Origin of the sequence: Photobacterium sp. 2_MG-2023 (assembly GCF_030547675.1) — a bacterium.
Lineage (GTDB): Bacteria > Pseudomonadota > Gammaproteobacteria > Enterobacterales > Vibrionaceae > Photobacterium > Photobacterium arenosum.
The window spans coordinates 173,015-223,319 of the sequence record NZ_JAUOQQ010000003.1 but is presented as its reverse complement, the minus strand read 5'-3'; the positions used below and the strand labels follow the sequence as shown (position 1 = coordinate 223,319).

46 protein-coding genes (1 of these 46 only partly in view) are annotated in these 50,305 nt (G+C 47.2%); 19 read left to right on the top strand and 27 right to left on the bottom strand.

Going from position 1 to position 50,305, the window contains the following annotated elements; all coding sequences use genetic code 11:
* Both Q4491_RS04585 and Q4491_RS04580 read right to left on the bottom strand, forming a co-directional pair.
* A partial coding sequence (locus Q4491_RS04585) for a transposase (RefSeq protein WP_303455082.1) occupies positions 1-251 on the bottom strand: 251 nt, incomplete at its 3' end.
* Positions 252-357: 106 nt separating this feature from the next.
* Positions 358-570: a cold-shock protein gene (locus tag Q4491_RS04580; protein WP_303455079.1), complete on the bottom strand. Its 213-nt coding sequence runs from the start codon at positions 568-570 to the stop codon at positions 358-360.
* 464 nt (positions 571-1,034) lie between these two features.
* Between Q4491_RS04580 and Q4491_RS04575 the strand changes: the two genes are divergently transcribed.
* A complete protein-coding gene (locus tag Q4491_RS04575) occupies positions 1,035-1,349 on the top strand; it encodes a DUF496 family protein (RefSeq protein WP_192017070.1) in 315 nt (104 codons plus the stop codon).
* A 93-nt stretch (positions 1,350-1,442) separates the two neighbouring features.
* Here Q4491_RS04575 and Q4491_RS04570 read toward each other — a convergent pair whose 3' ends face one another.
* From Q4491_RS04570 to Q4491_RS04550, 5 genes are all read right to left on the bottom strand, one after another.
* The gene (locus Q4491_RS04570) at positions 1,443-2,036 is read right to left on the bottom strand and encodes an FMN-dependent NADH-azoreductase (protein WP_192017071.1); all 594 of its coding nucleotides are present in this window, start codon (positions 2,034-2,036) and stop codon (positions 1,443-1,445) included.
* 363 nt (positions 2,037-2,399) lie between these two features.
* On the bottom strand, positions 2,400-3,836 hold the full coding sequence (gene rsmF, locus Q4491_RS04565; RefSeq protein ID WP_303455074.1) for a 16S rRNA (cytosine(1407)-C(5))-methyltransferase RsmF: 1,437 nt from the start codon (positions 3,834-3,836) through the stop codon (positions 2,400-2,402).
* Between the two features lie 157 nt (positions 3,837-3,993).
* Complete coding sequence (locus Q4491_RS04560; protein WP_303455073.1) at positions 3,994-6,657, bottom strand: MlaD family protein; 2,664 nt, start codon at positions 6,655-6,657, stop codon at positions 3,994-3,996.
* Positions 6,644-7,834, bottom strand: a complete 1,191-nt coding sequence (locus tag Q4491_RS04555) for a paraquat-inducible protein A (RefSeq protein WP_192017074.1) — start codon at positions 7,832-7,834, stop codon at positions 6,644-6,646. Before Q4491_RS04555 ends, Q4491_RS04560 begins: the two co-directional genes overlap by 14 nt.
* Positions 7,835-7,884: 50 nt before the next feature.
* The gene (locus Q4491_RS04550) at positions 7,885-9,717 is read right to left on the bottom strand and encodes an ABC transporter ATP-binding protein (RefSeq protein ID WP_192017075.1); all 1,833 of its coding nucleotides are present in this window, start codon (positions 9,715-9,717) and stop codon (positions 7,885-7,887) included.
* A gap of 84 nt (positions 9,718-9,801) precedes the next feature.
* On the opposite strand from Q4491_RS04550, the gene Q4491_RS04545 reads away from it, so the two are divergent.
* The 4 genes from Q4491_RS04545 to Q4491_RS04530 all read left to right on the top strand — a co-directional run bounded on the left by Q4491_RS04545 (position 9,802) and on the right by Q4491_RS04530 (position 13,924).
* A complete protein-coding gene (locus tag Q4491_RS04545) occupies positions 9,802-10,260 on the top strand; it encodes a GAF domain-containing protein (protein WP_192017076.1) in 459 nt (152 codons plus the stop codon).
* Positions 10,261-10,370: 110 nt separating this feature from the next.
* Positions 10,371-11,009: an RNA chaperone ProQ gene (gene proQ, locus Q4491_RS04540; RefSeq protein ID WP_192017077.1), complete on the top strand. Its 639-nt coding sequence runs from the start codon at positions 10,371-10,373 to the stop codon at positions 11,007-11,009.
* A 17-nt stretch (positions 11,010-11,026) separates the two neighbouring features.
* On the top strand, positions 11,027-13,030 hold the full coding sequence (gene prc, locus Q4491_RS04535) for a carboxy terminal-processing peptidase (protein WP_192017078.1): 2,004 nt from the start codon (positions 11,027-11,029) through the stop codon (positions 13,028-13,030).
* 228 nt (positions 13,031-13,258) lie between these two features.
* A complete protein-coding gene (locus tag Q4491_RS04530) occupies positions 13,259-13,924 on the top strand; it encodes a lipocalin family protein (RefSeq protein ID WP_192017079.1) in 666 nt (221 codons plus the stop codon).
* Between the two features lie 101 nt (positions 13,925-14,025).
* On the opposite strand, the gene pncB is transcribed toward Q4491_RS04530, so the two are convergent.
* Complete coding sequence (pncB, locus tag Q4491_RS04525) at positions 14,026-15,222, bottom strand: nicotinate phosphoribosyltransferase (protein WP_303455066.1); 1,197 nt, start codon at positions 15,220-15,222, stop codon at positions 14,026-14,028.
* 422 nt (positions 15,223-15,644) lie between these two features.
* Between pncB and pepN the strand changes: the two genes are divergently transcribed.
* From pepN to rmf, 10 genes are all read left to right on the top strand, one after another.
* Positions 15,645-18,269: an aminopeptidase N gene (pepN, locus tag Q4491_RS04520; protein WP_303455064.1), complete on the top strand. Its 2,625-nt coding sequence runs from the start codon at positions 15,645-15,647 to the stop codon at positions 18,267-18,269.
* A gap of 71 nt (positions 18,270-18,340) precedes the next feature.
* Positions 18,341-18,562, top strand: coding sequence for a DUF2835 domain-containing protein (locus Q4491_RS04515; RefSeq protein WP_192017082.1), 222 nt, complete (start codon positions 18,341-18,343; stop codon positions 18,560-18,562).
* A 420-nt stretch (positions 18,563-18,982) separates the two neighbouring features.
* Positions 18,983-23,812, top strand: a complete 4,830-nt coding sequence (locus tag Q4491_RS04510) for an NAD-glutamate dehydrogenase (RefSeq protein WP_303455062.1) — start codon at positions 18,983-18,985, stop codon at positions 23,810-23,812.
* 45 nt (positions 23,813-23,857) lie between these two features.
* Positions 23,858-24,877, top strand: a complete 1,020-nt coding sequence (gene pyrD / locus Q4491_RS04505) for a quinone-dependent dihydroorotate dehydrogenase (protein ID WP_218385864.1) — start codon at positions 23,858-23,860, stop codon at positions 24,875-24,877.
* A gap of 248 nt (positions 24,878-25,125) precedes the next feature.
* Entirely contained in the window at positions 25,126-25,665 is a 540-nt protein-coding gene (locus Q4491_RS04500) for a cell division protein ZapC (protein ID WP_192017085.1), read from the top strand.
* A 1,138-nt stretch (positions 25,666-26,803) separates the two neighbouring features.
* Positions 26,804-28,948 (top strand): bifunctional 23S rRNA (guanine(2069)-N(7))-methyltransferase RlmK/23S rRNA (guanine(2445)-N(2))-methyltransferase RlmL, encoded by a 2,145-nt coding sequence (gene rlmKL / locus Q4491_RS04495; RefSeq protein WP_303455055.1) that lies wholly within the window; start codon positions 26,804-26,806, stop codon positions 28,946-28,948.
* 32 nt (positions 28,949-28,980) lie between these two features.
* Entirely contained in the window at positions 28,981-29,229 is a 249-nt protein-coding gene (locus Q4491_RS04490; protein WP_027252204.1) for a glutaredoxin family protein, read from the top strand.
* Entirely contained in the window at positions 29,216-31,144 is a 1,929-nt protein-coding gene (locus Q4491_RS04485) for an ABC transporter ATP-binding protein (RefSeq protein ID WP_303455052.1), read from the top strand. The genes Q4491_RS04490 and Q4491_RS04485 overlap by 14 nt, the downstream gene beginning before the upstream one ends.
* Positions 31,144-33,159, top strand: a complete 2,016-nt coding sequence (locus Q4491_RS04480; protein ID WP_303455049.1) for a DUF3466 family protein — start codon at positions 31,144-31,146, stop codon at positions 33,157-33,159. The genes Q4491_RS04485 and Q4491_RS04480 overlap by 1 nt, the downstream gene beginning before the upstream one ends.
* A gap of 165 nt (positions 33,160-33,324) precedes the next feature.
* Complete coding sequence (rmf, locus tag Q4491_RS04475; RefSeq protein ID WP_027252207.1) at positions 33,325-33,498, top strand: ribosome modulation factor; 174 nt, start codon at positions 33,325-33,327, stop codon at positions 33,496-33,498.
* Positions 33,499-33,625: 127 nt separating this feature from the next.
* Here rmf and fabA read toward each other — a convergent pair whose 3' ends face one another.
* A complete protein-coding gene (gene fabA, locus Q4491_RS04470) occupies positions 33,626-34,141 on the bottom strand; it encodes a bifunctional 3-hydroxydecanoyl-ACP dehydratase/trans-2-decenoyl-ACP isomerase (RefSeq protein ID WP_027252208.1) in 516 nt (171 codons plus the stop codon).
* A gap of 68 nt (positions 34,142-34,209) precedes the next feature.
* The gene (locus tag Q4491_RS04465) at positions 34,210-35,922 is read right to left on the bottom strand and encodes a Lon protease family protein (RefSeq protein ID WP_192017089.1); all 1,713 of its coding nucleotides are present in this window, start codon (positions 35,920-35,922) and stop codon (positions 34,210-34,212) included.
* Positions 35,923-36,158: 236 nt separating this feature from the next.
* On the opposite strand from Q4491_RS04465, the gene matP reads away from it, so the two are divergent.
* Together matP and Q4491_RS04455 are read left to right on the top strand one after the other, a co-directional pair.
* A complete protein-coding gene (gene matP / locus Q4491_RS04460; protein WP_192017090.1) occupies positions 36,159-36,611 on the top strand; it encodes a macrodomain Ter protein MatP in 453 nt (150 codons plus the stop codon).
* 46 nt (positions 36,612-36,657) lie between these two features.
* Positions 36,658-36,966 (top strand): DUF3634 family protein, encoded by a 309-nt coding sequence (locus Q4491_RS04455; RefSeq protein WP_192017091.1) that lies wholly within the window; start codon positions 36,658-36,660, stop codon positions 36,964-36,966.
* Between the two features lie 87 nt (positions 36,967-37,053).
* Here Q4491_RS04455 and Q4491_RS04450 read toward each other — a convergent pair whose 3' ends face one another.
* Positions 37,054-37,455, bottom strand: coding sequence for a response regulator (locus Q4491_RS04450; RefSeq protein WP_192017092.1), 402 nt, complete (start codon positions 37,453-37,455; stop codon positions 37,054-37,056).
* Between the two features lie 495 nt (positions 37,456-37,950).
* Positions 37,951-38,181 carry a hypothetical protein gene (locus tag Q4491_RS04445; RefSeq protein WP_192017093.1) on the bottom strand — a complete coding sequence of 77 codons (231 nt, stop codon included), beginning with the start codon at positions 38,179-38,181 and terminating at the stop codon, positions 37,951-37,953.
* A gap of 215 nt (positions 38,182-38,396) precedes the next feature.
* Between Q4491_RS04445 and Q4491_RS04440 the strand changes: the two genes are divergently transcribed.
* Complete coding sequence (locus Q4491_RS04440) at positions 38,397-38,771, top strand: DUF3653 domain-containing protein (RefSeq protein WP_303455043.1); 375 nt, start codon at positions 38,397-38,399, stop codon at positions 38,769-38,771.
* A 37-nt stretch (positions 38,772-38,808) separates the two neighbouring features.
* Here the strand turns inward: Q4491_RS04440 and Q4491_RS04435 are convergent, their stop codons facing one another.
* The 12 genes from Q4491_RS04435 to Q4491_RS04380 all read right to left on the bottom strand — a co-directional run bounded on the left by Q4491_RS04435 (position 38,809) and on the right by Q4491_RS04380 (position 46,483).
* A complete protein-coding gene (locus Q4491_RS04435; protein WP_303455042.1) occupies positions 38,809-39,120 on the bottom strand; it encodes a hypothetical protein in 312 nt (103 codons plus the stop codon).
* Entirely contained in the window at positions 39,117-39,491 is a 375-nt protein-coding gene (locus tag Q4491_RS04430) for a hypothetical protein (RefSeq protein WP_303455040.1), read from the bottom strand. Before Q4491_RS04430 ends, Q4491_RS04435 begins: the two co-directional genes overlap by 4 nt.
* 164 nt (positions 39,492-39,655) lie before the next feature.
* On the bottom strand, positions 39,656-39,847 hold the full coding sequence (locus tag Q4491_RS04425) for a hypothetical protein (protein WP_303455038.1): 192 nt from the start codon (positions 39,845-39,847) through the stop codon (positions 39,656-39,658).
* A 395-nt stretch (positions 39,848-40,242) separates the two neighbouring features.
* Positions 40,243-41,367: a zonular occludens toxin domain-containing protein gene (locus tag Q4491_RS04420; RefSeq protein WP_303455036.1), complete on the bottom strand. Its 1,125-nt coding sequence runs from the start codon at positions 41,365-41,367 to the stop codon at positions 40,243-40,245.
* Position 41,368: 1 nt separating this feature from the next.
* Complete coding sequence (locus Q4491_RS04415; RefSeq protein WP_303455034.1) at positions 41,369-41,698, bottom strand: DUF2523 family protein; 330 nt, start codon at positions 41,696-41,698, stop codon at positions 41,369-41,371.
* A gap of 1 nt (position 41,699) precedes the next feature.
* Positions 41,700-43,211 (bottom strand): hypothetical protein, encoded by a 1,512-nt coding sequence (locus Q4491_RS04410; RefSeq protein WP_303455032.1) that lies wholly within the window; start codon positions 43,209-43,211, stop codon positions 41,700-41,702.
* A gap of 484 nt (positions 43,212-43,695) precedes the next feature.
* Positions 43,696-43,830, bottom strand: coding sequence for a hypothetical protein (locus Q4491_RS04405; RefSeq protein ID WP_272872736.1), 135 nt, complete (start codon positions 43,828-43,830; stop codon positions 43,696-43,698).
* Between the two features lie 14 nt (positions 43,831-43,844).
* Positions 43,845-44,090, bottom strand: a complete 246-nt coding sequence (locus Q4491_RS04400; protein ID WP_192017102.1) for a single-stranded DNA-binding protein — start codon at positions 44,088-44,090, stop codon at positions 43,845-43,847.
* An 18-nt stretch (positions 44,091-44,108) separates the two neighbouring features.
* The gene (locus Q4491_RS04395; RefSeq protein ID WP_192017103.1) at positions 44,109-44,666 is read right to left on the bottom strand and encodes a 3'-5' exonuclease; all 558 of its coding nucleotides are present in this window, start codon (positions 44,664-44,666) and stop codon (positions 44,109-44,111) included.
* 10 nt (positions 44,667-44,676) lie between these two features.
* Positions 44,677-44,982, bottom strand: coding sequence for a hypothetical protein (locus tag Q4491_RS04390; RefSeq protein ID WP_161443301.1), 306 nt, complete (start codon positions 44,980-44,982; stop codon positions 44,677-44,679).
* Between the two features lie 18 nt (positions 44,983-45,000).
* Positions 45,001-46,290 (bottom strand): replication initiation factor domain-containing protein, encoded by a 1,290-nt coding sequence (locus tag Q4491_RS04385; RefSeq protein WP_303455024.1) that lies wholly within the window; start codon positions 46,288-46,290, stop codon positions 45,001-45,003.
* Positions 46,274-46,483, bottom strand: a complete 210-nt coding sequence (locus Q4491_RS04380) for a hypothetical protein (protein ID WP_161443297.1) — start codon at positions 46,481-46,483, stop codon at positions 46,274-46,276. Before Q4491_RS04380 ends, Q4491_RS04385 begins: the two co-directional genes overlap by 17 nt.
* A gap of 118 nt (positions 46,484-46,601) precedes the next feature.
* Here Q4491_RS04380 and Q4491_RS04375 point away from each other — a divergent pair, with 118 nt between their 5' ends.
* Positions 46,602-46,958 carry a DUF3693 domain-containing protein gene (locus Q4491_RS04375; protein ID WP_303455019.1) on the top strand — a complete coding sequence of 119 codons (357 nt, stop codon included), beginning with the start codon at positions 46,602-46,604 and terminating at the stop codon, positions 46,956-46,958.
* A 225-nt stretch (positions 46,959-47,183) separates the two neighbouring features.
* Here the strand turns inward: Q4491_RS04375 and Q4491_RS04370 are convergent, their stop codons facing one another.
* The 3 genes in view from Q4491_RS04370 to Q4491_RS04360 are tightly spaced (at most 5 nt apart) and all read right to left on the bottom strand, a layout consistent with a single transcriptional unit that may run on beyond the window.
* A complete protein-coding gene (locus Q4491_RS04370) occupies positions 47,184-49,268 on the bottom strand; it encodes an ATP-binding protein (protein WP_192017106.1) in 2,085 nt (694 codons plus the stop codon).
* A gap of 5 nt (positions 49,269-49,273) precedes the next feature.
* On the bottom strand, positions 49,274-49,951 hold the full coding sequence (locus Q4491_RS04365) for an FIST signal transduction protein (RefSeq protein WP_368393385.1): 678 nt from the start codon (positions 49,949-49,951) through the stop codon (positions 49,274-49,276).
* Positions 49,908-50,305 carry the 3' portion of an FIST N-terminal domain-containing protein gene (locus Q4491_RS04360; RefSeq protein ID WP_368393384.1) on the bottom strand. The gene runs 142 nt beyond the window's last position, so the window shows 398 of its 540 coding nt (coding positions 143-540); the start codon falls outside the window, past its right edge; the stop codon is at positions 49,908-49,910. Before Q4491_RS04360 ends, Q4491_RS04365 begins: the two co-directional genes overlap by 44 nt.

The window sequence follows — 50,305 nt, the reverse complement described above, 5'->3', positions numbered from 1 at the left end:
CTGTCTCTCGGAACATCGATTGGCAACTCACCGTCATCAGTGATAATGGTTTTAGACGAATAACCGTTGCGACTGTTAGTGCTTGGCTTAGGGGCATGTTTTTCGTAGCCAAGGTGCTCGTCTAACTCGACATTAAGCGCAGTTTCAACGGTCACCTTGGTTAACATTTTACGAAAGTCCTCAAGATCAGATTGGGACTTGATGGATTTCGCGGCTTCACGAGCAAACGCTTCAAGTGCTTTCTTGTCCATATTGTCTATCCTTAAGCCTTTAAGGCTGAAGCTTAGACAATTACACAGAATTCAGGACAGTCTCACAAAAAAAGGGCTTCGCAGCCCCTTTTACGCTAATGTGATGTTAGCTTAGTCTTTCTACGTTAGCTGCTTGCAAGCCTTTTTGACCTTGCTCAACCTCGTACTGTACTTTTTGACCTTCTTGCAGTGTTTTGAATCCATCACCGGCAATTGCGCGGAAGTGAACAAATACGTCGGCACCACCGTTATCCTGAGTGATAAAACCGAAACCCTTTTCCTCGTTAAACCACTTAACGGTACCTGTTGCTTTGGACATGTTGTCTCCTGAATCTCTTACTCTTTACGTAGCTAACCAATAAGGCTTAACGAAACACCAAAGAATTGCTAACTCTACATCCACAGTCATCCGAAAGAGTCCTGACGAAAAGTGTCGCACGCAATCGTATTAAGCTAAATCAATACTGGTATTAAGAAAGAGTAGGCTCTTGTATTCCAAAAGCAAATAATTCCGCAGTATATTGTGAGTCACATAACAAGAAACAGTGTGCATATTTGTTTTTTATTGCTTGTCGCATTAATGAAAAGCAACTGTCATCAGAATAATGAAAATCAACAGTATAATTAATCGGTTAAAAATTGAACTTGATTTTTGAGGCGCTGAGCAAGATCAATGAAATGCAGGGTGTAGTGAATTAAGAGTGATCTTACTTGTGAAGAAAGACAAGTTTCTGTTATAACCCAAGTAATGCAGGTTTTCTAGTTTCAAAGTAAGGACAAAACATGAGCAATATCCTGGAATTGGTGCGTCTTGCAAGGCGTAAAAATAAACTTAAGCGTGAAATTCTTGATAATGACCGCAAGATCAGAGACAACCGCAAGCGCGTTGAGTTGCTGGAAAACCTGATTGATTACATTCAGCCGAATATGACACATGAAGAGATTGTCAGCATTATTGAAAACATGAAAGCGGATTATGAAGACCGCGTTGATGATCACATCATCATCACTGCTGAGCTATCAAAAGAGCGTCGTGAAGCCAGTAAGCAATTGAAAGAACATAAGCGTACTGAGCTGGCGAACCGCCCGGCTAAATAAGCGGATAAGTAACAATAACCGTTTGTATCTGATAATAAAAAAGCCGCGTAAGCGGCTTTTTTCGTATGACATGTCGGCAGAGATGAGGCGCTGTTAGATTGCCAGCTCTTCAATCTGTGCTTTCGCTTCCCCACGGCCTTTATCGGCCAATTCATCACCCATGTTTAATGCTTCTGCATAAACAAACTCAACCTCTGTCATGCCGACAAAGCCAAGGATAGTGGTCAGGTAAGGAACCATAGTGTCAGTGGCGTTACCTTTATGCATGCCGCCACGAGAAGAAACAACAATCACTTTTTTACCTGTCAGCAGACCAACAGGCCCATTTTCAGTGTAAGAGAAAGTCACACCTGCACGGGCAATCAGGTCAAACCAGTTTTTCAGTTGAGTCGGAATGCTGAAGTTATACATAGGTGCGCCAATGATAATAGTGTCACTGGTTTTGATTTCGTTGATCAGCTGATCAGACAGTGCAATCGTTTCTTTCTGACGTTGGGTCAGATTGTCACCACCACGTAACCCACCTGCCAGCTCGCCGTCTAGAACAGGGAGCGGATGAGCAACCAGGTCACGTTCAATGATGGTGGAGATGCTATCTGCTTTAACGTTGACAAGATGATCAATCAGAGCGTTTGATTGAGAGTAACCGCCAAGGATGCTGGATTTCAGAACAAGAACTTTAGACATAATGCTGTCCCTTCTATAGTGATTCTTTAATGAACTTGGGCTAACTATAAATGCCGGGCTGCAGCACTAAAAGCTGAAAAACTTGTGTAAGTTGTTCGAGTATTTTGAATGAAGCTAGATTCGGCCCGGAAAAATTCGGGTGGTCTGAGGGCAGAAGGGATTAAAAAAGGATAAAAAATAGCCCGAAACGACTCCTGTTTCGGGCTTAGGGGAATGGCTCGTGAGAGCCTTGCGCTAACTGGTTTATAAATGGAGATCAATTACAATATCAAGCTTAGTTCAAGCAGCATTTTTTGCCAGTTTTAGCCCTGAGACAGTCAAGGCTACTGCCATCATCGATACCAATAACCGTCTGCTCCAAATTCAAAGTATTTTTCCAGATAAACCTGTATCTCTCACCAATTCCCTTGGCAGGCCATTTTTGATGCGATTCCCAACCCATTTTCCTAATCCCAGAGGATAATCCTGATAGGTAACAATAACTTCACCTTTGCCAGTGAGGTCTTGCGGGCGTATGTCTCTGCCCATGATCCACTCATTGGCTTCATCGGTGGTTAGAGAAACACAGCTTGGCTCTTTGCCTGTGGCCAGTGTCATGACTGCTTCATGCTGCCAGCGGTACCCTTTTTTATGCTTTTCTGCCAGTTTAATGCCAATACGCTGGAAACGGATGTTTTCTAATAGCGGACGAAGGCGGGCAGGGAACAACCAGACTTCCTGATCCCGAAGCCAAACCTCCCGCTCTGGCGGTAGTGTCAGGCTGAGATCTGTGTACAGCTGCTGGTGGATTTGCTCACTGTCTTTACGCGAGGCCAGAGAGAAGGGAAAAATGGCTTTTCGTTTTTTAGCCGGCTCGCTTTCAACAGCCGCAAGTTTACGAATGCGGGCGACAAAAAATCCCTCACTATCATAAACCTGCGGGAAGACGTGTAAAAAGCCTTCCTCGGTACAGGTTTGCTCTGCACCGTTAAATAAACCTGCAAGGGATTCAAATTGCACTGCATCGCCAAAGGTTTCTTTGAGAAATAAGCACACCTCTTGATTTTCAGTATGATTAAGCGTGCAGGTGGAATACACCATCACGCCGCCGGGTTTCAGCGTCTGAAAAGCACTGACAATAAGGCCGCGCTGAATGTCTGCAATATCCTGGACGTGCTTCAGGCTCCAGTTTGCCATGGCGTCTTCGTCTTTACGTATTGCACCTTCGCCTGAACAAGGGGCATCCAGAAGAATGCTGTCAAATGCTTCAGGGGTCCAGCTACCGAATATCTGCCCATCGAAATGTGTAATTGCGGCATTAGACACACCGCAACGCTGCAGGTTGGCGTATAATACCTTGATGCGGCTGGCTGACAGTTCGTTAGCAACCAGTGCGCCTTTATGTTGCATTGAGGCCGCGATTTGCGTTGTTTTTGAACCGGGGGCGGCGGCCATATCCAGCACACAGCCGATTTGCTCGTTGTTTGTGAGTAAAGCGGTGACTGGCAGCATGGAGCTGGCTTCCTGTATATAAAACAGTCCTGCCAGGTGTTCTGCGGTATTGCCTAAAGACTCAGTGACTGACTCATCGTACTCTATCCAGAATCCTTCTTCACACCAGGGAACCGGCGTGAGGGTCCAGTCTTTATCACTGACTTTTGCCAAAAAATCGGCGACGGAAATTTTCAGTGTATTGACCCGGATACTACGACGCAGCGGGGTACGGCAACTGGCGAGGAAACTGTCCATATCCAGACTGTCTGGCAGAATTTGGCGGATGAGGTTAATGAAATCGTCTGGAATGTAGATGGACTGATGCACTTGCTTTATCTCGGTTGGGATGCAGGCGGCAAGTCTATAACAAACTGGCGTTAGGATAAAACAACAAGGCAAGCCCAATGGCTTGCCTTGTTGTTTTGCAGGCTGGAACAACCAGACTTTTTCGGCGACCCACGTGCCCGGTGGCCGATGCCGGGTGTTATTCGGCCGGAATAGCAGTCCGCCACTGTTTCCATTCCGGATTGGCCTTTTCGTGAAGCAGAAAGTGCGTTCCGCTTTGAGCTGGCGCGGAAAGGGGCTGGCCTTCGGGTGTGGCGAGTGCAATGCCGCCACGAATCAGGCTGTCTACAGTGCCAGCCTGAATGCTGGCGCCTGTCAGACCGACACTGACATCCAGACCTGATGTGTTCCAGAATACGGTATCTGAACGAACCAGATGCCGGAAGCCAGGCTCAATGTGCGCCTCAATCATTACTCTGTCAGCCAATTCGCCTAACGTGACTTTACTGACCTGGCCCACTTGTATGTCTCTGAACAGCAGGGGTGTACCTGAACGTATTGAAGCGCGGTTGACACTTTCCAGAATAACGGTCAGGCCATCGAACCTTGCTTTTGCCTGTTCCGAAAGCGCGAATGTTTGCCGATAGTTTCCTTCACCCGGCTCTACTTCTATGTAGCTGCTTAAAAGACTGTCGAGATTTTTGACTCCAGTGAGTTCGACTTTGGGTGTGACCAGCCAAAAGTGCGTTTTATCTTTTGTCAGAGCATCAGCAAACCGGGGAAAAAGACGCGCATCAATCTGAACCAGACCGGTTTTAAAATCCGGCACCAGCGACAACACTTTACCCACCGTCACTCCTTGGTATTTGATGTCAGTACCCACAGAAATGCCTTTGGCATGCTCTGCCGTCAGGCTGATTTGCGAACCAAATTCCTTCGCGCTTTTCAGGCTGCCGAACAGTTTGAATTGTTTACCGACACGGTTGGGAATGCCGTTCATGTTATCGAAAGCAATACCGCCTTTGAGTAATGAAGTGACAGGGCTGGCTTTTATATTGACCCCAGACAAACCAGCTTCGATTTCAACACCGGATTGATCCCAGAAAACGCTGTCTGCTGTCACTAAATAGCGGTACTTGTTCTGAATCGATAATTTTATTGTGACGCCGTCACGCGTTAGGGCATAACCACTGACTTTGCCGACGGGAAGGTTACGGTATAGCACAGGGCTACCTTCGCTCACCGAGGGAAGAGCGTCGGCAAAAAGTTGTACCGTGGTACTGCCGGATTGCTGGCTGCTGGCAAGTTTCGCGAGTGCCTGACTTTCAAACAGCGGATATTGGCTACGCATTTTCCCTGAGCCTTCAGAGGTAAAAGCGATACTGTTACTGATTAACTGCTCTGCTGGTGGTACTGATACATTGATACCGTCTGCACTGATGTCGGCCTGAATTCCGCCATCAATAAAGAAGCGGCTTTGGCTTCGTACCAGAGAGGTGAATTCGGGTTTGATTATGATATCAAAGCGGACTTTTTCTTTTTCCAGGCTGATTTTTTTGACACTTCCCACGGCCATGCCTCGGTGTGTCACCTGAGTATTTCGGCTGATACCAACATTCTTATCGGCGTACAGGTGAATGACGGCAGCCCCGGGACGTTTCTCTTCAAGCTGCTCCTGGGTGAATGCCTGGAAGTGCCGGGCCGGCTCACCTTCGCCTGGAATTAACGTCAGATAATTGCCCTTTATCAGGTTACCGAGATTACTCACACCCTGTAAGGAGAGGTTGGCTTCTTCCAACAACAGACTGGTGCCGGATGTCAGCAAATCACTCATGCTAGGTTCAATCGCTGCATGGGCAATAATACGTTTGCGCTGATGGTCTAAACGCAAATCAGAGATCTGGCCAATCTGCAGGCCGCGATACACGATCGGAGCGCCGCCAGCACTGATGTCATTGTTATCTGGTAATTCAACGGTAATGGCGATGCCGCGTCCAGCGGTATTCAGATCGGGGTACAGGCGAAACAAATGGTTCGGCTGGATAGGAAGACCTTCGTCCGGGGAGTCGAAAGCAATCGCCCCGGCAATTAATGCAGAGAGACTTTCAAACTGAACATCGACACCATTAAATCCGATATTGGCACTGACACCGCTAACATTCCAGAAGCGGCTTTTATTGGTCACCAGGTTGGCGTACTGAGGCTGGATCAGGACGTCAATCAACACCCGTTTTTTACTGTTGCTGAGGGTGTAGTTATAGACTTCGCCAACAGGGATTTTTTTATAGTAGACCTGCGCGCCGATAGAAACAGAACCCAGGTCGGGCGCCTGAAGCTGAATGGTGAGCCCTTCACCAGCGGGAGTTTCGGAGGGTTGACTGTCTAAAGCATCAAACTCCTGGGCCGGTTCTCCCTCTCCTGGGAGCAGCGCAATGTAGTTACCCGATACCAGTGCATCAAGGCCACTGATGCCGGTAATCGAGGCTTTGGGTTTAACAAGCCAGAACCGCGTGCCTTTACGTAAAACCTGTACCGCTTCAGGATAGATATCAGCGGTTACATAGATACTTTGCAGATCATCAGATAATTTAACGTCCCGGACGACGCCAACTTCCAGGCCCTGATAACGAATCATGGTTCTGCCGGCAACCAGACCGGCCGCATCCTCAAAATGGATAATGATGCGCTGGCCAGCTTCGCTGACAGCCTGAACGACCAGCCATGCCGCCAGCCCCAAAGCCAGTACAGGTAAAATCCACAGCGGCGATATCTGTCTGTCCCTTTTGACATTCACCGGTTGAGGCTGTTGCGGGCCGACGGGGTTGCCAAAAGGCGGCTGTGGAGGGTGTTTACTGTTTGTCATAGTTATCCCAAATCAGGCGAGAGTCCAGGCTTTCTGCTGCCAGCATGGTGAGCACGACAACGATCGCAAAGGCAATGGCTCCCGGGCCAGGGGTAAAATCCAGAATCTGGCCGCGATCAATGAGCGTGACCATTAAAGCAATGACGAACAAGTCCATCATTGACCATTTACCGATCCATTGAATGATACGGTAAAGCCTCATTCTGTGTAAGTGATTGATCTTTCTTTTACCGTGGATGCACAGAAGAATAAATGCAAGCCCAAGTATTTTGGCAACGGGCACAACGATACTGGCAAAGAAAATCAGAATGGCTATGCCTTCCATGCCGGTATTGATGAGTGACGCGACGCCAGAGAGAATAGTGTCTTCAATCCGCTTACCATTGTTTAAAAATATTGATATCGGGTAGGTGTTTGCCGGGATGATGAAAATAGTCGCCGTGATCAGGTAAGCCCATGTTTTCTGTATTGAAAACGGTTTACGGTAGTGAGTTGGGCTATGGCAGCGCTGACATTTATCGGCTTCTTCCTGGCTCAGATGGCAATTGTCACAGTGTAACTTCAAGGCTGGGCTTTTATGATCGGATTCAGGTTGCCAGGCTTCCCAATACCGTTTGACATGGAAGCGCGTGAGCATGATGACCATCAGTATTTCCATCATAACCAGGCAAAACAGGCCGGGGCCGACATAGATATCGGCATAGTCTTTAACTTTGAAGCACGCAATGCCCAAACTGACCAGAAAAACATCAAACATCGCCCAATGCTTCAGGTGTTCTATGCACCACATCGAGTACTTAAAGAGGCTGAGCTGGCGCTTCGCCAAGCCTAGTTGAGCGCCGACTACCGATAGGAAAACCAGTAAAGGTGCGACTGTGCTGCAGAACAGTATTAACAGCGCGACAGCGGGGTAATCGGACGACAACGTCAGCGCGCCTGAGGGTATGGTAGCCGGTATCATGACACCGAACAGGCGAATGGTAATTAAAGGATAGAGATGCGCCGGTATGATTAGTATCAAACCGGCGACAGCGAGAGCCAGATCGCCACGTATAGATGGCATGCCGCCACGGTACATGCGTGATTCGCAACGGGGACAAAAAGCGCTTTGTCCCCTGGCGGTTACTTTAGGTGTCAATAGTAAATCACAACTAGGGCAGAGTCTTACCGTTGACATTGATGTCCATCCTATTGGAACCGTTAACTTGTTGAACTGGCATCACTATATTATTTTGAACTGAACCTGGCTACTGTCAGGTTCTGATTGTTAATGTGATGTTCAGCCTCGCTGGATTGAGCAGTACCGTACAGGGTCTGATACAGACCAGTCGTGTTCACCAGCTCCGCGTGTGTCCCAGTCTGGCTTACCTGACCGTCTTCCAGCACATAAATGATATCAGCCTGTTTCACCGCAGAGAGTCTGTGAGCCACGATAAGGGTCGTCCGGTCTGCCAGAAAGTGGTTCAAGGCAGTATGCAAAGCGGCTTCAGTGGCCGTATCCAGTGCAGATGTCGCTTCATCCAGAATGACGAAATCCGGGTTAGTCAGAATCATTCGGGCGATAGCGAGCCGTTGGCGTTGTCCTCCTGAAAGGCGAATACCCTGACGGCCAATCTGAGTGTCCAGCCCGTCACTCAGCCGCTGTGTGACATCTGAAAGCTGTGCAATTTCAATTGCTTGCCAAAGTTGTTCGTCGCTATACTCAGCGCCCAATGACAGATTATGACGAAGAGTATCATTGAACAGTACCGGTTGTTGCAGCACAACGGCCATTTTTTCCCGCAGTGCCTCATAGCTGACGTCTTCAACAGGATGGCCATTGATCAGTATATCGCCACTGTCTTTTTGATAGATGCCGAGGAGTAACTGGATCAATGTGGACTTTCCGCCGCCTGACGCACCCACTAATGCCACGCGTTTTCCTGCGGGTAATGAAATATTCAATCCGTTCAGGACTTTCTTGTCTTCATCATAGGAAAAGTCGAGATGATTGATATCAATGGCAATCTGCTTATGGCCGGAAAAGGGATCCACTTTGGCCTGAGGACGAACCTCTTCTTCCAGTGCAATCAGCTGGTTCAGACGCTGCATAGCGGCCGAAGCACCGTACCAGGCAAATTGAATACCCAGCAGTTCCTGAACCGGGCCCAGCATAAACCACAGATAGCCAAATACCGCGAACATCTGGCCAATGGTCAAATCGCTGAACAGCACCATGAGCATGGCCCCAGCGCGGAAGAGTTCGAATCCAATCAAAAACAGCAGGAAAGAGATCCGTCCGGCGGCTTCTGACTGCCAGGCGTATTTATCGGCATTATCACGGATGCCATCAGCATGCTCTTTCAGGTTTTTCAGGAAATCGCGTTCACGGTTTGCCGCTCTTAGCTGATAAATACCATCCAGCGTTTCAACCAGTCGCTGCTGAAATTTCTCGAAGGCTTGGTTTTCTTTCCGCTTTAAGTGCTTAACTCGGTTTCCCATTTTTCGTGATGCATAAATCACAACCGGGTTGACCAGAAGAATAAACAGCCCCAGCTCCCAGTTCAGCCACAGCAGCACGATGGCTGTCCCGAGCACAGTCAGCGTACCAATCAGAAAGCGGCTTAACGTGTCGCCCACAAATTTATCTATGGTTTCAACATCCGTAACCAGATGAGAAGTGATTCCGCCGCTGCCGCGCTCTTCATACTGACGCATGCTTATCCGGCCAAGTTTATCAATCAGGTGCTTGCGCATCTGATAAGTAACGTCTTTGGCGACTAAGGTAAACTGGCGGCTTTGCAGGATATTCAAAGCTTGGCTGGCAGCACGCATGACGACGACCATCAGGAGCACCAGAATGATATAGGCAGTCGGTTGTTGCCAGGCTAACGGCAGGAAGTGGTTTAATAAAGCAATTCCCTTACCAGGCTGATCAAGCAGAATTTCGTCTACCATCAGCGGCATCAGCAGTGGGATAGGAACGCTGATAAGCGTAGCAATCAGGGCGATGATATTGGCAGCAATCAGCCTCTTTTTGTGATGTTTTGCTTGCTTTATCAACCATGACCAGTTAATCATTTGATTCGTTGAGCCTTTCACAGTGATAACGATTCCTATTACGATACAAAGGTGCCATTTTAACGGCTATATATGGAGTAAGCCATGGAAAATAAATCTGCATTCTACCGTCGTTTAACCCAACAGGCTGTGGCAATCGTTGACGGTGAACCCGATGTAATTGCTAATATTTCTAATATTAGTGCGTTACTGAACATGGAGTTAGAGGATATTAACTGGGTCGGTTTTTATTTGCTGAAAGATGACCAGTTGGTATTGGGTCCATTTCAGGGTAAACCAGCCTGTGTTCGTATACCTGTTGGCCGCGGTGTTTGTGGTACGGCCATCTCAGAAAACAAAGTTCAGCGAGTAGGCGACGTCCATCAATTTGAGGGGCACATTGCCTGTGATGCTGCCAGTAATTCTGAGATCGTGATTCCATTTTCAGTTAAAGGTGAATTGTACGGCGTATTGGATATTGATAGCCCAAGCCTGTCAAGATTTGACCAGGAAGATGAAGATGGGCTGGCTGCATTCATTGAGGAACTACAAATTAAGCTCTAATTGCATGCTTTCGGTGGTTTTTCAACATCAGGTAATTATAATAGCCCGCACTTATTGGTTTTATTTAAAAGCACTAACAGCGAGGTACTCTCGCTTTGTCAGGAAAGTCCATGGAAAACTCTGAAAAGTTAACGAACAGTAAAGAAGTGATTGCCTATATTGCAGAGCAATTCCCGAATTGTTTTACTGTTGAAGGTGAAGCTAAACCATTAAAAATTGGTATCTTCCAAGACCTCGCTGAACGACTGAGTGATGATCCTAAAGTCAGTAAAACTCAGCTGCGAGCAGCACTTCGTCAGTACACTTCTTCTTGGCGTTATCTTCATGGTGTTAAAGCAGGCGCTAGCCGTATTGACCTTGATGGCAATGAGTGTGGTGTGTTAGAACAGGAACATGTTGATCACGCGCAAAAGGCGTTGGAAGAAAGTAAAGCGAAAGTTCGCGCCCGTCGTAAAGAGCAGGCAGCGGCTAAAGCGGCAGCTGAAGGTGATGCTAAGCCAAAGAAAGTTAGGGAAAAATCACCTAGACCTAGAAACGTTAAGCAAAAAACGTCTAAGCTAGATAAGAAGCCGGTAGAAACAACACGCGCTTTGTCTTCCGATGAAGTGACAGTGGGTAAGGATGTCAGTGTCAATATGGGCAATGGCAACATGCCGGCAACCATTGTAGAAATTAATAAGGACGATGTGCGTGTCCGTCTGACTAATGGCCTGACCATGGTTGTGAAAGCGGAGCACCTGCGTTCATAAAGGAGAATGCTCGACGTATGAAATGTCGATTCCGTTTCTCACTGATTGCTGCCGGTATCATGCTGGCAGCATCAGCTCAGGCCTTGGAAGCCACACATACACAAAGTGAATTGCCTGTTTTGTCTCCAGAAAAACAGCATGCGACCGCCAGTAAGCGTGTAGCCTCACGGTTTACCCGATCTCACTATCGCCAGTTCTCACTTGATGACCAATTTTCTGCCAACATTTTCGATCGCTATCTGGAAATGCTGGACTTCAACAAAAGCTTCCTCACTCAATCTGATATCAGACAGTTCGAACAGTGGAAATATCAGCTTGATGACCAGTTAAAAAGAGGCGAAACAACAGCAGCTTACGATATCTTCAATACGGTATTGAAGCGTCGGTTTGATCGTTACCAATATGCGCTGACTCTGTTGGACAGACCTATGTCTTTCAATGTCAACGAAGATATTGTGGTTGATCGTTCAGAAATGCCATGGCCGAAAGACAGGGCAGAGCTGAATGAAATTTGGCGTGAACGTGTCAAATCGGATGAGCTGAATCTTAAGCTGGCAGGCAAAGAGTGGAAAGACATTCAGGAAACCTTGGGTAAACGTTACAACAACGCGTTGAAGCGCCTGACTCAAAGTCACAGCGAAGATGTGTTTCAGCTTTATATGAATGCATTCGCGCGTGAAGTTGACCCTCATACCAGTTATCTCTCTCCTCGCAGCGCTGAGCAGTTCCAGTCGGAGATGAACCTGTCTCTGGAAGGGATTGGTGCTGTGCTTCAAGTGGATGATGAATTCACTGTTATTCGTTCTTTAGTTGCTGGTGGCCCGGCATCCAATTCTAAAAAACTGTCTGCAGGAGACCGTATTATTGGTGTCGCTCAGGACGGTAAAGAAATGGTCGATGTGGTGGGCTGGCGACTGGATGATGTGGTACAGCTGATCAAAGGGCCGAAGGGCAGCAAGGTTCGCCTGGAGATTCTTCCGGAGGGAGTCAATGCCAAAAGCTACAGTGTCACAATCGTCCGGGATAAGATCCGTCTTGAAGACAGGGCTGCCAAGTCATCAGTAGAAACTTACAAAGGCCGCAAAATTGGTGTTCTTGAGATCCCGAGTTTCTATGTTGGTCTTTCTGAAGATACCAAGAAAGAGCTGGCGAAATTAAACCAGCAACAGGTTGATGGTATTGTTATTGATTTACGTAATAACGGCGGCGGTGCGTTAACGGAAGCCACAGCATTAACCGGCCTGTTTATTAACAGTGGCCCGGTGGTTCAGGTTCGCGATAGTTACGGACGTGTGAAAGTGAATGGTGATTCCGATGATCGCGTTTACTTTGATAGCCCCTTAACTGTGCTGATCAACCGTTACAGTGCGTCTGCGTCTGAGATTTTTGCCGCGGCAATGCAAGATTACGGTCGTGCCGTTATTATCGGTGAACAGTCATTCGGTAAGGGTACAGTTCAGCAGCACCGTTCTCTGAATCATATCTATGATCTGTTCGATAAACCGCTAGGTCACGTTCAGTACACGATTCAGAAGTTCTACCGCATTAACGGCGGCAGTACGCAGAATCTGGGTGTTGTACCGGATATCAGTTTCCCTACTGCCATTGACCCTGCGGATACGGGTGAAAGTGTAGAAGATAATGCTCTGCCGTGGGACAGTATCAAGCCTGCGGGTTACCAGAAGCTGTATGACTTTTCTCCGCTGTTGCCTTCGTTACGTGTTCAACACGAACAACGTATCAAGAGCGATATGGAGTTTGGTTTTATTTTCGATGACATAGCCAAGTACAACGCTGAGAAAGATAAAAATGCCTTGTCTCTGAACGAAAGCAAGCGTCGCTCTGAGCAGGATCTGGATGAGAAAGAGCGTTTGGAGCGCTTGAACGCACGTCAGAAATCGTTAGGTGAGAAACCTTTCATTGCATTGAAAGACGTCCCTAAAGATTATGAAGCGCCTGATGCTTATCTGGATGAGGCTGTTGCAATCACGGCTGATTTAGTTCGGGAAGAGCAAAGCTGAAGTGATTAAGGTTTAATGATGATATAAAAAACGGCGCATTCTGCGCCGTTTTTCTTTTTACAACAGTGCGTTAGTGGTGTTAATAACAAGGCTGAAGTTCATGGCTGGCCATGTCTCATAGTTGAAACAAGCTGTTGAATACTTATGACAAGTATCATATTCGCGCGCGGGACATTCCAATGAGGGCTAATTTGATAGAAGGGGCTGATACTTCTTAGGGGTACTATCATGCTGCGAGCCGTTCTTTTGTCATTTGTTCTCAGTGTTTTTACATGGAGCAACACTGCAGCAGCCGATGAGCTGACTGAATTCGATTATCCACTGCTGCTTGGAGACTGGTACTGGTTCAGCACTACCGAGGAAGGGGTGGAGAGTGAGGGAATCAACTACCGTGCTATGAATATTAAGTTCAGTTCGTCTTATCATTTTAAAGTGCGCCTGCTTCGTACTGACGGACTGATCGACGAGTGGGGCGGCAACTATGATATTGATGAAACGACGCTTACCATGAACTCCATCAATCAGCCCTCCCAGCAGCATGAATATGTGTTGAGTTATAACCAGTTTCTTTTAGATGGCGCGCGTTTTACTAAGCTGGCGCCTGAAAATTTACCGGGTCAATGGCGTTCTTCCGCGATAGGCGGTAAGGACGTTGATAACAAAGTGTCAGAGCTGAAGCTGTCGCTACGTCCGGATTTCTTATTCTCCGCTCAGGTAATAGGAAAAGACGGAACACGTAAAGAGCATAAGGGCATCTACTACCTGGAAGATGACAGGATTGTGCTGATTTACGAAGATGGCCAGCATGACAGCCACTTTAAACTGGGCGGAGACAATACGTTAACTCTGACAAATAAACAGTTTGGCATGGAAGCTGTGATGCAGCGTCAATAACACCTTATCTATCTGTAAAATGTTACCTTGTAACGCAGTGTTGTAATAAAAAGAGAGGCTTTCGCCTCTCTTTTTGTCTGCAGTATTACTGTGCATTCAACTCAGTCATTGACCAGCTTGAAGGCTTCACGGAGTTGACCCAGGTACTCTTCATCCTGACAGATACTTTTTCCAGGTTCATCTGAAATTTTGGCAACTGGCCGGCCTTCACATTCGGTGAGTTTCAGCACAATGTTTAAGGTGTCTACGCCCGGCAAGTCGCATGTCATATTCGTCCCTATACCAAAACTGATTTGGACGCGTTGACAGAAGTGCTGATATATCTCCAGTGCGCGCTCTAACGTCAGGCTGTCGGAAAATACCAGAGTTTTGCTTTTTGGATCGATGCCCAGCGACTGATAGTGCGCAATGGCTTTTTCGCCCCATGTGATCGGATCACCGCTGTCATGACGCAGACCACTGAAGCGTTTGGAAAGACGCAGATCGAAATCCCGCAAAAATGCATCCATGTTAATACAGTCGGTTAAGGCGATACCTAAGGAGTCCGGGTATTCCTGAAGCCAGCGGTTCAATGCTAACTGCTGAGAACCAGCCAGTTCTCCGGCCAGTTGTTGGTGAGCCTGGAACCACTCGTGTGCCTGGGTACCAACAGGGGTTAGCTGGCGAGTTCGGGCCAGATGGTAGTTTGAAGTACCGCTGAACTGAGGGAAGTGTGCTGTCAGATGATCGACAACGGCGTAATGTACATCTTTAGAAAAGCGACGCCGGGTGCCGAAATCGACCAAAGAAAATTCGCTGATGTCCGTATTGGCAGCCAGCGCGTGAAAACGGGACAGCTTATGATTGAGTTGATCAATCGCAGCTTCAGGTGAGGTATCAGCATAGCGATGACGACATCGAGTCTCGCAGACAATGGCAAGCAAAGGCACTTCCCACAAGATGATATCCAGCCATTTTCCTTCGATACGTATAGTGAGCTGTTCATCGCTTTCACCTATGATGACCTGCGTGGGATCGAGGCGAAACTGGTTTAAATAGCCCAGGTAGTCTTGCTGAAAGAATGGCAGTGTGGCTAAGTAGTCAATTTCTTCTGCGCTAAACTGCAGCTCACCCAGGTGAGCGACTTGTCTTTTGATTTCAGCCAGGTAAGGCCTGAGATCTTCGCCACTGCGACAGCGAAACTCGGCGGCAGCGCTCACATCTGGGTAGAGGTGAAAAATCGCTTGCTGCATGTGGAGTTTGTACGCATCGGTATCAAGCAGTGAATCAATGATCCAAGGTTGCATAGTGTGGTTCATATTGCAGAGTCATTCCTGTTAAAGAGGCTAAAATCAATGTACTGGGGTAAAGGAGGTTGTACGACAGTGTCATTGTTACGCGACGCGACGCTGGTAACAATAGATAAAGATAAGATTTTCACCTCAAGTGCTATCTGCTAACATTTTGCCTTAACACAGTGTAAAGATTATTGGCGACCAATTATACGTATTCACATAAAGTATAGTTGATGCGATTTCAAGAATTCTTGTCTTACCTATAATTGCGTGTATATGGCATAGGCTTCACGCTGACTTTACCTGCTCCATACCCGCTATCATAACCTGAAGTTGGGGTATGCAAATTTTTCAGTTCCGCAAACAATGTTTCATCGATTGAAAAGATCAAATCTTGTTCGTTGTTTTGTGGTAACTGCCAATATGGATGATGAAGGAAGGACTTTATGGCCGATCAACCGAATGCCGCTCAACCCACTGCTAAGTATCGTGCTGACTATACCGCACCCGATTTTACGATTACCGACATTGATCTGGTGTTTGATCTGCAAGACACGGCGACCCGCGTTGTTGCTGTCAGTAAAGTGAAGCAACAAACTGCAGGTGTGACGTCACTTGAATTAGACGGTGATGATTTGGTTCTGCGTCGGCTGGAAATCAATGGTGAAACCTGGCAGCACTATGAAGAAACGGCAGATGGCCTGCTGATTCGTCAATTGCCTGAAGAGTTTGAACTTACCATTGAAACGGAGATTAACCCGGAAGCAAACACCGCGCTTGAAGGTCTGTATAAATCTGGTGGTGGCTTCTGTACTCAGTGCGAGGCGGAAGGTTTTCGGCGTATTACGTTTTATCAGGACCGCCCGGATGTGCTTGCCCGTTTCACCACCAAAGTGATCGCAGATAAAGCCAGCTTCCCGTATTTATTGAGTAATGGTAATAAAGTGGCAAGCGGTGAGCTGGAAAATGGTCGTCATTGGGTTCAGTGGCAGGATCCGTATCCAAAGCCTTGCTACCTGTTTGCCTTGGTTGCCGGTGACTTTGATGTGCTGCGTGACAATTATAAAACAGTCAGCGGTCGTGACGTTGCGCTGGAAATCTTTGTCGATAAGGGCAATCTGGATCGCGCCGAGCACGCCATGCAATCGCTTATTAACTCTATGAAATGGGATGAAGAGCGGTTTGGCCTGGAATATGACCTGGATATCTATATGGTCGTTGCCGTTGATTTCTTCAACATGGGGGCGATGGAAAACAAAGGTCTGAATATCTTTAACTCCAAATACGTGCTGGCAAATCCGGCCACTGCTACGGACACGGATTATTTGGGTATTGAGTCAGTTATTGGTCATGAGTACTTCCACAATTGGACCGGTAACCGCATTACATGCCGGGACTGGTTCCAGCTCAGCCTGAAAGAAGGCTTGACTGTATTCCGGGATCAGGAGTTTTCATCGGATCTGGGCTCTCGGCCGGTAAACCGAATCAACAACGTCCGTGTTATGCGTGGGCCACAGTTTGCTGAGGACCGCGGTCCGATGTCGCACCCGATTCGACCGGAAAAAGTCATTGAGATGAATAACTTCTATACCCTGACAGTTTATGAGAAGGGCAGTGAAGTGATTCGGATGATGCACACGCTGCTGGGCGAAGCAGGTTTTCAGGCGGGTATGAAACTGTATGTTGAACGTCATGACGGCACAGCAGCGACATGTGACGACTTTGTGTTGGCGATGGAAGAGGCTTCGGGTGTTGACCTGAGTCAGTTCCGTTTATGGTATAGCCAGTCGGGCACACCGATTGTAAAAGTCAGCACCGAATATGATGCCGGCACCAAACGTTACCTTGTCACGGTAAAACAACATACGGCACCTACAGCCGGGCAAAAAGAGAAACAGCCCCTGCATATTCCGTTTGATATTGAACTCTACGACAGCAATGGTCAGGTTATTGAGTTACAGCGTAACGGAGAAAAAGTGCATCATGTACTGGATGTCACAGAGCTTGAGCAGACTTTTGAATTTGATCGGGTGAATGAGCAGCCTGTGATTTCCATGTTACGTGAATTCTCGGCGCCGGTTGCTCTGGAGTACGATTACAGTGACCAGGAGTTAGTATTCCTGATGACTCATGCACGCAATGAATTTGCGCGCTGGGATGCCGGTCAGATGTTACTTGCCAAATACATTCGAAGTAATGTGGCCGCGGTACAAACGGGGGGCACAGTGGTTTTCCCTGAAAACGTGGTTGATGCATTCCGCGGGGCGTTACTGGACGAAAAACTCGATCCTGCCTTTATTGCTGAAATGCTGACTCTGCCCAGCGAGAATGAAGTGGCTGGCTGGTATGACATTGTCGATGTTGATGCAATACATGCTGTGCTCGGACAGCTCGAAAAGCTTCTGGCGACAGAGCTGGAAGATGAGCTGACTGCCATTTATCACTCACTGAAGCAAGCCAGCTACAGTATTGAACATGGTGCGATAGCCAAACGTGCGTTACGTAATCGCTGCCTCGCTTATCTGGCATTGACAGAGCAGGGTGAAAAAATGGTGTCAGCTCAGTATGAAACGGCCGATAACATGACAGATACTATGGCTGCCATGTCAGCGGCTAATGAAGCGCAGCTGGCCTGCCGCGAATTGCAGATGGCAGATTTCAGCGACAAGTGGAGCCATGACGGACTGGTTATGGACAAATGGTTTATTCTTCAGGGTAAGAATCCAGCGGCAAATGCTATGGATAATGTGCGTGACACTATGCAACACCCAGCGTTTAGCCTGAAGAACCCGAACCGTACACGCAGTCTGGTAGCGAGCTTTTGCGCCAACAACCCGGTTCGATTCCACGCAAAAGACGGTAGTGGTTATCGTTTCCTGACTGAGATACTGACCGCCCTGAATACGTCGAACCCGCAGTTGGCTTCACGCCTGATTGAGCCTTTCCTCAAGTACCGTCTGTATGATGAGGAACGCCAGGCACTGATGCGTGCCGAACTGGAGAAATTGGCCGGTTTGGACAATCTGGCGAGAGATTTGTTTGAGAAAGTGGAAAAAGCACTTGAACAATAAAGCAAGTCTGTTTTAATCAGAAGGCTCCTCCGGGAGCCTTTCTTTTTTATTCGACCAACAGGCTTGTTTGCATGAAGAGATACACCTTTTCAGTCAACATTCCCTATCACACCTACCTGCAGCATTACTCAGGTGCTGCCAGCTCAGTGCTGGTTCACACCGATGAGGGCCTCCGGCTGCAGCTCCCAGCCGTCAGACTTCGTCCTTTCCTCAGCCAGTTAGGTATAAAAGGGCGCTTTCGGGTTGTGGTGAATGCAGAAAACCGTTTTGAAAAGTTGGAGAAAATCGCTTAAAACCTGTCTTTAGTCGGATATTAACAAATATCCTACATAATTATGCGAAACTGGTTTTTTTATCTGTTGCGAAAAAAGTATCTCATAATCAGTTGCCTGAGATGTTGATTAGTTTCACAGCTAGAAAAAAGTTTATATTTTTAGATGGTTAGACCAAAAAGTGTGTGTAATAGCAAGTTATCGCATTGGAATTTTTGTCTGCTGGTAGGCCACCAGTCAAAACATCTACCTTAGTCACATATTCGATTTTTTCTTCAAAAACCAGAGTAATTAACGTAACCATTTGGCAACAAAACCCCCTACAATAGCTTTCGAGTCAACAATACCTCGCCAGAGAGAAGTTTTTTAGCGCTGAACTCGGGGCGTCGTTATAAAACCCTATACTAGATTGATAAAAGTAATAACGATGGAGCATCTGCTATGACCGCACCTGACACAATAGTGCCGGTACTGCTTGAAAAAGTGTATGGCTTAATCCAGGACAAGATAGAATCCCCTCAGCAGTCATTAGTCGAAGTGTTTGCTCAACGATTGTTAGGACAACTGGCAGATGATGATCTGCTTCAACGGAATGAATCTGATTTGTATGGTGCAGTACTGAGCCTCTGGCACCATCTAGTGCAAAACAAACCTGACCAAATTTCTGTTCGTGTTTATAACCCGACATTGAGTCGATATGGCTGGCAGTCAACCCACACGGTAGTGGAGATTGTGATGCCGGATCATCCATTTCTGGTCGACTCAGTCCGTATGACATTAAACCGTCTGGGTATCACCAGTCATTTGATGTTCAATGGCCCGTATTTCTTCAAGCGCGATGATCAAGGGGTGATCATTGAAGCATGTGGAGAATCCGGAGATCTGCAAACTTTATTCCACATTGAAGTCGATCGGTTATCCAGTAAGGAAGAAATGGATGCTTTGAGAACCGAGCTTGAGCAAGTATTGCAAGATATTGTGCTGGTCGTGAATGACTGGCAGGCAATGCAGAGCAAAATGCTGGAGATTGCAGAAGAACTTAAATCAGCGAAATTGCCGGTAGATAAAAGCCACCGTGAAGAAGCGATTGAGTTTCTGGAGTGGGTGACACGCCATAATTTTACCTTTATGGGTTATCACCAGTACGATCTGGTACCTGTTGAAGGTGATTTTGAACTGCGTCCCTGTGACGAGAAAGGTCTGGGTTTGCTGAGCAAGCCGGGTAAAGCACGTACACTGATGCTGTCTGATTTGCCAGAATCAGCACGTGTAGAAGCCAGAAAGCCAAATCTGCTGATTCTGACCAAGAGCAACGGCAAGTCAGCGATTCACCGCCCAGCGTACATTGATTACATCGGTATTAAACGTCTGGATAAGGACGGCAATGTCATAGGCGAGCACCGTTTCACCGGCCTGTATGCTGCAACGGCTTATCATCAGACAGCGATGAATATTCCGTTGATCCGCAATAAAGTGGTACGCATTCTTCAAAGCAGTGGTTATTCAGAAGATTCACACTCGTGGAAGGCGATGAATAACATTCTGGAAACGTATCCGCGAGATGAGCTGATTCAGGCCAGTGAAAAAGAAATGCAGGATGTGGCCAGCGGTGTTGTCAGAATGCAAGATCGTGATCTTCTGCGTCTGTTTGTTCGCCGTGATCCTTTCGGTCGCTTCTTCTCTTGCATGGTTTATGTCACCCGCGAGCGTTATAACACCGAATTGCGTGTCAAGACTCAGAAAATTTTCCAAGAGTATTTTGGCTCTAAACTGAACGTGGATTTCACCACTTTCTTCTCAGAGAGCCCACTAGCGAGAACTCATTATATTGTGCGTGTAGATAACAACAACTTTGATGTAGATGTAAAAGCGATCGAACGTAATCTGGTAGAAGCAGCGGCTTCCTGGGAAGATCGTTTAATTGATTCACTGATCTCAAATTTTGGTGAGAATCAGGGAACCCCTCTGGCGAAAAACTATGCGCGCGCCTTCCCGCGTTCTTATAAAGAACAAATGCTGCCAGGCTCTGCGGTTGCAGATATTGAGCTGCTGGAAAGCCTGAGCGAAGACAACAAGCTGGGTATGTTGTTCTACCGTCCGCAGGAAGTGGCAACAGATTCCCGTTTTGTGAAGCTGAAACTTTACCATCGTGATGAGCCCATCCATCTGTCAGATGTGATGCCTATGCTGGAAAACCTTGGCTTACGTGTGATCGGAGAGTCGCCATACGAGATCGTTACGGCGAACGGAACAGTATTTTGGATCCTCGACTTTGCGATGCTGGTCAATGGTTGCAACGAGATTGATCTGAGCGATGCACGAGATCGTTTCCAGGAAGCGTTTGCTGCTATCTGGCGCAGTGAACTGGAAAGTGACGGCTTTAACCGTCTTCTGTTCTGTGCAGAGCTGACTGGCCGGGAAATCACTATTGTCCGCAGCTATGCCCGTTATATGCGTCAGGTTGGTTTTCCATTCAGCCAGCAATATATTGAAGATACGCTGGCCAACCATGCTGATTTGGCGCGTGATCTGGTTGATCTGTTCGCCTTGCGTTTTGATCCGGCGAGAAAGTTCAGTGCAAAAGCTGAAGAAGCACTGATCACTAAGATGAATGAAAAGCTGGAAGAAGTCGAAAGTCTGGATGACGACCGTATTATCCGTCGTTATATGGAAATGATTCTGGCTACCCAGCGTACTAACTACTATCAGACTGATGAACAAGGCCAGCCTAAGCCATGGCTGTCGCTGAAACTGCGTCCGTCTGAAATTTCGGAAATTCCGGCACCTGTACCTTTCTTTGAGATCTTTGTTTACGCGCCAGATATTGAAGGTGTTCACCTGCGTGGTGGCAAGGTGGCCCGTGGTGGCTTGCGTTGGTCAGACCGTCAGGAAGATTTCCGTACCGAGATCCTCGGTCTGGTTAAAGCACAGCAGGTTAAGAACACAGTTATCGTACCTGTAGGTGCAAAAGGCGGATTCGTTTGTAAGCGTCAGCCGCAAATGACAACCCGTGAGGAAATCCTGGCTGAAGGTCAGCGTTGTTACAAGCGCTTCATTCGCGCACTGTTGGATGTGACTGATAACATCATTGAAGGCGAGGTTATTTATCCGAGCAATGTTGTTCGTCATGATGAGGACGACCCATATCTGGTTGTTGCTGCCGATAAAGGCACCGCGACATTCTCTGATCTGGCTAACTCGGTATCAGCAGATTATAACTTCTGGCTGGGTGACGCATTTGCTTCTGGTGGTTCTAACGGCTACGACCACAAGAAAATGGGTATCACTGCCAAAGGTGGCTGGGAATCTGTTAAGCGTCATTTCCGTGAGCTGGGTATTGACTGCCAGACAACAGATTTCACCTGTGCTGGTGTTGGTGACATGGCTGGCGACGTATTCGGTAATGGTATGTTGCTGTCTAAACATACGCGCTTGGTTGCAGCCTTTAACCACATGCACATCTTCCTGGATCCAAACCCGGATTCAGCCTCAAGCTGGGAAGAGCGTAACCGTCTGTTCAATCTTCCTCGTTCAAGCTGGGAAGATTACGATGCCAGCCTGATCTCTGAAGGGGGCGGTATATTCTCGCGTCGCAGCAAGTCTATTAAGCTGTCACCACAAATTCAGAAACTCTTAGGTACGCGTAAACAAAGCCTGACGCCAAATGAAGTGATCAAACTGATCCTGACAATGGAAGTGGATCTGTTGTGGAACGGCGGTATCGGTACTTATGTTAAGGCTGCCAGTGAAACACATGCCGATGTTGGCGACCGTGCTAACGATGGCCTGCGTGTTAATGGCGGTGAGTTACGCGCCAAGATCGTTGGCGAAGGTGGTAACCTGGGTATGACTCAGTTGGGTCGTGTTGAGTTTGCGATCAATGGCGGACGGGTTAACACAGACTTCATTGACAACGTGGGCGGTGTAGATTGCTCTGATAACGAAGTTAACATTAAGATCCTGCTCAATGGTCTGGTTGCGGCGGGTGATCTGACATACAAGCAACGCAACCTTCTGCTTGAGCAGATGGAAGATGAAGTAGGCGATATCGTACTGGACGATGCGTACACCCAAAGTGAGTCTATTTCTGTGACTCAGCATCAAAGCGTACAGCTGCTGAAAGAGCAGATCCGCTTCATTCATCATCTGGAAAAAGAAGGCAAGCTGGACCGTGGTTTGGAGTATCTTCCAGATGACGATACACTGGCAGAGCGCGAGAAAGACGGCATTGGTCTGACGCGTCCGGAGCTGGCTGTATTGGTTGCTTACGGCAAGATGGTACTGAAAGAAGAGCTGGTTACTGAAGAGATCACTGAAGATCCTTATCATAACCGCCTGCTGCCGGCATACTTCCCGAAAGCACTGCAGGAAAAGTATCGTACTCAGATGGAAAATCACCCTCTGAAAGGAGAGTTGATTGCCACATCGCTGGCTAACCAGATGTCTAACGAGATGGGTTGTAACTTTGTTACCCGTTTGCAGGAAGAGACGGGTTCGACAGTGGCGGAAATTTCGTCTGCTTACTCTGTTGGCCGTGATGTGTTTGGCTTTGAGCAGTTCTTCGAGCAAATCCGCGAGCTGGACAATAAAGTGCCTGCGCATATCCAGTACGAAATGATGTATCGTTGCCGTCGTATGCTGCGTCGCATCACTCGCTGGTTCTTGCGTAACCGCGATCGTAAGATGGGCATTGAAGAGCAAATTGCATTCTATCAGCCAACGCTGAACAACCTGCGTGATAACCTGGAGCAATACCTGGTGGCTGAAGAGGTGCAGGAGCATGATGATCAGGCGAACAGCATGATCAACGAAGGCGTCCCGGCACAGCTTGCGCACAATATTGCCCGCCTGAGCAGCTTGTACTCTGCCATGGATATTGCGCAGAGTGCGAAAGAGCTGAACAAAGATGTTGGCTTTATTGCTCGTGTCTACTTTGTACTTGGCGCACAGTTATCACTGCACTGGTTCCTGCAACAGGTTCATAATCAGCCGGTTGAAAACCATTGGCAGGCACTGGCTCGTGCTTCTTTCCGTGAAGATCTGGATTGGCAGCAACGTCAGCTCACATCTGCAGTTATCGGAGCAGGCAAGGGCAGTGAAAAACCTGAAACGCTGATTGAGATGTGGATTGAGCATCATCACTCCGCCATTCAACGCTGGGAAAGCGTACTTGCTGAATTCAAGGTGGGTACAGCCCATGAATTTGCAAAATTCTCCGTTGCAATGCGTGAATTGGTGCTATTAAATTTGAATTGCAAACCAAATCAGTGAATAATCTAGCCCCGTTTATACGGGGCTTTTTTTTAAGGAGGTATAATGATTTACCGCCTCGCGCGTTCGGCCATGTTTCAGCTTGATCCTGAAAAAGCGCATGATTTGGCTATCAAGAACTTTTCTCGCTTCACCGGTACACCTCTCGATATTTTTTACCGCCAAAACCTCCCTGATCGTCCTGTTGAAGTCATGGGACTCAAGTTTAAAAACCCTGTTGGTCTGGCCGCTGGCTTGGATAAAAATGGCGAATGTATTGATGCCTTTGGCGCAATGGGCTTCGGATTTGTTGAAGTCGGTACTGTGACGCCTAAACCTCAGCCGGGAAATGACAAACCCAGACTTTTTCGGGTAAAACCTGCAGAGGGTATTATCAACCGGTTCGGTTTCAACAATAAAGGCGTTGACCAACTGGTAGAAAATGTAAAGAAAGCCACGTTTGACGGAATTATCGGTATCAACATCGGTAAAAACAAAGATACACCGTTGGAGAAAGGGGTAGACGACTATCTGATTTGTATGGATAAAGTCTACGAGCATGCTGGCTATATCGTTGTGAATATCTCATCACCGAATACGCCTGGACTGCGTAATCTTCAATACGGTGAGGCATTGGATGATTTGCTGACGCAATTGAAGAGCAGACAAACATCGCTGGCTGAGAAGTTTGGCCGATACGTGCCGCTTACGCTGAAGATCGCGCCTGATCTCGAAGATCACGAGCTGATCCAGATTGCCGATTCATTGATCCGAAATGAGATAGACGGTGTGATAGGGACGAATACGACCCTGGATCGTACCCTGGTACAGGGAATGCCGCATTGTGATGAGGCTGGCGGCTTGAGTGGGCGTCCGCTGCAGCACAGAAGCACGGAAGTCATCCGCATGCTTAATCATGAGCTAAAAGGGCAAATCCCTATTATTGGGGTAGGTGGCATTGATTCAGCCATTGCTGCAAGAGAGAAGCTGCTAGCCGGTGCCAGTTTGGTCCAGGTATATTCAGGCTTTATCTATCATGGTCCTAAGCTGGTTAAAGATATCGTACTCAATTGTGATTTACGATAATGAGTGACGCTGTCACTAAACGTTAGCGTTTGTAAATCTGCCGTCATACAAACAACGCCCACTTTATGTGGGCGTTTTTTTGTTCCAACATCGGTAAAAAGCGGTATTTTGTCAAAATTACATAGCTTAACACTATGATCTTACAAATTTTTTCCCCTTTTATTTTACCACTTACTTAGTACAATTCCTTTTACGTACTTAATTTGCTTGCTTTGATCACAGTTAAGACACTGACATTGGAGCCTATCGTGTTAAAACCAAATAATTCATGGACGTGGTATTACGACCAGAAGAATGACTCTTTAATGCTCGACCTGGGCGAAGAGATGGTTTTCCGCGTTTCAATTCCGAGTAAACATCTTATTGCTTGCGCTTTTAACCGATGTGAGTTCACGGTTGACGATGCAAGTACCTATCAAACATACCTCGAAAATATTTCTGCGCTGGATTTGTCTGCTCCGCGTAAGGTCGAGCTGGCCTTAAATGCTGTCGCTGCCAGTCGTTTTCATAAACCCATGATGCCTAAAAGCTGGTTTTTTTCTCAGCAAGAGGGGGGGTATACGCCTCATAACGGCGAGATCATCGGGCTGGATACCGATTTCGGCTCTGCCCGTTACCTGGTTATTGAAAACAGCGGCTGTGCGAGCCTGTGCATGCTGGCGGATGTGGAATCTCATGTTCTGACGTCAGGGAAAGAAATGGAATTCTGCGGCATTATCAAAGTAATGAACGACAGAATGCAGGCCGTCCATTTAGACACAGAGCTTGGCCTGGCGCTGGTAGGCTAATCGTTGGCCTGGAAAAGTATATTTAACAACGACTTACAGCAATAGGCTTTAAAAGCACATTTCTACTGATTCCCAATAAGCTATCAGCCACTTGGTTATAGTGCCTGGTTAATCAGCTGCTATACGTGACCGGATTTAGCTTTCTGTGTCACGGCTCGCTTCTCTGCGCCAATTCCCACACTTTCTTCTTATCTAAACACACGTATTTTATCTCATGTCGCTTCTCGCACCTTGAACAGGCCTTTGGCCAAATCAGGGTGTTTTCTCAGCCCCTGTTCTCAACAGAGGGCGTCATGCTTTGCTATCAGCTATCGCCTTTTTGTCTTTTTAGCGGCTCCAGATACATCCGCTGCCGTGGGGATAATAGTCATCAGTGCATCATTTGATGAATATCTATACGGGTATTGAGCGACATAACGTCATCTTGATGCAAAAATTCAGTAAAAATAGGGACTTTTTTATAGTTACTTGTCTTTTTTTTGGACAAAAAAACACCACTATTTTCCGGTAAATTATCGTTTATCTGGGTGGATATTTCCTTGTTTTCCTCATTTGTGAAAGTCCATTACAAACCCGAACAAACGCATTATATTAAGTTTCCCAACAGGAAAGAGTTGCATTTGGAGCGATCAGTGCAGTGAGAGATTATTGTATATACATAGGTGTGGAGATAGCGAATGCTTACAAACATTGCTTGTGTTTGGCCGCTGTTTCTTCAGTAATCACGCTGCCACCCTGATTGTTGATTGTTGATTGTTGATTGTTGATTGTTGTTAATTTATTGATTTTAATGGTATTTATTTAACTGTTTCCATGGGGAAACAATTTGTGGGCATAGAGGTAAGTGCTTGCTAAATCCGTATTATGAATTGTATTCAAGGAGTTAGGCTAAGTTCGTTTCCTGTGGGAAACTATCTGCCTGGGTGAGATGCTCTGAAAAGTATGCGTTTATCTGTTTTGCTATCTTGGCGTGTGGCGGATTGCAAAGATAAACCGTCTGTGAAGTGGCAAACTGCGATGGTTAGGTTGATTTATACTCGAACAGTGCAGAAAAAATGACTGGCCGGCATAGCTGATACAGGCGCATATCTGTGAATTCAGGTATAATCGCGGGCAACATTTGTTTGAAAAGAAACCCATGAATCAATATCTCGCTATTACTTCCCGTGGTCTGGAAAATCTTCTGGCCGATGAACTGACTCAATTAGGTGCTGCACAAGTAAAAGTTGTGCATGCCGGCGTTCGCTTTTCCGCTGATCAGAATACGGCTTATCGTTGCTGTTTATGGACTCGTGTTGCATCACGTATCGTCCAGGTATTAAGCGAATTCAACGTCAGGAACGATCTGGATCTGTATCTCGGCGCGACAGCGATCAGCTGGGAGCAGTATTTCAGTTCCCGTACCCGTATTGTGGTCGACTTCAACGGTACTAACCGTGAAATCCGTAACAGCCAGTATGGCGCGATGAAAGTTAAGGATGCCATTGTTGACCGGTTTACCAAGGGAAATCAGCCTCGTCCGACAATTGACCGTGAACGACCTGATTTACGCATCCACGTGCGTTTGTCGAACGATAAAGCCATTGTGGGTTTGGATATGGCGGGGAGTGGCCTTCACCAGCGCGGGTATCGTACTGAAGCGGGTAAAGCACCATTGCGCGAGACTCACGCTGCGGCTTTGGTGATGAAAAGTGGCTGGACGCCAGAGAAGCCATTGTTAGATCCAATGTGTGGCTCAGGCACATTATTGATTGAGGCTGCCATGATAGCAGCGGAAATTGCGCCGGGATTAAAGCGTAAGCGTTGGGGTTTTGAAGTCTTAAATGATTTTGACCAGGATGCCTGGCAAGAGATTCATGCTGAAGCCTCTGTGAAAGCCCGTCGGGGTGTGGCTAACGTCACAACACCTTTCTTTGGCCGCGAAATGGACAGGCGTATTCTGACTGTGGCCAGAGACAACGCAGGCCGCGCCGGTGTGAGTGAGCTGATTGATTTCGAATACGGTGATGCCACCCAATTGGTTCGTCCTAACGGATTCGAGACCGGTGTGATTTTGTGTAACCCCCCTTATGGTGAGCGTTTGGGCACCACACCTGAGCTGATTGCACTTTACACCGAGTTAGGAAATCGTCTCAAGCTGGCCTTTGCCGGTTCAGTGGCGTCGATCTTCTCATCGTCGAATGAATTGCTGAGCTGTATGCGTATGCGGGCCGATAAGCAGTTTAAGCTGCGTAACGGCGCATTAGATTGTGTGCTCAAGACATATCAGATCACTGCTGGTGGTGTTAAGCAGGTAGAGGGTGCTAAAGAAGGACAACTTGAAGAATCGCTGGTTGCACCGGATTTTGCGAATCGCCTGAAGAAAAACCTGTCGAAATTAGATAAATGGGCAAAGAAAGAAGAGTTGGATTGCTATCGGGTCTACGATGCCGATTTGCCTGACTACAATGCCGCGATCGACAAGTATGCCGACTATGTGGTGATTCAGGAGTACGCAGCACCTAAATCAGTACCTGAGGAAACGGCCCGCCGTCGATTGATGGATATTATGCGTGCCACGATTCAGGTGACCGGGGTTGACAGCGATAAAGTGGTGTTGAAGGTGCGAGAGCGCCAGAAAGGTAAAAGCCAGTATCAGAAGCTGTCTAATGCATCGCGTTATATGACGGTCAACGAATACGGTGTAAAGCTGCAGGTTAACCTGTTTGATTATCTCGACACCGGGCTGTTTCTGGATCATAAAATTACCCGTCGTCGTCTTGGCGAGATGTCAAAAGGCAAAGATTTCCTCAATCTGTTTGCTTACACAGGCTCGGCAACGGTGCATGCTGCTTGCGGTGGCGCTAAATCCACCACAACGGTTGATATGTCAAATACCTATCTGCGTTGGGCACAGGAAAATATGGCCTTGAATGGTCAGGTCGGCCGTCAGCATGAGTATGTTCAGGCGGACTGCCTGCAATGGCTGCAGGAAGTGGATGACACCTTTGATTTGATCTTCATTGATCCGCCGACTTTCTCTAACTCTAAGCGCATGAAACAGAGTTTTGATGTGCAGCGTGACCACATCATGCTGATGGAGAACCTGAAGCGAATGCTGCGCAAGGGGGGAGAGATTGTGTTTTCAAACAATAAACGCCACTTCAAGATGGATGAAGCGGCATTAGCAGATTTGGGGCTGGTGGCGAAGAACATATCTTCTGAAACACTGCCGATGGATTTTGCCCGTAATAAGCAAATTCATAACTGCTGGATTATTACCCATAAGGAAGGCGATGTTTGAGTCGCTGAAGTCGATAAACTAAGGATTGTTACTTGTCTATCATCCTCTACAGTACGGAGGGATGCCACCTCTGTGAGCAGGCGTATGCACTGCTTACGGAGGCTGGAGTTTCAGAGCAGGTAGATGTCGTTGATATTGCTTTTGACGACAACCTGTTTTCCCGTTACGGCGTCACAATACCGGTCGTATCTTTTTACGACAATGAATCTGTTTCTGAGCTTGGCTGGCCTTTCGATGCCGCTGAGCTGGCACTTTGGTTAAAGAGTCATGGCATTAATTAAAATCAGTAACGCGCAGCTTGCTTATGGTGATCATCCATTATTGGATCATGCCGAATTTCTGCTGCAACCTAATGAACGTGTTTGTTTGGTCGGCCGTAATGGTGCAGGCAAATCCACGTTAATGAAAGTCATCGCCGGTGAGGTACTGCTGGATGATGGCAGTATCCAGCGTATGAGTGAATTAAAGGTTTCACGGCTGGAACAAGATCCACCTCGCAATGCCGAAGGCACTGTCTTTGATTTTGTTGCAGAAGGTTTATCAGAAGTGGGTGGTTTGCTTCGCGAATATCACCACTTACTCGATAAAATCACCACGGATGCCAGTGAAATACACTTTGCACAATTAGCTAAGATACAGGAAAAACTGGATCATGCTAATGCCTGGCAGTTTGATAACAAAATCAGCTCTGTATTAGAACACCTCGAGTTAGATGCCGGCACTTTGCTGGCGGATCTGTCTGGCGGCTGGCAGCGTAAAGCCGCGCTGGCACGTGCTCTGGTGAGTGAGCCTGATATTCTCTTGCTCGATGAACCGACCAACCACCTGGATGTCGCCACGATTGAATGGCTGGAAGGTTTCTTAAAAGATTTCCGTGGCTCTATCATCTTCATTTCTCACGACCGGGCTTTTATTCGTTCAATGTCGACACGTATTGTCGATTTGGATCGAGGCAAGCTGAACTCATTCCCTGGCGATTACGATAAGTATCTGGACGCGAAGGAAGAGTTATTGCGTATCGAAAGCGAGCAGAACGCTGAGTTTGATAAAAAACTTGCGCAGGAAGAAACCTGGATACGTCAGGGCATTAAAGCGAGACGTACCCGTAATGAAGGGCGAGTAAGAGCGCTGAAGCAGCTTCGAGCCGAGCGCAGTGAGCGCCGGGAAGTGATGGGTAAAGCAGATATGCAGCTTCAGGATGCCCGTCGTTCAGGCAAGGTTGTCTTTGAAGCCGAGAATATCAGCTACCGTTACGACGACAAACCTATCATTAATGATTTCAGCTTTAACGTCATGCGCGGTGACCGTATCGCCCTGATTGGGCCAAACGGCTGCGGTAAGAGTACTTTGCTCAAGCTCATGCTGGGCCAGCTACAGGCGACGGAAGGGCATTTTCACTGTGGCACCAAGCTGGAAGTGGCTTACTTTGATCAGTACCGCGAAATACTTGATCCCGAAAAAACCGTGCTGGATAACCTGGCAGAAGGTAAACAGGAAGTCACGGTCAACGGCCGCAGCCGCCATGCGTTAGGTTATCTGCAGGACTTTTTGTTCCACCCCAAAAGAGCGCGCACGCCGGTGAAGGCGCTGTCTGGCGGTGAGAAGAACCGCTTGTTGTTGGCCAAGTTATTCCTGAAACCCAATAATTTATTGGTTCTTGATGAACCAACAAACGATTTGGATATCGAAACTCTGGAACTTTTGGAAGATATTCTTGCCAATTATCAGGGCACTTTGCTCTTAGTGAGCCACGATCGTCAGTTTGTTGATAATACTGTGACCACAAGCTGGATTTTTGAAGGTCAGGGTGTCGTCAATGAATACGTGGGTGGCTACCATGATGCACAAGCCCAGCGAGCAAACTCTGCTGCGCAACGTGCAAAAGCACAGGCAGAAGAGCAAGCCGCCGAGAATAAAAAAGATGAAAGCCAACAGCGGCAGCAAGGGAGCCGGGATAAGCCGGGTAAGAAGTTGTCTTATAAACTTCTGAAAGAACTTGAAGAATTGCCGTCTCGTTTGGAAGATTTGGAAAATGAGATTGCCCAGTTGCAGGAAAAAATCAATGATCCTGCATTTTTCCAAAGCTCAACTGATGACACTCAAGTGACCCTGTCACGCCTGGCAGAGGCAGAGCAGGCACTGGAAGTCGCCTTTGAACGTTGGGAAGAACTAGAAGCAATGCAGAAGGAATCCTAATGCGACAGAAGATGTTCAAGTTTTCAGCGCTGGCAATTGTTGTTGCCAGCGTCACGCAGGCACAAGCGGCGGTTTACGACGTTGTTGAAGTGAGCGGTGATGCCAGTGGTGTATCTGCACTGCAGTATTACGATAAAAATAACAGTGATTTGGCCAGCCAGGTGCAGTTTTATGGGCAGGGGATCAGTCCGTCAACAGGCACTGAAAACTGCTTTGAAACCAGCTGTTCATCAACCAGTTATAAAGTTTTCGGTGAAAGCCGCTTTGGCAGTGACGGTATTGATATCCGCGATGAGATTCCATATCAGCTGGATAATTTCCAGCAGATCAATGATGAGTGGTCACTGGAAAGACACTGCAGCTCTGCATATGGATTCAATACCTGTGATACCTGGGCTGAAACGCGGTTTTTTGGTGTTGGCTATAATTCGGACAACCCGGAAGATGGTTCAGGTTATGGCGGCCTGCGCAGAGAGCAGTTTGCCTGGCAGAACAATTATTATGCTAACACGTTGCCAATCCTAGATAACGGTGCAGACGCTTTTGAGCGTGCCACTACGTTTGCCAATGATGTGGCAGGTTATGATTCAAGCGTGACACCGTCACTCGGTACGCTGGTGGATGGCGGCGATCATGTTTCCACCAATGGTGCGGTCAGTGCTGTCGGTACCTCAACGTTGGGTGGCTATGCGTTGGGTGTGACCAGCTCGGCTTATTTTGCCAATAACAACCATTATGCCCGCCAGTTCAACAAGCGCGGCTTTGTGAATCTTGGCGCCAGTAAGGTTTCATTACTGCCGGTAGCCGGCAATGACCTGGTTAAAAACATGGGTCAGACATTAGCCTGGGATGCTGTTGAGTATCCTGCTGGTAATCTGCTGGTAGTTGGTAGTGCGGCGTTTGCCCCTTCAAACCTTAATGACAATATCAAGCTGCCTGATGACGTGCCGATCAACCGTGGCGACCTGAATAACTGTGTCACCAATGGCGCGACGCCAGGCACGATATTTAATTCATGGGCTTGTCAGTTTACTGTCTTCGCCAACGAGGCAGCATTCTGGAATGTTGATGGTTCAGCCACTTCAGAAGCTCAGTTAGTTGCAGCCCGTGCATCGGATCGCCCGGCGTTAGACCCAGATGACAACAATCGTTCTTTCCAGGCATCAGCCCGGGCGGTTTCTCTGGTTGACGGTAAGCCAGTGATGGTGGGATACACCACCGACTCAGTGGACAACGATTATTATGCGGTGCGCGCAGCTATCTTTAAGCTGAAAGAGGGTGTGACTGGCACTCCAACCGCTGAGAGCTGGACGGTTTCTTACATTCCGAACCTGAATATTGAACAGGGTAATGACCGTATTTACCGCTATACCATAGCGACGGATATCAATGACCAAAATACAGTGATTGGGGTTGCTAAGCGAGCCAAGTCGACAGAGCGCTCTTATGCGGAAATGATGTATTTGTATGATGCGACGTCGAATTCATTCAAATGGCTCGATTCATCCATCAGCAGCATCTTCTTTGCTGGTGCAAATGGCTACCCAAGCGCGATCAACAATAATGATCAGATTGTCGGTTGGGTTGATGCAGAGACGGTTAATCAGGTTAACGGCCGGCAACGTCGTCAGCGTGCTTTCACCTATCTTGCAGGTAGTGACGCTGTCACTGATGCACTGCCAGCGAAGTCAACCTGGATGCTGGATGACCTGACCAATGATGACAACATTAGTGGATCCGCAAACCAGTTCCGTATCGCTCAGGCTACAGGCATTAATGATGCGGGTGTTATTTCTGCGACAGCACTGAAGTGTGATGCGGGGTATAAGTCGCTCAGCAAGAATGCGGAGTGTGATGGGGATGAGCGTTTAGTTGCTGTTAAGCTGATTCCTCGCGTTGATGCTCAAGTGCAGCCAAGAGGCGATGATGAAAGTAGTGTAAGCCGGAAAGGGGGCTCCATTGGTATAGTGACACTGTCACTTATGGTGCTGCTGGGCTTACGTCGCCGAAAGTAATTTGTCAAAATTGTTCGATTTTTAATCAGGCTCACAAGTTGTGAGCCTGATTTTTTATGAAGGTTGATCTCTTCAGTTAAATATCCAATCCTTAAGGTGGAGTCACAAAAACTCCATCATTATGTAACGGTAATGATTAATATGAATAAGGATGAGGATCGAACTATGAAGAGACAAAAGCGGGATCGTATGGAACGCGCCCAATCTCGAGGCTATCAAGCTGGCATTAATGGTCGTTCCAGTGACGCATGTCCATATCAAACTGTGGACGCCCGTATGAACTGGCTAGGTGGCTGGCGAGACGCGAGAGAAGAATTGCAATCTGGCCGCGCAAAATAAAACCTTCACCCTCATATCCCTAACCATACAGAGCCCCTTTGGAGAGGGGCTTTACTTTATCTGCCGCAGACACGCAAAAAAGGCCGCGTGTGCGACCTTTCTGTTATTGATATAGCGTTAAACTGAATCAGAAATTCGACGTGTCTTGAAACAAGCCGACTTTCAGGTCTTTAGCTACATAGATTTCTTTGCCATCAACCAGCACTCGGCCATCAGCAACACCCATAATCAGCTTACGGTTGATAACACGCTTCATTTGGATCTCATAGGTGACTTTTTTAGCTGTAGGCAGGATTTGACCAGTGAACTTCACTTCACCCACGCCCAGAGCACGGCCTTTACCTTCACCGCCAATCCAGCCAAGGAAGAAGCCAACAAGTTGCCACATTGCATCCAGACCCAGGCAGCCAGGCATAACGGGATCGCCAGGGAAGTGGCAGTCGAAAAACCAAAGATCAGGTTTGATATCCAGCTCAGCAATGATGAAGCCTTTATTAAACTCACCACCTTCATCAGTGATTTCAGCAATACGATCCATCATCAGCATGTTAGGTGCTGGTAATTGAGGACGGCCAGGACCAAATAATTGGCCTTGGCTGGAAGCGAGGAGATCGTCACGGTTGTAAGAATTGCATTTCTTCATTGGATGCTATTTTCTCTTTGAAATTATTGGGGCAATTTAGCTTACACCTGTACGCCTAACAACTCGGATCAGTGGTGGACCAACCAGTTTTTCATTTTGGTTAACCAACCTGAGCCTTCGTCATTATGACCGCTATGGAAGTGCGCTATACGTATAGCGATGACGTCTAAGAGTGTATCTTCATCGCTTTCTTGATTACTTTCGTCTCGACGGAAAGATTTACCTGTCAGTAAAGGTAGCGCATCATCCACACTATTTACGGCCCAGATATGAAATTTACCGTCTTTAATTGCATTCAGGACTTCGTCACAAAGACACAGGTTACTCAGGTTTGTTTTCGGCAAGATGACACCTTGGTGGCCGGTTAGGCCCCGATAGGCGCAAACCTTGTAGAATCCCTCGATTTTTTCGTTTATACCACCGACTGCTTGTACACGGCCAAATTGATCGACAGCCCCTGTAACGGCGATTTGCTGATTGATGGGCTGCTGAGAAAGGGCTGACACCAAAGCACATAGTTCTGCTAAAGACGCGCTGTCGCCATCCACTTCGCTGTAAGACTGTTCAAAAACGATAGATGCCGAATACGGCAGCGGCTGGTCAAGGTCAAGGGCGGTACTGACAAAGGCCTGCATGATCATCATGCCTTTAGCATGAATATTTCCTGCCAGTTCAGCCTTGCGTTCAACATCTGAAATGTCGCCATCACCAAAGTGAACCACGCAGGAAATTCGGGCTGGCTCGCCGTAAGCGACAGGGTGGCCAGGCATTTCGACAACAGTTAAACCATTAACCTGACCGATTTCTTTGCCATGGCAGTTAATAATAACCTGGCCGTGATGGATATCCTCGATGGCTCTCTCTGGCAAATATGAACTGCGGTATTCTCTGGCTTTCAGTGACTGTTGCAAGTGTTCGGCTGTAATCGGTTTGCTCTGGGATTCTATTGCTGCCTCACATAGCAGGCTTAGATGCCAGATAGGGCAAAGAGGTAAACGGTTTTGATCTTCTTCATGGCGAGCACCGGTACGCATCAAGAGTTTCAATGCGTCGTTGTCCGCCATGTCTGGTACCCCAGCTTTTTCAATCAGAGACTTCAGATAGGCTAAATATTTTGGCAGACTCGCTTGAGTAAGGCGCATATCCTGCTCAAACTCACCATACATGCTAAAGCCAGAAGCGATGTCGGGCTCAGCATTTTCCAGTTCTGCCATTAAGAATCTGTCACCAACCACGACTAATTTTACATTCAGTGCTTCAGCAGGTGGCAATGGGTAAAATTTCTTCTGAGTAACGGGTTGCCACTCCAGTTCGCCATTCATCAGTACCGCTTTGAGCCTTGGCCATAAGCTTGGGTTGGCAAGAATACTGGCGACAGACAATACTAAATAACCGTTGTTGGCTTGGTGAAGCAGACCATGCTTAACCTGAGGTTTCGTTAATTTGCCATCTTCTAAAGGTGGATACACGGCTCCAAACAGGTTGATGTCTGTGACATTGTCACCGGCTATTACAATAGGAGACTCATCTGACGGGCTTTTACCTGCTGAATCCCAATGCATCAGCAGATCAATGATATAGTCGCGGTAAACCTTGTTATCAGGTGCAGTAATTCTTAATAATCTGGGCTGGATATCAACTGCTGTGAATCGGCGTACGGCATCGCTCAGGCGATCTTGTAAAATGCCTGTCGGTGCAGGGGGGAGTTGTGCATACTGGTCCAGAATTGACTCATACTGAGTGTAATCTGGGAGCATGGTACGCCAGGATTCTTCTTGCATAGGCTTGATATAATTTCCGTTACTGTGAAAAAGACAGCAGTATAAAGGAATCGTTGTCCGCATAATAGAACAGGCATGGATTATCCTGCGATTCGGATGAGAATCAGCCAAAAGGCGTTCCTTCAAAGAGGGAGACATGCTTCTAAATCAATGTGCTATTGTGCTTCACTATCGATCTAGTTACACTGTCACTCTCTATTAATTGTAGACTTTACATACCCAAATAAGCGTCGATTATGAAATATCAGCAATTAGAAAACCTTGAGGCTGGCTGGAAGTGGGGCTACCTGGTAAAGAAGTACAAGGAAGGGGAAGCCGTTACGCGTCATATTGATACCAGTGAGGCCGAGGCCGCCGTGGCATCATTACTTGAGATAGAGCACGAACCAACCAAAGTGCTGGATTGGATTGGTCATCACATGTCTCCCGATCTTGAAAATAAAATGAAGCAGGCGATACGTGCGAAGCGAAAACGCCACTTCAATGCTGAGCAGGTCCATACACGCAAAAAATCTATTGATCTGGATTATCGTGTCTGGGAGAAGCTGGCCGATAAGTCGAAAGAGTTGGACTGTACCTTATCTGACACTATCGAGTATTTGTTGAGTGAAAGCACCAAGTCCCTGGAAGCCAATAAAAAGGTACAGGACATAAAACAAGACTTAAGTAAATTGCTTCAACTCGACTGATTCGCTATACCTAATATCATGCGCTGTTTGTTTGAGGAATAAGACGATGGAATATGTTCTTTTGCTGGCAGTTGCTGTGTTGATCCTGGTTTTTAAGGATCGCCCAGTAATGATGTTAAAATTTGAGCAAGGTGAGTTGAAACAGACGAAGGGGAATGTCCCCAGTGGATTCTTACATGGGTGTAAAGATATTGCCCATCGGGAGCCATTTACTGGGCAAATCAAGGTTTATAAGAATAGGTTTACGACAAAGCTGGTTTTCTCGAAAGATGTTCCAGCAAAAGTGAAGCAAAAGATCCACAACGTGTTTCCGTTTTCTTCTAACAACAAGAAATCAGGCCGGAGACAAGCCTAGATTCAGGCCTGCCAAGAGCAGGCTATTATTGCTTCTCTAATGCACCATAACTTGTTTAAGTGTAAAAAAATATAATTCAGACCTTAGTTACTTTTCAATATCTAACTGAAGATTTGATATCTTAGCCAAGCATTGATTGAGCTTTTGCATCGAAAGGGGTTTTACAATATAGCCATCAGGCTTATGTGAGATAACTTTTTTCACCGTTTCCATTTCATTTTCTGCCGTCACAACAATAACAGGCAAGTCTGGGTGATCCTGCTTTATTTGGCCCAGCAACGAAAGGCCATCCAAAGGGTGGTTGAGGTTTAAGTCTAAAAAGACACAATCCAATGTATGGCCTAAGAGTTGAGATTTCATGAATATGGCCTCAGCCTGGCTAACGGAACTGGCATGAAGCAATGTTTGGGGCTGTATGCTGTTTCTTAACAGCTGAGCTAAAATTTGTGCCATCACTTTGTTGTCTTCAATGATAAGAATACTTTTCATGTTCTGGCATCCAATTAATTACTATGTGTTTTTGCTCTCATTGATCTTAGATAAGAATGTACTGACATACCAGTAAAGAGTTCAAGAACATAACTTTAATGCACTATAACTTATTATTTCTATCGTTTTTTACCAAAGGAAAACACAAAATAATATACAGTTTAGAGAACAAATTTGACAAGCTGCTCAGGTTAAATGTCGATATTAACCATTGTTGACGTTGTCATTTTGTGCTTTAGCTGTATTTCAAGTCATTATAAATATGAAAGAGATAAGGCTATCTGCAGAACGAGTCTCTTCGCAGTTCCTACCAGGTAAAATATCATCCAGTTCGTGCACCGGCCAGTAAATGTCCTTGGTATAATGTGCCAGCTTGGCAAAGCAGCAGTTGAAATGACGATGAAGTCGGGGGAGCTGGCTGGCTTCTTAATAGTATTGATACTTTGAGACACATTCCCTTTTTTTAGTGATCCTGTAACATTTTTATTCGCACACTCAATGCGGCCTTTGTTGCGAACTGTTGGTGCAGATCCGCTCGATATTAAGATCCTTCAGCACCCGGCCAAAATGGGTCAAACGCTCAGTGTGGGCATCGCGCTTACCAACATGAAAAAACGCATGGCGGCCGCTGTAAAAGGCAGATGGCTTATCACGCGTAGCGGCCATATAATCGAAAGTCGACTCAGTTTCTTCACCAGTCGTCCAGGTGGTATCGTCGATAAACATCAAGAGGCAGCATTTGTCGGTGGGAGCCGTCGATTTGAACCAGCTCACTTTAACTTTGCAGGAAAGAGACATTTTAGATTTGGTTTATCATATTAAGTACGCATTATGATTAGGTTATGTTAAACGATTTTATTAACATCTAATTTAGTAAGTGCTTATATGAAAGGGGTTACTATGCAACAACTCAGTTTTCGGGTATTGCAATAAGTGACACCATGACAAGAAAAATTACAGAAAACTATATTTTCAGAAGATTCGTATGCGGTTTAAGCAGGGATGAAACCGCAAAACTATGTTTTAAATCTGTGAGAACCGTCACGCGATGGGATAGCGGTCAGACCATACCGCCTGAGTGCAGGCGACTAATGAAACTGTACTCAAACAGGGAGATCACAACTCATGAAGCGTGGAATGGCTGGAGAATATCGAAAGAAGGGCTTATCACCCCAAATGGATGGTGTTTAACACCAGATAGAATCTTAACTGGGCATGCGTTACTAGAGATTGGTGCAGAGACTGACAGTAAAAACAATACTCTGATTATTAAAACAGCTAGACTTTTGAAAGATTTACCACCAAAGAGACAATGAAATTAAGCCCCACACTGGGGCTTTTTTATACATTTACTTACCACCAGTAGCCAGGTGAAAGCCTATCGGGATCATCGGGCAAGTCCAGTAAAGTGCGCTCATCCACCAAATAGCGACGAGAGAAATTGCTTTCTTTGGCACCATATGGAGCAAGGGAACGAAGCAGTTCAACCATTTCTTGTAGTTCTTTGTCTTTGAATGTATACCCTTGATATACCCGTTCTTTAACTACAGGAACAATGACACGATACGTTTTTTCTGAGCTAGCCTTTGTTGTGAACTCGTTATACATCAATTTAAACAAACCAGTAAATTGAGAAAATCCACCGATTCCAGCTAATGATTTCATGACTTCGAAGATCTCCAAATAACAGTAGACACAAATAAATAAACCGTAAATTCTAGAACGTAGTCTGACACTAATTCGCTGAAAATATCCTGCTCTGGGTAAGCAAACATTAGGTAAATAAACTGAACTACTGTTAGCAAAGGTAGTGCAATAGAGAGCGTTTTCAGTTCGACAGGTTTAAATAGATCAACATCCCGCCAGATACTAGCAAGAGCCACAACAACACCAATAGTCACAATGCCAGATAGAAAGGTAATACCTTTCTCAATATAATCACCCACAAACAGATAGGCAGGTAAGATGGACAATACTAGAAGTGAAGCGATAAACATGAACCCGGCAACGCTGTTAGAACGTTTGCTAATACTCAAAATAACCTCCTGTATACAAACACTTAGGAGTTTATCATACGAATAGTATCCTGGCTGCATGGCAAAATGTCTAATTTCATAGCCAATTCGCCTTTTATAGCAGCTGATCAAACTATCAACTGATGTTGTGCATTCAGGCAAGCAATTGTCACCAGTGACAGGCGCTAGTTTCGGTTCATTGATACCAGTCGGCCAGTCACCAAATCCCGCAGCACATTGATGGTCAGATGTTCATTTTCACACAGCTCATTGATAGCGTTCTTGATGTCAGATTCTCTGTCCGCCGGAACCCACACCGTCACTTTTTTGAATCCGCCGTCTTTTTTGCGCTGTTCGTACTCTGCATTTCTGCTCATGGCATCCCCCCGAAATCTAAAGCCGTTGGCTTATGAGATCACAACCAGAAAAATATGCAACCTTTAGAATCGTACCGCGCTATCCGGGCAGTGCCCAACGTGAGACTTTCCCCCCGTATTACTAGACGGGGGGTGCGCTTCCGCTCCCGCAACTTCGTTTTCGGCCCTTGAGAAAGTGGCAGGTTATCGGGCAGGAGTCGCTGCGCTCCGGCCTGACAGGATGAAGGGTTTCGATGGATGCAGTTTAGGGAGCACCGCACAGGTGCGGGCTACGGGCCAGTGAGCAGGGAGTTTACAAAAGGGCGCGGAGATGGCCCTTATATGCCTGTCGGCATCAGGTTAGCTGAAAGCTAAGGCACCTCCCCGCGATGCGGGGCGCCCCTCCTTAGCTTTCATCAAAATGATGTGACGGTGGATAGTGGGCCATCTTGAATGAGGCCGCGACTTTCATTACAGACGACAATAGAATCGAAGTCGTGGTATTCGAGGGAGTAGACACATTTGCCGATTGCGTGAATGTTGTAGCCCAGCTTGCGCAGCTCCTTAGAGTTGACCGCGAACTGTTTCATTTCGTCTTTGTAGGCTTCCAGATAAATCACATCAAAGGACAAATCAAGATCAAAGCTCTTGTCTGGCCGGAGTGCTATCTGTCGGGCAGCGCCTGTTACGTACAGGTCGAAATCTGCCAGAGGGTGCTTGCCGTGGGTGCGTTTCTTCACTGGTGCCTCAGGAACGGGAGTCGGGGAGCCGTCCGGCTGGATGTGTAATTGCTTGACTGGCTCAGGCTGTTCTTTCACCCCGGCGGATAGTGGACTTTTAACATTACCAGTAGCAAACATACCCACCACAAACACCAGGCAAAGCGCGCCGCCAATAAAAGACCAATGTTGCCAGATGGGTTTGATGTCCGCCGCCGTGGCTTCGGACACTGCACCGTTTGAGGCGGTGTGCGATTGGTAAAACGGAAAGTAAGAGGCTTTGTAGCTGCGCTGACTAACATTGAGGACTTCACCGCGACAACCGTCCTGTACTTTGCGGGTATAGGTTTTCTCGCTACCGAGCGCCGTATTCTTTGAACAGCGGTACTGCACCTGAACCATGTCACGCACATCTTTGTGTAGCTTCCTGTCTGACTGGGTAATTAAAAGAATATCGACACCGTGATGTCGGTGAAGGCTAAGAAATTCCAGCACCTCGACCGATGCACGACTAATCGGCAACACCAAGTGTGCCTCATCGACCACAATGAGCGGCCCCTGACCGTCGTGATTGCGCCAGCTGTCTTGATAGTCCTCAGGCTTGGAGAAAGGGCGGTTTACGTTGCCGTGGTCTGACATATCGGTTTCAATGATTTTAATCAGCTCAGTGACGCCGTCACCAAACACCGTCTTAAAGTGGTCAAGGTTCAAGGGCAGGTTGGTGATCACCTTGCGGCCTGCTTTGACTGCCGGGATGATGTGATAGACCACCGCTTCATAAGACTTGCCGCCACCGGGGCGACCGATAAGCAAGTTAATCATGTCATGACCCCAGACGTGTGAACGGTATCAGCTGCAGTATCAGGCGAATGGTGATAGCCGTGATGATCATGGCGATGGCCTGAGGCAAGCCGAGCTGTCCAAACACCCAACCAATCTCAGTGGGCAACCCGGTCAGATACTGGCTGAGATTAATCGGGGCCAGCAGGTTAGCAATGGAGCCAGCCAGCATCTTGGCCCCTGCGAGAATCTGCTCAAACAGCAAGTAAAACAAGTCCTTGAGCATTTCCAGCCCTGACAGCAACATGCGGTACAGGAACTCAAGCAGCATGTTGAACAAAATCACTATCCAGTCAAACATTCCAACGTACACGTTAACCTCCAAAGACTAAGCGACGACAGAGCAGGGCCGCAGAGAACAAGATACAGGCCCGGATAAAGCTCCAGACCCCATAACCAATGTCAAAACTGAATCGGCCGAAGTTACCGAATCGGCCAAAATCCACCGCGATACCCATATCAGGGGCAGAGCCGCCTGCATCAACCTGAAACTGGTTCAGGAAGTCAAATTGTCCCCCTGAGGTCATATCATTGGTAAAGTCATTGATAATGCCGGTGATCCCTTCGGGATAGCTTGAGGCATAGAAACTGGAGCAGGTTTTCGACTGAATACAGGTGCCGTTCCCGGCATTGGTCAGGTCAGGATTGCCGAAGTCTGACAGCAAATCGCTGATACCCGTGAGGCTGTCACCAATCCCTTCAAGGTGAGTGTTGCCTTCCTCCTGCAGTCCTTTCATTTCGTCGAGCTTTTCCAGTGAGGCAAAATGCTCTGCATTGCTGGCTATACGATTGGCGACCAGTTCATTTTTAATGTCATTGAGCAGGGTATTCGATTCCGCCGTGTTCTGTGCAACCTGCTCAGTTTTCTCAACGACTTTCTTCACTTCCTTGATGCTGTCGTTACCAGAGCCTAAGTTGTCAAAGTTAGCGTTGAGATCGGCATTCAAATCACTCAGCTTGTTAGACAGGTTTTTCATCTGCTGATACTGGTCATCGAAATAGTCAGATAAATCTCCCTGAATGTTGCTCAACAGCTTGATTTCCTGCTCGGAAAAATTCGCCATGGCCTCCAAGGTGTTGTCAGATTTTTTTACCGTGTTGTTAAAGTCATTCATCAGAGAAAGCTGGTCTTCAAGGGTGGCATTGCTGTCTATGGACGTATCCAGCAGTTTGTTCATATCCACGTTCAGCTTGCCGACATTGGTGTCGATGTTGCGTAGATGTCCCTCAATGGAGTCAGTAGGATCTTCACCGTCACCGGGTTCTTCACCGCTGCCATCACCGGGTTCTTCGCCGTCGCCGGGTTTGTCACCATCACCGGGTTTATCGCCACCGCCAGAGTTAACGCAACCGGAATCGGTACAGAAGCCGTCAGCGTTTTCTGAGAGATTACATTCAGGGCCGATAACCTCAAATTCAGCGAAACAGTCAAAACCGGCACCGGGACTACCACAGAATTTAGAGCCGGATACATACTTAGCCTGGCAGCCGCCGCCTTTGCTGGAGCACCAATAGTTACCGGGGGTAGTGCCATGGTTAACGGATTTCCAACCCACGTCAAAACGTATCCCGAGATAGGCGTTGCAGGGACTGTTGTTTTCATCGCCATCGCCGCCGCCGTCTTCACCGCCACCATCATCACCACCACCGGGAGAGCCGCCGTCATCACCGCCACCATCACCGTCACCTGTGCCATCACCTTTTTTGACGGCATTACAGGTACCGCTGACACCTTGCAACTGCCTGTCACACATATAGTTAGGATTAATGTCGTACTCTTCTGAGTCAAACTGACTGCTGCATTGCTGTTTATAATGACTAATCAAACTAGAAACATGTGCCGAATCACAGTAGTTCTCAGGCTTATCACGCGAAAGCACTGCCGCCCCCTTTGTATGGCCGCCTTTAGCACAGCTAACCCCCGTAGTACCTGCGCGGCAACCAGTGAAAAAACTATTCGTACCAACGGAAGGCTTACCCTCAACACAGGAGGCCACTTCACTAAAGTAGGTATGATCTAAGTATTCACCCGGAGGTGAACACGTTCCGCGTTGCGGGCCATACGATGGAATCCCGTTATTAAAGTAATACATCACCGCGTGAGCCTTAATTGGTAAAAAGGGAAGTAAACCAACCAGAGCAACAAACAGAATTAAAATGAATCTATTCATGGTTTTGCCAAAAAAAAAGGGCAGCCGAAGCCGCCCAAAGAGTCAGAACGTTAGCGCCATCCCTGCATAACCGCATACGCTGCGATAGCACCAATGAGTGACCAGAGCGTGAGCGTCAGGTCATGCAGAAGGGGCAGCATTACGCTTTGTTAACGGCACGTTTCGCCAGCGTGATGCCTTTCATCACCATGGCCACACCGACAATAGCCACACCAATCGCGGTTACTGACGTCGCAACACCTGCCATATCAACCGCTGCAAAGATAGTTTCCATAAGAAAGTTTCCTTCTAAAGTTTGTTAATTAAACGTTTGGCAATGCCTACCGGATAGGCCGCGAAATAGCAGCTCACCAAGATAGCGGCAAAGCCGAATGAAAACGCCGCACCTACATCCTCGGGCGTTAGTTCAGAGCCAGCCAGATAGCTGTCATAACTGGATTTGCTGATAAGGACATAACCCGCACAATCCGTTATAGGGGTGGGCACGGCATACAAGAAACCTTGCTCATTTATCTGTACGCATGTGTCTGTCATGATGCCGCCCCGAGATTCTTACGACCGTATCGCCAATTGATAATTGACTGCATTAATCAAGCGCCGAGTAATCACACAATCAGCTAGTGCCCGGTGTGCGCTAAGGTCAGAGATATCAATATTCTGCTGAGCGGCAGCATTGGTCAGTTTTTGCCAGCGATATGTGCCGTGAAACTCATTCATATCGCCCCAGAATTCGGCATACCACTCCATGACACAAAAAGTCTCAAGGACAGGTAACACGTGCGATTCACCCGTTGCGATTTTCAAAGACTGTTCAATCAGGCGGGTGTCATAATCGGCGTTATAAATCAGCAGATTCCGACCACTCAACACCTGAGCCAATTGCGGCCAGATGTCGCCAAATTCAGGGGCATCGGCCACCATGTGATTACCAATGCCATGAATCGCAATCGCATCCGATGGAATAGGGCGCTGAGGTTTAACCAACGAATCAAACAACACTGTACCGTCAAAGGCATCAATCACTGACACCTCAACAATCTCAGCATCAGAATCCAGCCCCGTGGTTTCGGTATCCAGAATGACCGCGTTGTGCAGGTTCCTTAATTTCATAACGCCTCCGTTACGCCTTGGCGTAGTCAACCACAATGTTACGAGAAGGGTTTTCCGGGTCAGCATCCAGCGACAACTTAAGCTGAGTCGGAAACGTCAGTTCGCCAAACTTGGCAAACAGGCTGGCGTTCTCTGACATGGAAATGGTTTTTTCTTCCAGCCCCAGCTTGTTGATGTTGTTGTCATCGTTGAGGAAAGATTTCGCCGGCACCAAATAATGCACCTGCGCAAAGGCATAAGGCTTAGGTTGACCGGACTTCTTAGAAATCCCTTTACCCATGGTTACACCCGAAACCAGTACAGTTAATCCAGACATTGTGTATTCTCCGTTTAGTTACGCCGTCACTAGGCGCTGATAAATTGCATTACGTTGGGACCGCTGACGCAAGGCCAGCAAATCCGCAAGAGGGACTTTCTCAGACGCATCCGAATCACCCGTGACAGGTGCATTGAGTCGGTCTGGGATTTCAAACGGTTCAAGGTGGCTGGTCAGTTGCTTGACCACCTGCTCAGGTGACAGTTCCAGCACCTGACGCATGTAATTGACCAGCTTGCCGCACTGAGTGGCACCGTGTTTGACGGCATTCTCGACCGAGGTCATGTAATGGCGTTTGTGTGTGGCAATAGCGCATTGCTCAGCCTCACAAATGCGGCTCAGGGCAGGGTATGCACCTGCAAAATACTTGTCGGCATCAATCAGGATATCGAACGGAATGACACGGTCTTTTGAGCGCAGTTCCAGCTCCCAGCGTACCCACTCAGGATGCTGGTCTGATTTAAGCTGTTTGCCTTTCTCGTACACGCGCAACATCTTGCCCGCATCACGGCTGCCGACATAGAACGAGCGGCCGGACTCAGGGACAAGGCCGTAACGCTTTTTCAGGGACTGGGATGTGCCGGACTGGGTTTGGTAATCATAGACTTTGGCCATGTGACCGGATTCGATATAGGTGTACGAACACGGACGGCCACGGGTAATGAAGCAGCCTTCCTTTGCCATTTGACGGGCCAGATTGATACCGAATTCACCGTTGAAACAGTCATAAGCGACATCGGCGCGGGTAATTTTTGCGCCTGGCAAATCATTGAGCATCTTGTGCACTTCAGGCATGTCTAACGCGACACAGCCCGTACCGGAAAACGACACATAACAGCCATGTTGTTTGGCACCCCAAGCACACAGGCCCGCTTGCTGGCCGTTGACCATGATAGAGGCCGATTGCGGATACCCGGAGAAACCGCCAGCACGTAACGTGAAGGTCCATTCGTTGCCGAACTTGCCGAGGCCATGGTTCAGGCGATTGATAAAGCGGTCGATTTCACCACGGCACAGACAATCCATGGTGTTCATACCAAAGTGATCAAGCAGGTCAGATTTGACCTCATGAAAGCGGCGAGCATCACCGCCAATGACAAAGTCGGTGTTTTTCAGCAGGCGACGCACTTCCGCCGCATAATCAATCTTGCCCGTATCCAGTGCGAAGTTATCGACACGCTGGCCGGACTCAACAAAGTCGAAGTGGCGGACGGCCTTGACGGTCGCGCCAGCCTTGGCAAGCTCCAGCACATGGGCCAGCTCGGCAGGCGTCCAAGTGAAGGACAGGAAGTCAATAATCGTTTTCATGTTCGAAGACTCCCATGTCGTAGAGTTGCTGCCAGTTCTCAGGCGTAACGAGATACAGCTCGTAACCCTGAGGGTAAAATTCCAGACCGATTTGATGTAACTCAGCGGACGAACGGAAGTACTCAGGCTCACCGTCGATGAAGGCGAAACCAGAGCCGTCGGCGTTTTGTTCGTAATACAGGGGCTGAGTCATGGGTAACAAGATGCTTATGAGTACCGATTTGTGAATACCGTAATCCTAATAAATCAGGACTTCAAGACACGATTTTCGGGTACTAATCGACTAAACTGGCAAAAAAAGGAGTCTCGATATGTATGCAAATCAACTGCTAGATGCTTACAAAGAAGCTAAAAACTATATCCAAGACAAGCAAATTGCCCATGACTTAGGGATAAGTAAGCAGAAAATTAGCAATATTCGAAGTGGTGTCAGGCAACTTACTGATAGTGAAGCTATTTTCTTGGCTGAAAGTGCAAATATCGATGTTCATGAAGCTCTAATCTTTTTAGCGGCAGACAAAGCCAAAAGTTTCAAAGCCCAACGAATCTGGCAAGACATCACGGCAAAGTTAAGGAGCCAAGGGATTAAGGGCTTAGCCCTTGGTATGACTGGAATTCTGGCCCTCAATCACCCCCAAGTTAAGTACGCATTATGTACATTATGTTAAATTAAGGGTGTGAGAGTCTACACGTTGGGCTCTCTGCTCCCTTCTGTATGACGGCCTCGCCAGATTGGTTCACGCAATTTAACCATAACGGTGATTTACCATAAAATAGGTAATTCACACTTGTATTTAAGTCCTGCTGCAAATTGTCAGTTTGCCTGGTTCTTCAATGTCAGGTGGAATTACCTAAGGCCGACAAGCGCCAATGCGTTCATCGATAAGAATGAATTATGCCAGCGAGACTAGCTCGGCATATTCGCTCAGCAATTTATCCAATTCAGCTACGCGTATCGGTTTTGCTAGAAAGCCGTTCATGCCCGCTTTTTGATATTCAAGCTGATCTGAGTGCATGGCATTTGCCGTCAGCGCAACTATGGGTAAATCAACATGCTTTTCTCTGATCTTTCTGGTTGCTTCCATACCATCCATAACCGGCATAGAGATATCCATTAATATTAAATCAAATTGTTCGGGTGACGCTTCAATCATATCCAGTGCCATTTGCCCATTGTCAGCGACTTGAACATGATGTCCTCGTTTTTCCAGCATGAGTTTTGCAACCATCTGGTTTGTCTTACTGTCTTCCGCCAACAAAATTGATAATGCTCGGCGAGGAATTTTTCTTTGAGGTAGCTTTTCTTCTTCTATTTCAGCTGCAGCTGCGATGATCGGTAAAAACACAGAAAAACAGCTACCGTGGCCTAAATGGCTGACCAGTGAAATACGCCCTTGCATTTTCCCGACAAGATGGCGGCTGATGGCCAAACCCAAACCAGTACCACCATATTTTCTGGTAATACTACCGTCTGCCTGAACAAACGGATTAAAGAGATTTTTCTGTGCTTCATCAGAGATACCAATTCCGGTATCAATAACTGTAATCACAATCTCATTATTTGCTGTTGTGACAGCAACATTCACTGAGCCACTGTTCGTGAATTTGATAGCGTTGCCAATCAGATTAAACATAACCTGAGTCACGCGGTTCTTATCACCTTGAGTTTTTTCAGGAACTGTTTCATCAACCCGGATATTCAAATCGATATTTTTCTTCTGTGCCTGATCTCGCAGCTGTTCAACGACCAGCGTGGCACAATCAGCGACAGACATGGGTTCCATGTATAAATCAAACTTGCCTGATTCTATACGAGAGAGATCCAGAATATCGTTAATGATCGTCAGAAGCAGTTGAGCAGACTGCTCCATTTGATTGACCCATTTAAGCTGCTCCATATTCAGTCCTGAATCAGCTAAAGTATCCATCAAACCAAGCACTGCATTCAGAGGCGTGCGAATTTCATGGCTCATCATTGCCAGAAACTGAGATTTAGCGGCGTTTGCAGATTCCGCTTGTTGCCGAGCCTGCTGCAATTCGACTAAACGTTGCTTCTTGCTGGTGATGTCTTTCGCTGTTCCCCGATATCCCCGGAGCTCTCCGTGTTTACTAAAGTACGGGCTACCGCTGAAGCTAATCCATGCCCCACCCTCATTACCGGGTAACTGCCATTCCAAGTCTTCAAAATCTTCATTACTGAGCAATTTATTTCGTAGCTTGGTTTGGAAATCGCTATCATCATCAAAGAGATCTAACAAACTTTTTTTATCTATCACGTGGTTAGATAAGTCTGGCGCAGAGATATACGTGAACCTGTATTCGGTATCTATCTCCCAAAACCAGTCACCAACAGTATTTGCAAAGTCTTTAAATCGTTGCTGATTGTGCAATAACTCTTGAGTTCGTACAGTCACCAGAGTTTGCAATCTTTCCCTGTAGTCAATGTCGATAATTGCGCGTTCAAGCAATGGGCGAAACCGTGCCAGCACTCTTTTACATGAAGCGCCAAACTGGCCGGGTTGAGAATGCAAAAATAGCAGTAACGCGTCACCAGAACTGACTTTCACTCCCGTCATCAACACTGAGCGACACAGTCCGATCTGGTCCTTGGGCAAATAACGAAATTCGGCAACTTGCAGCGGGTCGAAAAGTGCAATACTTTCGCCATTGATAGCACGGATAAAGGTTTGATTGACTTCCCAGGAGCAAGATTCGAAATTAGTACAGGTGGTGACAAGTTCTTCCAGATGCGAAGTTTCATCTTCACGAGTCAGCACCAGCGCGTGTTCGAAACCAATATATTTGCGCAGAACAGCAAGTAGGCTATTGAATACTTGCCGCTTGCTATTAGCGCCAGCCATCGCTGACATACCCGCTAAAATAGCAGAGTACTCATCTCTGAGCTGTTTCTCCCTTTCCTGGCTTCTGAGTAACGCAAGCAATGTTTCCTGTAGGGTTTCTGTTTCTCTGCCTGGCATGCTCATCATTCCCGGTAAAACAAAACGTTAGAAATCATTAAATTACCATGCTCATTCTCACCACCAAGGAACTGGCCTTGTTCTCCAAAAGTGAACGGAGAAATAAACGGCGCGTTGAGCATAGATTGCTGCATTTTCTCTGCAACCATACCCATTTTTGATTTCACCTGGAGCATACAGCCAGCACAATAAATACTTATTCCACCAATAGCCTCGATCTGCTGATGGCTATCATGAAGCAATCCATCCACTGCGCGACCGGTCCGGTTGACCAGGTTATCTTCCGTCCCTGTCATCAGGTAGAGTTTCTCTCCTTCCTTTATAGAAGCAAACAATGTGATTCCACCACGCGCAGTAACAGAATTGGGATGAGCGAGCTTAAAATAGGGTAAATCATGTAAAGTGCCTGCAATACGACCAATCGGATGTAAAGCAGAGAGAGACATTATGCTTTGACCATACTCTAAAGGCTGTTTAATCCATTCTTCATAGACCTCTTTTGCTGGCCGGTGATCAAGTTCTATGAGTTCCCTTCCCTCAACCTTAGTCGCCACTGCGTATTGTTCAGTTTTTGCGTAACCTGAGTGAAAAGAAAAACTTAAGTCGCATGTTGGATAAAAGACACTCACAGCAACGCCTTCAGAAGCTAAATGATCTTGAGTGAAAAGTTGCCATTCCCCCAAAACCCCTGCATCCGCGGCGCTCCCACCAATAAATAGGCACTGGTGTGCCAAACTCTTGAGATATGGCCTGTATCACCTCCTCTTCAGCGCCAGGACTTGCGTGCAGCAAAACAAGTGAAGGTAGTTCCCCTGAGCGTCCGGTATTTTGAATGGCCTTCAGCAATGCCTGTTTCGCCATTTGGTGAGGAAGTTGATGGGTAGACACTAACGCAGAGCCATACGCGCCATTGAAATCAAAAACAGCCCATAAACCGATCACCCGATCAGGGAAATACCCCTCTTCTGTCAGGATACCCTGGCATGATGAACAGCCTAAAATTTGAGTGTCAGGGAATTCCGCAACAAGCCGCTCTC

What these genes read in the sequence shown, in the direction of transcription:
- Q4491_RS04570 (WP_192017071.1), bottom strand. Translation starts at nt 2,036, where the DNA reads ATGTCTAAAGTTCTTGTTCTGAAATCCAGCATCCTTGGCGGTTACTCT.
- matP (WP_192017090.1), top strand. Translation starts at nt 36,159, where the DNA reads ATGAAATATCAGCAATTAGAAAACCTTGAGGCTGGCTGGAAGTGGGGC.
- Q4491_RS04445 (WP_192017093.1), bottom strand. Translation starts at nt 38,181, where the DNA reads ATGTTTATCGACGATACCACCTGGACGACTGGTGAAGAAACTGAGTCG.
- Q4491_RS04405 (WP_272872736.1), bottom strand. Translation starts at nt 43,830, where the DNA reads ATGGAAACTATCTTTGCAGCGGTTGATATGGCAGGTGTTGCGACGTCA.
- Q4491_RS04440 (WP_303455043.1), top strand. Translation starts at nt 38,397, where the DNA reads ATGACAAGAAAAATTACAGAAAACTATATTTTCAGAAGATTCGTATGC.
- Q4491_RS04575 (WP_192017070.1), top strand. Translation starts at nt 1,035, where the DNA reads ATGAGCAATATCCTGGAATTGGTGCGTCTTGCAAGGCGTAAAAATAAA.
- Q4491_RS04385 (WP_303455024.1), bottom strand. Translation starts at nt 46,290, where the DNA reads ATGAAAACGATTATTGACTTCCTGTCCTTCACTTGGACGCCTGCCGAG.
- rmf (WP_027252207.1), top strand. Translation starts at nt 33,325, where the DNA reads ATGAAGAGACAAAAGCGGGATCGTATGGAACGCGCCCAATCTCGAGGC.
- Q4491_RS04545 (WP_192017076.1), top strand. Translation starts at nt 9,802, where the DNA reads ATGGAAAATAAATCTGCATTCTACCGTCGTTTAACCCAACAGGCTGTG.
- Q4491_RS04485 (WP_303455052.1), top strand. Translation starts at nt 29,216, where the DNA reads ATGGCATTAATTAAAATCAGTAACGCGCAGCTTGCTTATGGTGATCAT.
- Q4491_RS04400 (WP_192017102.1), bottom strand. Translation starts at nt 44,090, where the DNA reads ATGACAGACACATGCGTACAGATAAATGAGCAAGGTTTCTTGTATGCC.
- rlmKL (WP_303455055.1), top strand. Translation starts at nt 26,804, where the DNA reads ATGAATCAATATCTCGCTATTACTTCCCGTGGTCTGGAAAATCTTCTG.
- Q4491_RS04435 (WP_303455042.1), bottom strand. Translation starts at nt 39,120, where the DNA reads ATGAAATCATTAGCTGGAATCGGTGGATTTTCTCAATTTACTGGTTTG.
- proQ (WP_192017077.1), top strand. Translation starts at nt 10,371, where the DNA reads ATGGAAAACTCTGAAAAGTTAACGAACAGTAAAGAAGTGATTGCCTAT.
- Q4491_RS04420 (WP_303455036.1), bottom strand. Translation starts at nt 41,367, where the DNA reads ATGATTAACTTGCTTATCGGTCGCCCCGGTGGCGGCAAGTCTTATGAA.
- fabA (WP_027252208.1), bottom strand. Translation starts at nt 34,141, where the DNA reads ATGAAGAAATGCAATTCTTACAACCGTGACGATCTCCTCGCTTCCAGC.
- Q4491_RS04550 (WP_192017075.1), bottom strand. Translation starts at nt 9,717, where the DNA reads ATGATTAACTGGTCATGGTTGATAAAGCAAGCAAAACATCACAAAAAG.
- Q4491_RS04515 (WP_192017082.1), top strand. Translation starts at nt 18,341, where the DNA reads ATGAAGAGATACACCTTTTCAGTCAACATTCCCTATCACACCTACCTG.
- Q4491_RS04455 (WP_192017091.1), top strand. Translation starts at nt 36,658, where the DNA reads ATGGAATATGTTCTTTTGCTGGCAGTTGCTGTGTTGATCCTGGTTTTT.
- Q4491_RS04390 (WP_161443301.1), bottom strand. Translation starts at nt 44,982, where the DNA reads ATGTCTGGATTAACTGTACTGGTTTCGGGTGTAACCATGGGTAAAGGG.
- Q4491_RS04510 (WP_303455062.1), top strand. Translation starts at nt 18,983, where the DNA reads ATGACCGCACCTGACACAATAGTGCCGGTACTGCTTGAAAAAGTGTAT.
- pncB (WP_303455066.1), bottom strand. Translation starts at nt 15,222, where the DNA reads ATGAACCACACTATGCAACCTTGGATCATTGATTCACTGCTTGATACC.
- prc (WP_192017078.1), top strand. Translation starts at nt 11,027, where the DNA reads ATGAAATGTCGATTCCGTTTCTCACTGATTGCTGCCGGTATCATGCTG.
- Q4491_RS04450 (WP_192017092.1), bottom strand. Translation starts at nt 37,455, where the DNA reads ATGAAAAGTATTCTTATCATTGAAGACAACAAAGTGATGGCACAAATT.
- Q4491_RS04375 (WP_303455019.1), top strand. Translation starts at nt 46,602, where the DNA reads ATGTATGCAAATCAACTGCTAGATGCTTACAAAGAAGCTAAAAACTAT.
- Q4491_RS04370 (WP_192017106.1), bottom strand. Translation starts at nt 49,268, where the DNA reads ATGCCAGGCAGAGAAACAGAAACCCTACAGGAAACATTGCTTGCGTTA.
- Q4491_RS04395 (WP_192017103.1), bottom strand. Translation starts at nt 44,666, where the DNA reads ATGAAATTAAGGAACCTGCACAACGCGGTCATTCTGGATACCGAAACC.
- Q4491_RS04465 (WP_192017089.1), bottom strand. Translation starts at nt 35,922, where the DNA reads ATGCAAGAAGAATCCTGGCGTACCATGCTCCCAGATTACACTCAGTAT.
- pepN (WP_303455064.1), top strand. Translation starts at nt 15,645, where the DNA reads ATGGCCGATCAACCGAATGCCGCTCAACCCACTGCTAAGTATCGTGCT.
- Q4491_RS04425 (WP_303455038.1), bottom strand. Translation starts at nt 39,847, where the DNA reads ATGAGCAGAAATGCAGAGTACGAACAGCGCAAAAAAGACGGCGGATTC.
- Q4491_RS04530 (WP_192017079.1), top strand. Translation starts at nt 13,259, where the DNA reads ATGCTGCGAGCCGTTCTTTTGTCATTTGTTCTCAGTGTTTTTACATGG.
- Q4491_RS04380 (WP_161443297.1), bottom strand. Translation starts at nt 46,483, where the DNA reads ATGACTCAGCCCCTGTATTACGAACAAAACGCCGACGGCTCTGGTTTC.
- Q4491_RS04555 (WP_192017074.1), bottom strand. Translation starts at nt 7,834, where the DNA reads ATGTCAACGGTAAGACTCTGCCCTAGTTGTGATTTACTATTGACACCT.
- Q4491_RS04480 (WP_303455049.1), top strand. Translation starts at nt 31,144, where the DNA reads ATGCGACAGAAGATGTTCAAGTTTTCAGCGCTGGCAATTGTTGTTGCC.
- pyrD (WP_218385864.1), top strand. Translation starts at nt 23,858, where the DNA reads ATGATTTACCGCCTCGCGCGTTCGGCCATGTTTCAGCTTGATCCTGAA.
- Q4491_RS04560 (WP_303455073.1), bottom strand. Translation starts at nt 6,657, where the DNA reads ATGACAAACAGTAAACACCCTCCACAGCCGCCTTTTGGCAACCCCGTC.
- Q4491_RS04580 (WP_303455079.1), bottom strand. Translation starts at nt 570, where the DNA reads ATGTCCAAAGCAACAGGTACCGTTAAGTGGTTTAACGAGGAAAAGGGT.